This window comes from Citrobacter sp. Cpo015, assembly GCF_030333035.1.
GTDB lineage: Bacteria > Pseudomonadota > Gammaproteobacteria > Enterobacterales > Enterobacteriaceae > Citrobacter > Citrobacter portucalensis.
On sequence record NZ_JAOWGS010000020.1, the window covers coordinates 57,672 to 105,034 of the forward strand.

General features: G+C 52.4%; 45 protein-coding genes and 1 rRNA gene (1 of these 46 only partly in view). 31 read left to right on the forward strand and 15 right to left on the reverse strand.

Features of this window, described 5'->3' with window-relative positions; genetic code table 11:
* The 3 genes in view from clcA to erpA are tightly spaced (at most 23 nt apart) and all read left to right on the forward strand, a layout consistent with a single transcriptional unit that may run on beyond the window.
* Nucleotides 1-481, forward strand: the final stretch of a protein-coding gene (clcA, locus tag OGY67_RS06865) for a H(+)/Cl(-) exchange transporter ClcA (protein WP_008786259.1). 941 nt of this gene lie to the left of the window's left edge; only the last 481 of its 1,422 coding nucleotides appear in the window; the start codon falls outside the window, past its left edge; the stop codon is at nt 479-481.
* A gap of 23 nt (nt 482-504) precedes the next feature.
* On the forward strand, nt 505-570 hold the full coding sequence (gene yadW / locus OGY67_RS06870) for a small protein YadW (RefSeq protein ID WP_122973801.1): 66 nt from the start codon (nt 505-507) through the stop codon (nt 568-570).
* Nucleotides 563-907 carry an iron-sulfur cluster insertion protein ErpA gene (erpA, locus tag OGY67_RS06875; RefSeq protein WP_008786260.1) on the forward strand — a complete coding sequence of 115 codons (345 nt, stop codon included), beginning with the start codon at nt 563-565 and terminating at the stop codon, nt 905-907. Before yadW ends, erpA begins: the two co-directional genes overlap by 8 nt.
* Before the next feature lie 119 nt (nt 908-1,026).
* Here the strand turns inward: erpA and OGY67_RS06880 are convergent, their stop codons facing one another.
* The 3 genes from OGY67_RS06880 to mtnN are packed head-to-tail and all read right to left on the reverse strand — an operon-like array spanning nt 1,027 to nt 3,179.
* On the reverse strand, nt 1,027-1,650 hold the full coding sequence (locus tag OGY67_RS06880) for a TRIC cation channel family protein (RefSeq protein ID WP_003829199.1): 624 nt from the start codon (nt 1,648-1,650) through the stop codon (nt 1,027-1,029).
* A gap of 37 nt (nt 1,651-1,687) precedes the next feature.
* Nucleotides 1,688-2,488: a vitamin B12 ABC transporter substrate-binding protein BtuF gene (gene btuF / locus OGY67_RS06885; RefSeq protein WP_003829197.1), complete on the reverse strand. Its 801-nt coding sequence runs from the start codon at nt 2,486-2,488 to the stop codon at nt 1,688-1,690.
* On the reverse strand, nt 2,481-3,179 hold the full coding sequence (gene mtnN / locus OGY67_RS06890; RefSeq protein ID WP_286573812.1) for a 5'-methylthioadenosine/S-adenosylhomocysteine nucleosidase: 699 nt from the start codon (nt 3,177-3,179) through the stop codon (nt 2,481-2,483). The genes btuF and mtnN overlap by 8 nt, the downstream gene beginning before the upstream one ends.
* 83 nt (nt 3,180-3,262) lie before the next feature.
* Between mtnN and dgt the strand changes: the two genes are divergently transcribed.
* The 3 genes from dgt (at nt 3,263) to cdaR (ending at nt 7,649) form a co-directional block, all read left to right on the forward strand.
* A complete protein-coding gene (gene dgt / locus OGY67_RS06895; protein WP_060682723.1) occupies nt 3,263-4,780 on the forward strand; it encodes a dGTPase in 1,518 nt (505 codons plus the stop codon).
* 129 nt (nt 4,781-4,909) lie between these two features.
* The gene (gene degP / locus OGY67_RS06900) at nt 4,910-6,343 is read left to right on the forward strand and encodes a serine endoprotease DegP (protein ID WP_003829191.1); all 1,434 of its coding nucleotides are present in this window, start codon (nt 4,910-4,912) and stop codon (nt 6,341-6,343) included.
* A gap of 148 nt (nt 6,344-6,491) precedes the next feature.
* A complete protein-coding gene (gene cdaR, locus OGY67_RS06905; RefSeq protein ID WP_003829189.1) occupies nt 6,492-7,649 on the forward strand; it encodes a DNA-binding transcriptional regulator CdaR in 1,158 nt (385 codons plus the stop codon).
* A gap of 94 nt (nt 7,650-7,743) precedes the next feature.
* Here cdaR and OGY67_RS06910 read toward each other — a convergent pair whose 3' ends face one another.
* The 4 genes from OGY67_RS06910 to map all read right to left on the reverse strand — a co-directional run bounded on the left by OGY67_RS06910 (nt 7,744) and on the right by map (nt 12,676).
* The gene (locus tag OGY67_RS06910; RefSeq protein ID WP_005132126.1) at nt 7,744-8,130 is read right to left on the reverse strand and encodes a DUF3461 family protein; all 387 of its coding nucleotides are present in this window, start codon (nt 8,128-8,130) and stop codon (nt 7,744-7,746) included.
* 109 nt (nt 8,131-8,239) lie between these two features.
* Nucleotides 8,240-9,064, reverse strand: a complete 825-nt coding sequence (gene dapD / locus OGY67_RS06915; protein WP_003829186.1) for a 2,3,4,5-tetrahydropyridine-2,6-dicarboxylate N-succinyltransferase — start codon at nt 9,062-9,064, stop codon at nt 8,240-8,242.
* Between the two features lie 31 nt (nt 9,065-9,095).
* Entirely contained in the window at nt 9,096-11,768 is a 2,673-nt protein-coding gene (glnD, locus tag OGY67_RS06920) for a bifunctional uridylyltransferase/uridylyl-removing protein GlnD (protein WP_003829184.1), read from the reverse strand.
* A gap of 113 nt (nt 11,769-11,881) precedes the next feature.
* Nucleotides 11,882-12,676 (reverse strand): type I methionyl aminopeptidase, encoded by a 795-nt coding sequence (gene map, locus OGY67_RS06925; RefSeq protein WP_003829182.1) that lies wholly within the window; start codon nt 12,674-12,676, stop codon nt 11,882-11,884.
* 449 nt (nt 12,677-13,125) lie between these two features.
* Here map and rpsB point away from each other — a divergent pair, with 449 nt between their 5' ends.
* The 20 genes from rpsB to tilS all read left to right on the forward strand — a co-directional run bounded on the left by rpsB (nt 13,126) and on the right by tilS (nt 36,673).
* Entirely contained in the window at nt 13,126-13,851 is a 726-nt protein-coding gene (rpsB, locus tag OGY67_RS06930) for a 30S ribosomal protein S2 (protein ID WP_003018553.1), read from the forward strand.
* Between the two features lie 136 nt (nt 13,852-13,987).
* A complete protein-coding gene (gene tsf / locus OGY67_RS06935; protein ID WP_003018551.1) occupies nt 13,988-14,839 on the forward strand; it encodes a translation elongation factor Ts in 852 nt (283 codons plus the stop codon).
* A gap of 145 nt (nt 14,840-14,984) precedes the next feature.
* Nucleotides 14,985-15,710 carry a UMP kinase gene (gene pyrH, locus OGY67_RS06940; protein ID WP_003018549.1) on the forward strand — a complete coding sequence of 242 codons (726 nt, stop codon included), beginning with the start codon at nt 14,985-14,987 and terminating at the stop codon, nt 15,708-15,710.
* Nucleotides 15,711-15,849: 139 nt separating this feature from the next.
* On the forward strand, nt 15,850-16,407 hold the full coding sequence (gene frr, locus OGY67_RS06945) for a ribosome recycling factor (protein WP_003018547.1): 558 nt from the start codon (nt 15,850-15,852) through the stop codon (nt 16,405-16,407).
* Nucleotides 16,408-16,590: 183 nt separating this feature from the next.
* On the forward strand, nt 16,591-17,787 hold the full coding sequence (gene ispC, locus OGY67_RS06950; protein ID WP_003829176.1) for a 1-deoxy-D-xylulose-5-phosphate reductoisomerase: 1,197 nt from the start codon (nt 16,591-16,593) through the stop codon (nt 17,785-17,787).
* A 187-nt stretch (nt 17,788-17,974) separates the two neighbouring features.
* Nucleotides 17,975-18,733 (forward strand): (2E,6E)-farnesyl-diphosphate-specific ditrans,polycis-undecaprenyl-diphosphate synthase, encoded by a 759-nt coding sequence (gene ispU / locus OGY67_RS06955; protein WP_008786266.1) that lies wholly within the window; start codon nt 17,975-17,977, stop codon nt 18,731-18,733.
* A gap of 12 nt (nt 18,734-18,745) precedes the next feature.
* On the forward strand, nt 18,746-19,603 hold the full coding sequence (cdsA, locus tag OGY67_RS06960) for a phosphatidate cytidylyltransferase (RefSeq protein ID WP_008786267.1): 858 nt from the start codon (nt 18,746-18,748) through the stop codon (nt 19,601-19,603).
* 11 nt (nt 19,604-19,614) lie between these two features.
* Nucleotides 19,615-20,967, forward strand: coding sequence for a sigma E protease regulator RseP (gene rseP / locus OGY67_RS06965; protein ID WP_003829173.1), 1,353 nt, complete (start codon nt 19,615-19,617; stop codon nt 20,965-20,967).
* A gap of 29 nt (nt 20,968-20,996) precedes the next feature.
* Nucleotides 20,997-23,414 (forward strand): outer membrane protein assembly factor BamA, encoded by a 2,418-nt coding sequence (gene bamA / locus OGY67_RS06970; RefSeq protein ID WP_111466090.1) that lies wholly within the window; start codon nt 20,997-20,999, stop codon nt 23,412-23,414.
* A gap of 122 nt (nt 23,415-23,536) precedes the next feature.
* Nucleotides 23,537-24,022, forward strand: a complete 486-nt coding sequence (gene skp / locus OGY67_RS06975; protein WP_003018533.1) for a molecular chaperone Skp — start codon at nt 23,537-23,539, stop codon at nt 24,020-24,022.
* Between the two features lie 3 nt (nt 24,023-24,025).
* Nucleotides 24,026-25,051, forward strand: a complete 1,026-nt coding sequence (gene lpxD / locus OGY67_RS06980) for a UDP-3-O-(3-hydroxymyristoyl)glucosamine N-acyltransferase (protein WP_003018531.1) — start codon at nt 24,026-24,028, stop codon at nt 25,049-25,051.
* Nucleotides 25,052-25,154: 103 nt separating this feature from the next.
* The gene (gene fabZ / locus OGY67_RS06985) at nt 25,155-25,610 is read left to right on the forward strand and encodes a 3-hydroxyacyl-ACP dehydratase FabZ (protein WP_003018528.1); all 456 of its coding nucleotides are present in this window, start codon (nt 25,155-25,157) and stop codon (nt 25,608-25,610) included.
* A 3-nt stretch (nt 25,611-25,613) separates the two neighbouring features.
* A complete protein-coding gene (lpxA, locus tag OGY67_RS06990) occupies nt 25,614-26,402 on the forward strand; it encodes an acyl-ACP--UDP-N-acetylglucosamine O-acyltransferase (RefSeq protein ID WP_003018525.1) in 789 nt (262 codons plus the stop codon).
* A complete protein-coding gene (lpxB, locus tag OGY67_RS06995; protein WP_003829168.1) occupies nt 26,402-27,550 on the forward strand; it encodes a lipid-A-disaccharide synthase in 1,149 nt (382 codons plus the stop codon). Before lpxA ends, lpxB begins: the two co-directional genes overlap by 1 nt.
* Nucleotides 27,547-28,143, forward strand: a complete 597-nt coding sequence (gene rnhB, locus OGY67_RS07000; protein WP_003018518.1) for a ribonuclease HII — start codon at nt 27,547-27,549, stop codon at nt 28,141-28,143. Before lpxB ends, rnhB begins: the two co-directional genes overlap by 4 nt.
* A gap of 24 nt (nt 28,144-28,167) precedes the next feature.
* The gene (dnaE, locus tag OGY67_RS07005; protein WP_286573813.1) at nt 28,168-31,650 is read left to right on the forward strand and encodes a DNA polymerase III subunit alpha; all 3,483 of its coding nucleotides are present in this window, start codon (nt 28,168-28,170) and stop codon (nt 31,648-31,650) included.
* A gap of 12 nt (nt 31,651-31,662) precedes the next feature.
* On the forward strand, nt 31,663-32,622 hold the full coding sequence (accA, locus tag OGY67_RS07010; protein ID WP_003829164.1) for an acetyl-CoA carboxylase carboxyl transferase subunit alpha: 960 nt from the start codon (nt 31,663-31,665) through the stop codon (nt 32,620-32,622).
* 99 nt (nt 32,623-32,721) lie between these two features.
* Entirely contained in the window at nt 32,722-34,860 is a 2,139-nt protein-coding gene (ldcC, locus tag OGY67_RS07015) for a lysine decarboxylase LdcC (RefSeq protein WP_286573814.1), read from the forward strand.
* Nucleotides 34,861-34,926: 66 nt separating this feature from the next.
* On the forward strand, nt 34,927-35,316 hold the full coding sequence (locus tag OGY67_RS07020; protein ID WP_003829160.1) for a VOC family protein: 390 nt from the start codon (nt 34,927-34,929) through the stop codon (nt 35,314-35,316).
* Between the two features lie 61 nt (nt 35,317-35,377).
* Nucleotides 35,378-36,673 carry a tRNA lysidine(34) synthetase TilS gene (gene tilS, locus OGY67_RS07025; RefSeq protein WP_048227058.1) on the forward strand — a complete coding sequence of 432 codons (1,296 nt, stop codon included), beginning with the start codon at nt 35,378-35,380 and terminating at the stop codon, nt 36,671-36,673.
* 42 nt (nt 36,674-36,715) lie between these two features.
* Here the strand turns inward: tilS and rof are convergent, their stop codons facing one another.
* Together rof and OGY67_RS07035 are read right to left on the reverse strand one after the other, a co-directional pair.
* On the reverse strand, nt 36,716-36,976 hold the full coding sequence (gene rof / locus OGY67_RS07030; protein ID WP_286573815.1) for a Rho-binding antiterminator: 261 nt from the start codon (nt 36,974-36,976) through the stop codon (nt 36,716-36,718).
* Complete coding sequence (locus OGY67_RS07035) at nt 36,963-37,163, reverse strand: YaeP family protein (protein WP_003018499.1); 201 nt, start codon at nt 37,161-37,163, stop codon at nt 36,963-36,965. The genes rof and OGY67_RS07035 overlap by 14 nt, the downstream gene beginning before the upstream one ends.
* Nucleotides 37,164-37,351: 188 nt before the next feature.
* Here OGY67_RS07035 and OGY67_RS07040 point away from each other — a divergent pair, with 188 nt between their 5' ends.
* The 3 genes from OGY67_RS07040 to nlpE are packed head-to-tail and all read left to right on the forward strand — an operon-like array spanning nt 37,352 to nt 39,045.
* Nucleotides 37,352-37,897, forward strand: a complete 546-nt coding sequence (locus OGY67_RS07040) for a YaeQ family protein (protein ID WP_003018497.1) — start codon at nt 37,352-37,354, stop codon at nt 37,895-37,897.
* Nucleotides 37,894-38,316: an alternative ribosome rescue aminoacyl-tRNA hydrolase ArfB gene (arfB, locus tag OGY67_RS07045; RefSeq protein ID WP_032942412.1), complete on the forward strand. Its 423-nt coding sequence runs from the start codon at nt 37,894-37,896 to the stop codon at nt 38,314-38,316. The genes OGY67_RS07040 and arfB overlap by 4 nt, the downstream gene beginning before the upstream one ends.
* 30 nt (nt 38,317-38,346) lie before the next feature.
* Nucleotides 38,347-39,045, forward strand: coding sequence for an envelope stress response activation lipoprotein NlpE (gene nlpE / locus OGY67_RS07050; protein ID WP_085951559.1), 699 nt, complete (start codon nt 38,347-38,349; stop codon nt 39,043-39,045).
* 44 nt (nt 39,046-39,089) lie between these two features.
* Here the strand turns inward: nlpE and proS are convergent, their stop codons facing one another.
* From proS to metN, 6 genes are all read right to left on the reverse strand, one after another.
* Nucleotides 39,090-40,808: a proline--tRNA ligase gene (gene proS, locus OGY67_RS07055; RefSeq protein WP_003829149.1), complete on the reverse strand. Its 1,719-nt coding sequence runs from the start codon at nt 40,806-40,808 to the stop codon at nt 39,090-39,092.
* Nucleotides 40,809-40,921: 113 nt separating this feature from the next.
* Complete coding sequence (gene tsaA / locus OGY67_RS07060; protein ID WP_003829147.1) at nt 40,922-41,629, reverse strand: tRNA (N6-threonylcarbamoyladenosine(37)-N6)-methyltransferase TrmO; 708 nt, start codon at nt 41,627-41,629, stop codon at nt 40,922-40,924.
* The gene (gene rcsF / locus OGY67_RS07065) at nt 41,626-42,030 is read right to left on the reverse strand and encodes an envelope stress sensor lipoprotein RcsF (protein ID WP_003018477.1); all 405 of its coding nucleotides are present in this window, start codon (nt 42,028-42,030) and stop codon (nt 41,626-41,628) included. Before rcsF ends, tsaA begins: the two co-directional genes overlap by 4 nt.
* Before the next feature lie 116 nt (nt 42,031-42,146).
* The gene (metQ, locus tag OGY67_RS07070) at nt 42,147-42,962 is read right to left on the reverse strand and encodes a methionine ABC transporter substrate-binding lipoprotein MetQ (protein ID WP_003829145.1); all 816 of its coding nucleotides are present in this window, start codon (nt 42,960-42,962) and stop codon (nt 42,147-42,149) included.
* A gap of 44 nt (nt 42,963-43,006) precedes the next feature.
* On the reverse strand, nt 43,007-43,660 hold the full coding sequence (locus OGY67_RS07075) for a methionine ABC transporter permease MetI (protein WP_003018471.1): 654 nt from the start codon (nt 43,658-43,660) through the stop codon (nt 43,007-43,009).
* Entirely contained in the window at nt 43,653-44,684 is a 1,032-nt protein-coding gene (gene metN, locus OGY67_RS07080) for a methionine ABC transporter ATP-binding protein MetN (protein WP_003829140.1), read from the reverse strand. Before metN ends, OGY67_RS07075 begins: the two co-directional genes overlap by 8 nt.
* Before the next feature lie 189 nt (nt 44,685-44,873).
* On the opposite strand from metN, the gene gmhB reads away from it, so the two are divergent.
* Together gmhB and OGY67_RS07090 are read left to right on the forward strand one after the other, a co-directional pair.
* Complete coding sequence (gene gmhB / locus OGY67_RS07085) at nt 44,874-45,440, forward strand: D-glycero-beta-D-manno-heptose 1,7-bisphosphate 7-phosphatase (protein ID WP_003829138.1); 567 nt, start codon at nt 44,874-44,876, stop codon at nt 45,438-45,440.
* Nucleotides 45,441-45,809: 369 nt separating this feature from the next.
* A 16S ribosomal RNA gene (locus OGY67_RS07090) occupies nt 45,810-47,351 on the forward strand.
* Nucleotides 47,352-47,363: the final 12 nt, after the last annotated feature.

Genomic DNA, 47,363 nt, shown 5'->3' on the forward strand with positions numbered 1-47,363 from the left:
CGGTGGCTTTAATCTGATCCCGATTGCCGCAGCAGGCAATTTTAGCGTCGGTCTACTGCTGTTTATATTTATCACCCGGGTCGTCACCACGCTGCTGTGCTTCTCATCCGGCGCGCCCGGTGGGATCTTTGCCCCGATGCTGGCGTTGGGGACGTTGCTTGGTACGGCGTTCGGTATGGCTGCGGCGGCCTCTTTTCCGCAGTATCACCTGGAGGCCGGAACCTTTGCCATTGCCGGAATGGGGGCTTTGTTGGCTGCTTCGGTGCGTGCGCCGCTAACGGGTATTGTACTGGTGCTGGAGATGACCGATAACTATCAGCTCATTTTGCCAATGATTATTACCTGTCTTGGCGCAACACTATTAGCCCAATTTATGGGCGGAAAGCCGCTATACTCGACTATCCTGGCTCGTACGCTGGCAAAACAGGAAGCGGAGCAGGCGGCAAAAAGCCAGGGTACTGCCGCTGGCGAGAATACTTGAACGAAATACCAGGGTATTAGATAATGGCCCAAAATATTGGGTTGAAATTTACCCAATTGCCGATGTCGTTTGGAGCAAAATATGAGTGATGACGTAGCGCTGCCACTGCAATTTACTGAAGCAGCAGCCAATAAAGTTAAAAGCCTGATCGCTGACGAAGATAACCCGAATCTGAAATTACGCGTGTATATCACTGGCGGTGGTTGCAGCGGTTTCCAGTACGGTTTCACCTTTGATGATCAGGTCAATGAAGGTGATATGACCATCGAGAAACAAGGTGTTGGTCTGGTCGTTGATCCGATGAGTCTGCAATATCTGGTGGGCGGCGCGGTTGACTATACCGAAGGTCTGGAAGGTTCCCGCTTCGTTGTGACTAACCCGAATGCGAAAAGCACCTGCGGGTGTGGTTCTTCTTTCAGCATCTGATTGCTGTCTGTAATACTGATGGTCTGATGTTGTAGGCCCGGTAAGCGTAGCGCCACCGGGCAATGTGCCGGATGGCGGCGTAAACGCCTTATCCGGCCTACATGTTCTGTATCGTCATATCAACGCCCGTTATCATCCAGCGCAAACGTCGGCAATTTCAGATGCCAGCGAATGGCGGCAAGCCGAATCAGCAGCGTGACAATCATCCCCATCATACTGGCGTTTTCCAGTGAAACATCAAAGGTATAAAACGCTGTCGCATGCACGATCCCGCCGATAATACAGGCTGTGGCGTAGATCTCGGTGCGCAAAATCATCGGGACTTCACGAGCTAACACATCGCGAATGATCCCACCACCAACGCCGGTAATCACCCCCATACAAATCGCCACCAGCGGCCCTGTTCCTGCGAGAAATGCCTTGTTGACGCCAATACCCACGAACACCGCCAGACCAACGGCATCCAGCACCGGAAGGATCCATTTCGGTATGCGTCTTGGTTGACGTACCAACAGGATCGTCAGCATGCTGGTTATCATCGCCACCACCAGATCGGTCGGATCCTTAACCCAAAAAACCGGTCCATTATCCAGCGCCATATCGCGGATCGTTCCACCACCAACGGCGGTAACCACGCCGAGTACCAGGACGCCAAACGGATCCATACGTAATTTTCCGGCCAGTAATACGCCAGAGATTGCAAATACCGCGGTGCCGACAATATCAAGCCAATAGACGAGCATTTTTAAATCCTCACAACAGACCTGGTGGGGGCAGGCGCTAATTTATCTGTGAAAGCGCATTACAGAGTTGTTTTGCGGCGAGGATAATACGCGGGCTCGCGCGTTCGAACCAGTCACTATTAAGTGTAATAATGGGTATTTTTAGCTGGTTTCCCCAGTATTGCTCAATTTTCAGAGTTTCGCCCGGACCGCCTGTGGCAACAATAGCCTGGGGGGCTCGTGCCAGGACCTGCTCACGGCTAACCTGCGGCCAGGGAACCCGACTACCGGCAAAGATGTTTTCTCCGCCGCATACCTCAAGAACTTCGTGCTGAATAGAACCTTTTCCACTGGTAAACAGAGGATTGGCACCAAACTGGAGAAACACGCGTTTTTTCGGTTTGTTGGCATACTGAGATTTAAGTAAAGCATAGTCATCAAGCATGGTTTGCGCCGCCTGTTTAGCTTGTTCAGGCTTGGGGCTCCATGCTGCTAATTGGCGTAGCGCATCGGCAACCTGCTCAATGGTAACGGCATCCACCCAGATGACCTTAATTCCCAGAGAGGTCAGTTGATTCACCTGCCGCTCAGCATTTCCCCCGCGCCAGGCGACGACCAAATCAGGTTTCAGCGCCACAATACGTTCAAGATTCATCCCTTGCCAGGTTGAGACTTCCTCAATATTTTTGGCTTCTGGCGGGTAGTTAGAATAGCTGCTGACGCCAACGGGGGTAATGCCAGCGGCAAAAGCGAGTTCAGTATTGGCAGGAGAAAGCGTCACAACACGCGGCGCGGCGTAAAGGAACGCCGGGAGAGTGAAAAGCAGGGCGACCAGCGCCCTGGAGAGTAATTTAGCCATGCGCCAGTTTCTGTACCAGCGTTTCAACCATCAGGCTTGACTGCTTCGCGGCAACCACCAGGAATTCGTCAAAGCTGAGATGGGACTGCTGATCGGCAACGTCAGAGATAGCGCGAACCACGACAAATGGCACGTTAAAGTTGTGGCAAACGTGCGCAATTGCGGTCGCTTCCATCTCAACGGCAATCGCCTGCGGGAAGTTATGCTTAATTTTAGCCAGCCCCACGGAACCATTAATGAAGGCATCGCCGCTGACGATAAGTCCGCGAACGGCGTTCAGATTGAGTTCGGCGATGCAAGACTCTGCGGCAGCAATCAACGCAGGATCGGCTTTAAAACCAGCCGGGCAGCCCGGTAGCTGACCAAATTCATAGCCAAAGGCAGTGACGTCGGCGTCGTGATAGCGCGCTTCGTCAGAAACTACGATATCCCCGACTTTCAGCGTAGAGGCCAGGCCACCCGCAGAACCGGTATTAATGATGGCGTCCGGCTTGCAGCGTTCAAGCAGCAACGAAGCGCCCAGTGCCGCAGCCACTTTACCGATACCCGATTTCAGCAGCGCAACCTCTGTACCGTTCAGTTGGCCGGTGTAAATTTCACAACCGCCGAGCGCGATGGTCTGACGGTTTTCGATTTTGTCACGCAGCAGCGTAACTTCTTCTTCCATTGCACCAATGATGCCGATTTTCATAGATTTACTCGCGATAAGCCAGATTTGAGGGCATAGTCTATCATGCGCTTAAGGGGTAGCGCATTTCTCAGGCGGGAGAGGACATGGCACAGATCGATTTCCGGAAAAAAATAAACTGGCATCGTCGTTACCGTTCGCCGCAGGGCGTGAAGACTGAGCATGAGATCCTGCGTATTTTCGAAAGCGATCGCGGACGTATTATCAATTCTCCGGCAATTCGCCGACTGCAACAAAAAACGCAGGTCTTTCCGCTGGAGCGTAATGCGGCGGTGCGCACGCGTTTAACGCACTCGATGGAAGTTCAGCAGGTTGGGCGCTATATCGCGAAAGAGATCCTCAGCCGACTGAAAGAACTAAAGCTGCTGGAGCAGTATGGCCTGGATGAACTGACAGGGCCATTTGAGAGTATTGTCGAAATGTCCTGCCTGATGCATGACATTGGTAATCCGCCGTTTGGCCATTTTGGGGAGGCGGCTATTAATGACTGGTTCCGCCAGCGACTGTATCCCGCAGACGCAGAAAGTCAGCCCCTAAGTGATGACCGTTGCCAGGTGACGGCATTACGATTGCGTGAAGGCGAAGAGTCGCTGAATGATATTCGCCGCAAGGTGCGCCAGGACCTGTGCCATTTTGAAGGCAATGCGCAGGGTATTCGCCTTGTGCATACGTTGATGCGTATGAACCTTACCTGGGCGCAGGTTGGCGGTATTTTAAAATATACCCGTCCAGCGTGGTGGCGCGGCAGTGCACCCGAGACACACAACTATTTAATGAAGAAGCCGGGTTATTACCTTTCTGAAGAACCGTATATTGAGCGGTTGCGTAAAGAATTATCATTAGCGCCTTACAGTCGCTTTCCATTAACCTGGATTATGGAAGCTGCCGATGATATCTCTTATTGCGTGGCGGATCTGGAAGATGCCGTTGAGAAAAGAATCTTTAGCGTCGAGCAACTTTATCACCACCTGTATGAGGCGTGGGGGCAGCATGAAAAAGGTTCCCTGTTTAGCCAGGTTGTTGAGAACGCTTGGGAGAAGTCACGTTCAAATACATTAAGCCGGAGTACCGAAGATCAGTTCTTTATGTATTTACGCGTCAATACGCTGAATAAACTGGTGCCATATGCGGCCCAGCGGTTTATTGATAATTTGCCGCAGATTTATGAAGGCAGCTTTAATCATGCGCTGCTAGAAGATGCCAGTAGCTTCAGCCAGTTACTGGGTGTTTATAAAAATGTGGCGGTAAAACATGTGTTTAGCCATCCGGATGTTGAACAACTGGAACTACAGGGCTATCGGGTGATCAGCGGATTGCTGGAGATCTATCAGCCGTTATTAAAAATGTCTCAGTCAGATTTTTCTGAACTGGTCGACAATGAAAGAGTAAAACGTTTTCCTATCGAGTCCCGTTTATTTCAGAAGTTGTCTACCCGCCATCGTCTTGCGTATGTTGAGGCGGTTAGTAAAATATCGACGGGGTGCGCCGAGTACTCGGTTCTGGAATATTATTATCGCTGCCGATTGATTCAGGATTATATCAGCGGAATGACAGATTTGTATGCCTGGGATGAATATCGTCGCTTGATGGCCGTAGAACAATAAATACTCATTTGTAAAGGCGGACAATAAAATTTTACTTTTTCCTTAAACTTAATTCTGGAACTTAGCGCTATAAAACGACTCTGACGTATACAGCAATTTTGCGTTACCTGTTAATCGAGAACGAAACACATGAAAAAAACCACATTAGCAATGAGTGCACTGGCTCTGAGTTTAGGTTTGGCGTTGTCCCCCCTGTCTGCTACAGCGGCTGAGACGTCGTCTTCAGCAATGACCGCCCAACAGATGCCAAGCCTGGCCCCGATGCTCGAAAAAGTGATGCCATCGGTGGTAAGTATTAACGTCGAGGGGAGCACGACGGTAAATACGCCGCGCATGCCGCGTAATTTCCAGCAGTTCTTCGGTGATAATTCACCGTTCTGCCAGGACGGTTCTCCGTTCCAGAGTTCACCGTTCTGCCAGGGCGGCGCACCGGGCGCTGACAATGGCGGCGGCCAGCAGCAGAAATTTATGGCACTCGGTTCCGGCGTAATTATTGATGCCGCGAAAGGGTATGTCGTGACCAATAACCACGTGGTAGATAACGCCACGGTGATTAAAGTTCAGTTGAGCGATGGTCGTAAATTTGACGCGAAGATCGTGGGTAAAGATCCGCGCTCCGATATCGCGCTGATCCAAATTCAGGATCCGAAAAACCTGACGGCGATTAAGCTGGCAGATTCCGATGCGCTGCGCGTGGGTGATTACACCGTGGCAATTGGTAACCCGTTTGGCCTCGGTGAAACGGTGACTTCCGGCATTGTTTCTGCGCTGGGACGTAGTGGCCTGAACGCGGAGAACTACGAAAACTTTATTCAGACGGATGCTGCGATCAACCGGGGTAACTCCGGTGGTGCGCTGGTCAACCTGAACGGTGAGCTGATCGGTATTAACACAGCGATCCTCGCGCCGGACGGCGGTAACATCGGTATCGGTTTTGCGATCCCAAGCAACATGGTGAAAAACCTGACCTCGCAGATGGTTGAGTTTGGCCAGGTTAAACGCGGTGAGCTGGGCATTATGGGTACCGAGCTGAGCTCTGAGCTGGCGAAAGCGATGAAAGTTGACGCTCAGCGTGGCGCATTCGTCAGCCAGGTGATGCCGAACTCTTCCGCAGCGAAAGCGGGGATTAAAGCCGGGGATGTGATTACCTCCCTGAACGGCAAACCTATCAGCAGCTTCGCCGCCCTGCGTGCGCAGGTCGGTACGATGCCGGTTGGCAGCAAAATCACCCTGGGTCTGCTGCGTGACGGTAAGCCGGTCACCGTGAACCTGGAATTGCAGCAGAGCAGCCAGACTCAGGTTGACTCCAGCTCTATCTTTAAAGGCATCGAAGGTGCCGATATGAGCAACAAAGGCCAGGACAAAGGTGTCGTGGTAAGCGACGTGAAACCGAATTCTCCGGCTGCACAGATTGGCCTGAAGAAAGGGGATGTGATTATCGGCGCGAACCAGCAGCCGGTGAAAAACATCGCTGAACTGCGCAAAATCCTCGACAGCAAACCGGCTGTACTGGCGCTGAACATTCAGCGCGGTGACAGCTCCATCTATCTGTTGATGCAGTAATCTCCCTCAACCCCTTCCTGCACAGGAAGGGGTTTCTTTTTGTGATACTTCCCACAACTCCATACTTCTCCCTTTCGCTTTGTGCATTTGCACAATGTCGCCGCTTATTATCTTCCCTATGCTTGAGCTCTGCTCACAGGAGGGGTTTATGGCTGGTTGGCATCTTGATACCAAAATGGCGCAGGATATCGTGGCGCGTACCATGCGCATCATTGATACCAATATCAACGTAATGGATGCCCGTGGGCGGATAATCGGCAGCGGCGATCGCGAACGTATTGGTGAATTGCACGAAGGGGCGCTGCTGGTGCTTTCGCAGGGTCGGGTGGTCGATATCGACGATGCGGTGGCACGTCACTTGCACGGTGTACGACAGGGGATAAACCTGCCTCTGCGTCTGGAAGGCGAAATCGTTGGCGTTATCGGCCTTACCGGCGAGCCGGAGCATCTGCGCAAATACGGCGAGTTAGTGTGTATGACCGCAGAAATGATGTTGGAACAGTCGCGCTTGATGCATCTGTTAGCGCAGGATAGCCGTCTGCGTGAAGAGCTGGTGATGAACCTGATTCAGGCGGAAGAGAATACACCGGCGCTGATGGAATGGGCCCAGCGTTTAGGCATTGATTTGAACCAGCCACGCGTGGTGGCGGTGTTGGAGGTCGATAGTGGCCAGCTTGGCGTTGACAGTGCGATGGCGGAGTTACAGCAATTGCAGAATGCGTTGACCACGCCCGAACGTAATAATCTGATTGCGATTGTCTCTCTGACCGAGATGGTGGTGCTGAAACCGGCGCTCAATCAGTTTGGCCGCTGGGACGCTGAAGATCATCGTAAGCGGGTTGAGCAGCTTATTGCCCGCATGAAAGAGAACGGACAGCTGCGTTTTCGCGTGTCGCTGGGCAACTATTTTACCGGGCCTGGTAGCATTGCCCGTTCGTATCGTACGGCGCGCACCACCATGATGGTCGGTAAACAGCGGATGCCGGAAAGCCGTAGCTATTTCTATCAGGATTTGATGTTGCCAGTGCTGCTGGACAGCCTGCGCGGTGGCTGGCAGGCCAATGAGCTGGCGCGTCCGTTGGTGAGGCTGAAAGCGATGGATAACAATGGGTTGCTGCGTCGGACATTGGCGGCATGGTTTCGTCATAACGTCCAGCCGCTGGCGACCTCAAAGGCACTGTTTATTCACCGCAATACGCTGGAATATCGCCTGAATCGTATTTCAGAACTGACCGGGCTGGATCTGGGGAATTTTGACGACAGACTGCTACTGTATGTGGCGTTACAGTTAGATGAGCAGCATTGATTAACTGCCTGATGGCGCTACGCTTATCAGGCCTACGAGGATATACCTGTAGGCCGGATAAGGCGTAAGACGCCGCCATCCGGCAACAAACGGCTTATTTACGCGTCAGTTTTTCCAGATCGGCTTCAATTTCGCTGATCTTGTTGGTCACGACGCTTTCGAGATGACGTAAATCATCAAGGATCTTGCGTTTAAGATCGACTTCGCTGCGATCGCGCTGGCAGATCTGATCCAGTTCATCGATCACATAGCGCAGGTTGGGACTGATCTCCTGCACTTCTTTGTAACCCTGGCCGATGCCATCAGCTACCACCGTTTTGCGCTGACGGGGATATTTGAACTTCACGCTCTTGGCAAAAAACTCGCCTTTATCCTTTTGGAAATAGATTTTCAGGATATCGTTGTTGGCTTCTTGCCGCAGGCTGTAACGATCGATCTCTTCAGGATTAGTAATGCCCAGACTTTTCAGATTGTCATACATAGCGGTACCCTTAAGCTCACTATAACCATTGAATAATTAACGAAAAGCCTTGTTTATGCCACTCGCAGATGTAAAAAAAGCGGGCTAAGCCCGCTTTTTCAAATCGCTGTTAGTCGATAGTGCGCAACAGTTCGTTGATTCCCACTTTGCCACGCGTTTTGGCATCGACTTTCTTCACAATCACCGCGCAGTACAGGCTGTATTTACCATCTTTCGACGGCAGGTTGCCGGAGACGACCACGGAGCCTGCCGGAACGCGACCATAATGCACTTCGCCAGTTTCGCGATCGTAAATACGGGTGCTCTGACCGATGTACACGCCCATGGAGATAACAGAACCTTCTTCGACGATCACGCCTTCAACCACTTCAGAGCGTGCGCCGATGAAGCAGTTGTCTTCGATGATGGTCGGGTTAGCCTGCAACGGCTCCAGTACGCCGCCGATGCCAACGCCGCCGGACAGGTGTACGTTTTTACCGATTTGCGCACAGGAACCGACTGTCGCCCAGGTATCAACCATCGTACCTTCATCAACATAAGCGCCGATGTTTACGTAAGATGGCATCAGCACGGTGTTACGGGCGATAAACGCACCCTGACGCACGGCCGCAGGCGGAACCACGCGGAAACCTTCCTTCTGGAAGCGCGCTTCGTCGTAGTTGGCGAATTTCATCGGTACTTTATCGAAGTAACGGCTTTCCGCACCTTCGATGACCTGATTATCGTTAATACGGAAAGAGAGCAGGACCGCCTTTTTCAGCCACTGATGTGTGACCCACTGACCCTCAATCTTCTCTGCGACGCGCAGTGCACCGGAATCCAGTAAAGAAATAACCTGATTCACCGCTTCGCGGGTTACGGTATCTACATTTGCCGGAGTAATGTCGGCACGGCGCTCGAAAGCGGACTCAATAACGTTCTGTAACTGCTGCATTGTTAAACTCTTTCCATAATAAATAAAAACATCACCCTTTATCGTTTGGATTGAGGGCCTCTGTCAACCGTTGATGTACTTCCTGCTGCAGCTCATTATTAAGGGCGCGCCGGTCGGCGGTGGCGATTATGAATAAATCTTCTACTCGCTCGCCAATGGTTGTAATTCGGGCGCCATGCAGCGAAATTCCCAGATCGGCAAAAATCTGCCCGACCCGCGCCAGCAGGCCGGGCTGGTCGAGGGCGATAAGCTCCAGGAATGATTTTCGGTCGGTATGGGTCGGCAAAAAGGTGACCTCAGTATCGACGGTAAAGTGGCGTAATTTTGCCGGCTGGCGACGCGGTTGCGGTGGCTGCCAACTGCGCTGCGTGATGGCCTGTTCCAGTCCAAAACGGATCGCTTCATGTCGGTCTGAAGACAGCGGGCTGCCGTCCGGTTCCAGCACGATGAACGTATCCATCGCCATCCCATCGCGGGTAGTGAAAATCTGCGCATCGTGGACGCTAAGATTACGCCTGTCCAGTTCGGCGCAGACGGCGGCAAACAGGTAAGGGCGGTCAGGGCTCCAGATGAAAATTTCTGTCCCGCCGCGCGTGGCCTGTGGGCTGAGCAGGATCAGCGGCTTGCTGAGATCGTGTTGCAGCAGATGGCGCGCATGCCAGGCCAGCTGATTTGGGCTGTGACGCACGAAGTAGTTGGCGCGACAGCGTGACCAGATGTGGTGCAACGCTTCTTCATCAATGTTGTCCATTCGCAGTAGCGCCAGCGCCTGAAGCTGATGATGGCGTACACGCTCACGCATATCCGGCGTATTTTGCATGCCACGACGGAGTTGTTTTTCCGTTGCGAAGTACAGCTCGCGTAGCAGGCTTTGCTTCCAGCTATTCCACAGCGTTTCGTTGGTGGCGCAAATATCCGCGACGGTCAGACACACCAAAAAGCGCAGACGGTGTTCCGTTTGTACCTCTTCGGCGAATTGCTTAATTACTTCGGGATCCTGAATATCGCGGCGCTGAGCGGTCACCGACATCAGCAAATGCTGGCGCACCAGCCACACGATCAGCTGCGTTTCGCGGGAATTCAGGCCGTGCAGTTCGGCGAACTTGAGCACATCCTGAGCGCCGAGTACCGAGTGATCGCCGCCGCGACCTTTGGCGATATCGTGGAACAGCGCGGCAATCAGAATCAACTCCGGCTGTCGCAGACGCGGCCATAGATCCACACACAGCGGATGGCGCTGACGGGTCTCTTCGTTAGCAAAACTTTCCAGCTTGAGCATTACGCGGATGGTGTGTTCATCCACCGTATAGGCATGAAACAGGTCAAACTGCATTTGGCCGACAATATGCGACCATTGCGGCATATAGGCCCACAACACGCTGTGGCGATGCATCGGCAGCAGACCGCGGCTCACCGCGCCCGGATGGCGTAACATACTGAGAAACAGCGATCGCGCTTCCGGGATGTAGCACAGCGGCTGCGTTAAATGACGGCGGGCATGACGCAAATGGCGCAGCGTGGTGGAGTAAATCCCGCTGATCGCGCTGTTACGCACCATGATGTAAAACATCCGCAGTATCGCTTCTGGTTTGCGGATAAACAGATCGTCGTTGCGCAGATCGATCAACGTGCCGCGCAGTTGGAAGTCGTCATCAATCGGGCGCGGTTTTTCATCGGCGGGCATGGCGAGGATCGCCTCGTCGAACAGTTGCAACAGCATGTGATTCAGTTCGCTGACCCGTCGGGTGACGCGGAAATAGTCTTTCATCATCCGCTCGATAGGCTCGTTGCCTTCGCCGCCGTAGTTTAGCCGTTGCGCCACGCTGAGCTGGCGGTCAAACAGCAGGCGGTTGTCGTAACGACTAACGACCAGATGCAGGGCGAAGCGAATCCGCCACAGGATATGCAAACATTCATTCAGCTCGGCGCGTTCAGCCAGTGTCAAAAAGCCGAAGCCGACCATTTCGTCCAGTGAGGTGGCGCCAAAATGGCGACGCGCCACCCATTGCAGGGTATGGATATCGCGCAGGCCGCCGGGACTGCTTTTGATGTCCGGCTCCAGGTTGTAGCTGGTGCCGTGATAGCGCTGGTGGCGCTGATTCTGCTCTTCCACTTTAGCGGCGTAAAACTTGTCGGAAGGCCAGAAACCTTCGCTAAAAATATGCTTTTGCAGCTCCAGAAACAGCGCCACATCGCCGATCAGCAAGCGTGTTTCAATCAGGTTGGTGGCGACGGTTAAATCTGACAATCCTTCCAGCAGACACTCTTCCAGCGTACGCACGCTATGCCCAACCTCCAGCCTCACGTCCCATAGCAGCGTTAACAGCTCACCGACTTTCTCGGCCTGCGCATCAGGCAGCTTTTTACGGCTCAGGATCAGCAGGTCAATATCGGAAAGCGGGTGCAATTCGCCTCGTCCGTAGCCACCAACGGCAACCAGCGCCAGATCGGCTATTTGCCCGAACCCAGCTTCTATCCACAAACGCTGTAGCAGTTGGTCAATAAATTCGGTGCGGGCCTCAATGAGCTGTTCTGCGGAAATTCCACTGTCAAACGCTTCGCCTAACCAGTTCTGGAAGGTGTCGATATGCGCTTTAATGCCGGAGCAGTTGAGATCTTGCTGTGGCCATGTCCCTGGGTTTTGCGGTTGGCCAGGCAGGGTGGGGAGGGCAGTATTTGCGTGCTGTTCAGGAAGAGTATTCATTATGCGCCACCCATTAAAAAGCCGGATGATGGCGTGAACGCCTTATCCGGCCTACTAAGTAGTACAATTTGTAGGCCTGATAAGATGCGAATGCATCGCCATCAGGCAAAACATTATTCGCCGTGTGTGATGATCGCCGGGATGGTGTCATCCTTGCGTAACGTCAGAATTTCACAGCCGTTTTCCGTCACTACAATAGTATGCTCGTACTGTGCAGACAAGCTCCGGTCTTTGGTTTTCACCGTCCAGCCGTCTTTCATGGTACGGATGCGGTAATCACCGGCATTCAGCATCGGTTCTATGGTGAACGTCATGCCCGGCTGCAGTACCACACCACCGTCGTCTGCATCGTAGTGCAGAACCTGTGGCTCTTCATGGAAGCCGCGACCGATACCGTGACCGCAGTATTCACGAACAACAGAGAAACCTTCGCCTTCCGCGTATTTCTGAATCGCAGCGCCCAGCGTGCGCAGGCGAATGCCCGGTTTTACCATTCGCAGCGCCAGATACAGGCTTTCCTGTGTGACGCGGCACAGACGCTCGCCCAGAATAGTAGGTTTGCCGACGATAAACATCTTGGAGGTATCGCCGTGGTACTCGTCTTTAATTACGGTGACGTCGATGTTAACGATATCGCCGTCTTTCAGAAGCTTGGCGTCGTCCGGGATCCCGTGGCACACCACCTCATTAATAGAGATGCACACGGATTTCGGATAACCGTGATAGCCCAGGCAGGCGGAAATGGCCTGCTGCTCATTCACGATATAGTCATTACAGAGGCGATCCAGCTCGCCGGTGCTGACGCCCGGTTTAACAAACGGCGCGATCATTTCCAGTACATCAGCGGCCAGGCGGCCAGCGACGCGCATTTTTTCGATTTCTTCAGGGGTCTTGATTGAGATAGCCATAAATTCTGTCCATCAGTGCCGATGATATCGGCAATAATTGTTTAAGTGCTGCCAATGGTATCAGTCTGGGGTGTACCCTGCCAAATTGAGAATCATTCTGAACTTCGCCTTTCGTGCCACAGATGCGTTGGCTACATTTTTTCACCCCAGTCACTTACTGGTTGTAAGCTCCCGGGGATTCAAAAATTTGCCGCCTTCCTGTAACACGAAATTCATCGTTCATTCAGCACAGACCGCCAACAATTATTGGTGTCGGTGGCGTATTTGTGGTATAAAGCGCGCCGGACTTCCGATCCATTCGAAGACTACACACGATGGACGGGAGCGACAAATCTCACTTTGTGTAACAACACACACGTATCGGCACATATTCCGGGGTGCCCTTTGGGGTCGGTAATATGGGATGCGTGGAGGCTTAACCCCAACTTTTATATATAGAGGTTTTAATCATGGCAACTGTTTCCATGCGCGACATGCTCAAGGCTGGTGTTCACTTCGGTCACCAGACCCGTTACTGGAACCCGAAAATGAAGCCGTTCATCTTCGGTGCGCGTAACAAAGTTCACATCATCAACCTTGAGAAAACTGTACCGATGTTCAACGAAGCTCTGGCTGAACTGAACAAGATCTCTGCTCGTAAAGGTAAAATCCTTTTCGTTGGTACTAAACGCGCTGCAAGCGAAGCGGTGAAAGAAGCTGCTAACAGCTGCGACCAGTTCTTCGTGAACCATCGCTGGCTGGGCGGTATGCTGACTAACTGGAAAACCGTTCGTCAGTCCATCAAACGTCTGAAAGATCTGGAAACTCAGTCTCAGGACGGTACTTTCGAAAAGCTGACCAAGAAAGAAGCGCTGATGCGTACTCGTGAGCTTGAGAAACTGGAAAACAGCCTGGGCGGTATCAAAGACATGGGCGGTCTGCCGGACGCTCTGTTCGTAATCGATGCTGACCACGAGCACATTGCTATCAAAGAAGCAAACAACCTGGGTATCCCAGTATTTGCTATCGTTGATACCAACTCTGATCCGGACGGTGTTGACTTCGTTATCCCGGGTAACGACGACGCAATCCGTGCTGTGACCCTGTACCTGGGCGCTGTAGCTACTACCGTTCGTGAAGGCCGTTCTCAGGATCTGGCTTCCCAGGCGGAAGAAAGCTTCGTAGAAGCTGAATAATAAGGCACGCTCGTTAGAGCCCTTATAGACCAGGTAGTATCACGTTTGGTTAGGGGGCCTGTATATGGCCCCCTTTTTCACTTTTAAATCTGTGCGGTTTCATGCCGGGCAGATCAAATCTTCCGAGGATTTTAGAATGGCTGAAATTACCGCATCCCTGGTAAAAGAGCTGCGTGAGCGTACTGGCGCAGGCATGATGGATTGCAAAAAAGCACTGACTGAAGCTAATGGCGACATCGAGCTGGCAATCGAAAACATGCGTAAGTCCGGTGCAATCAAAGCGGCGAAAAAAGCAGGCAACGTTGCTGCTGACGGCGTAATCAAAACCAAAATCGACGGCAACATCGCTTTCATTCTGGAAGTTAACTGCCAGACTGACTTCGTTGCTAAAGATGCTGGTTTCCAGGCATTTGCTGACAAAGTACTGGACGCTGCCGTTGCTGGCAAAATCACTGACGTTGAAGTTCTGAAAGCACAGTTCGAAGAAGAACGTGTTGCTCTGGTTGCTAAAATCGGTGAGAACATCAACATCCGTCGCGTTGCTTCCCTGGAAGGCGAAGTTCTGGGTAACTACCAGCACGGTGCTCGTATCGGTGTTCTGGTTGCTGCAACTGGCGCTGACGAAGAACTGGTTAAACAGCTGGCAATGCACGTTGCTGCAAGCAAACCAGAATTCGTTAAGCCGGAAGACGTTTCCGCTGAAGTGGTAGAAAAAGAATACCAGGTTCAGCTGGACATCGCTATGCAGTCTGGCAAGCCGAAAGAAATCGCAGAGAAAATGGTTGAAGGCCGCATGAAGAAATTCACCGGCGAAGTTTCTCTGACCGGTCAGCCTTTCGTCATGGAACCGAGCAAATCTGTTGGTCAGCTGCTGAAAGAGCATAACGCTGACGTAACTGGTTTCATCCGCTTTGAAGTGGGTGAAGGCATCGAGAAAGTTGAGACTGACTTTGCAGCAGAAGTTGCTGCGATGTCCAAGCAGTCTTAATTTTTAAAGGAGCCGCCTGAGGGCGGCTTCTTTTTGTGTCTGGCTTGTAAATTCAGCGAACCGCTATAGTGGTCATGCTGAAAAGCGACATACAATGTCGCCGGAATTAACTCATCTCATTCGTTGACAGTCTCAGGAAAGAAACATGGCTACCAATGCAAAACCCGTCTACAAACGTATTCTGCTTAAGTTAAGTGGCGAAGCTCTGCAAGGTTCAGAAGGCTTCGGTATTGATGCAAGCATCCTCGACCGCATGGCTCAGGAAATCAAAGAGCTGGTTGAGCTGGGTATTCAGGTTGGCGTAGTGATTGGTGGTGGTAACCTGTTCCGTGGCGCTGGTCTGGCGAAAGCGGGGATGAACCGCGTTGTGGGCGACCACATGGGCATGTTAGCCACCGTAATGAACGGTCTGGCGATGCGCGATGCGCTTCACCGCGCCTATGTGAACGCTCGCTTGATGTCCGCAATTCCTCTGAACGGCGTGTGTGATAACTACAGCTGGGCCGAAGCTATCAGCCTGCTGCGTAACAACCGCGTTGTTATTTTGTCTGCGGGTACCGGCAATCCGTTCTTCACCACCGATTCTGCAGCCTGCCTGCGCGGTATTGAAATTGAAGCGGATGTGGTTCTGAAAGCCACCAAAGTCGATGGCGTATTTACTGCCGACCCGGCTAAAGATCCAACGGCGACTATGTACGAACAGTTGACCTACACTGAAGTGCTGGATAAAGAGCTGAAAGTAATGGATCTTGCCGCGTTCACGCTGGCTCGTGACCACAAATTACCGATTCGTGTCTTTAACATGAACAAACCAGGTGCACTGCGCCGTGTTGTTATGGGTGAAAAAGAAGGCACGTTAATCACGGAATAATTCCCGTTGCGGCTAAATGCAGGTAATATTCCGCTTTAATGTCGCGGGATACGTCCCTCAAAATTAATCAAGACTATACTTGTCACATCTTGCGTGGCGGGTATGGTCTGACTGAAACAAGCTTTCAAGGATTCGTAACGTGATCAACGATATCAGAAAAGATGCTGAAGTACGCATGGACAAATGCGTCGAAGCGTTCAAAAACCAAATCAGCAAAATTCGCACGGGTCGTGCTTCTCCTAGCCTGCTGGATGGTATTGTCGTGGAATATTACGGCACGCCGACTCCGCTGCGCCAGCTGGCAAGCGTAACGGTTGAAGATTCCCGTACCCTGAAAATCAACGTATTTGACCGTTCTATGGGTCCAGCCGTTGAGAAAGCAATCATGGCTTCCGACCTCGGTCTGAATCCAAGCTCTGCGGGTTCTGACATCCGCGTTCCGCTGCCGCCGCTGACCGAAGAACGTCGTAAAGATCTGACCAAGATCGTACGTGGTGAAGCTGAAGGCGCGCGTGTTGCGGTACGTAACGTACGCCGCGATGCAAACGACAAAGTGAAAGCGTTGTTGAAAGAAAAAGAGATCAGCGAAGATGACGATCGCCGTTCTCAGGACGACGTACAGAAACTGACTGACGCAGCAATCAAGAAAGTTGATGCGGCGCTGGCAGAGAAAGAAGCAGAACTGATGCAGTTCTGATTCGCCTGTACGCTAAAAACGCCGCTTAGAAGGCCTGAGAAGGCTGGATGGCGGCGTTTTGCTTTTTTCTGTCTACATACTCTAAATAATTCAAGTTGCAGGAAGGCGGTGACGCCAAAGGCCGAGTAAAGCCAACGTACATGCAACTTGAAGTATGACGAGTAAAATTCTTCTGGATGTCCGATGAAGCAATTAACCATCCTGGGATCAACCGGTTCCATTGGTTGCAGTACGCTGGATGTAGTACGCCATAACCCGGAAAAATTTCGTGTTGCTGCGTTGGTGGCGGGTAAAAATGTTGCCCGTATGGTAGAGCAATGCCTGGAGTTTGCGCCTCGCTATGCGGTAATGGATGATGAAAAAAGCGCAGCACAGGTAAAAGCTGCTCTTTTGGCACAGGGTAGCCGTACCGAGGTGATGAGCGGGCAGCAGGCTGCCTGTGATATGGCTGCACTGGATGATGTTGATCAGGTCATGGCGGCGATTGTCGGCGCAGCGGGTTTGCTGCCGACGCTGGCGGCAATTCGTGCGAGCAAAAGCATTTTGCTGGCGAATAAAGAATCTCTGGTGACCTGCGGTCGTCTGTTTATGGACGACGTGAAACGCCACAAAGCGCAGCTTTTGCCGGTAGATAGCGAGCATAACGCGATTTTTCAGAGTTTACCGCAACCTATCCAACACAATCTGGGATACGCTGACCTTGAGCAAAACGGCGTCATGTCAGTTCTGCTTACCGGGTCTGGTGGCCCATTCCGTGAAACGCCATTGCGCGATCTGGTCTCTATGACCCCCGATCAGGCATGCCGTCATCCGAATTGGTCGATGGGACGAAAAATCTCTGTCGATTCCGCCACCATGATGAACAAAGGTCTGGAATACATTGAAGCGCGTTGGTTATTTAATGCCAGTGCAAGCCAGATGGAAGTGCTGATTCATCCGCAGTCGGTTATTCATTCGATGGTCCGTTATCAGGATGGTAGTGTTCTGGCGCAGTTGGGTGAACCTGATATGCGTACACCTATTGCCCATACGATGGCATGGCCAGAACGTGTGACGTCCGGTGTTAAGCCTGTCGACTTTTGCAAACTCAGTGCGTTGACGTTTTCCGCACCTGATTACCAGCGTTATCCGTGCCTGAAACTGGCGATGGACGCGTTTGAGCAAGGTCAGGCGGCGACGACCGCACTCAATGCCGCGAATGAAATTACCGTTGCCGCATTCCTGGCGCAGCAGATCCGATTTACCGATATTGCCGATCTCAATTTATCTGTACTGGATAAGATGGATTTGCAGGAACCACAGAGCGTTGACGACGTGTTGAAGGTCGATGCCATCGCGCGGGAAGTCGCCAGAAAAGAAGTGATGCGACTCTCAAGCTGATGATAATCCCTCTACGGAGAATCGTGCTATTTGTTAGCGTTGGGCTTCAGTGATATAGTCTGCGCCACCCGATCGCGGGTATTTGCTTTTTTTCGGTCGGGTAAGCCGTGGTTTGACACGGCTTTTTTGTGGATAGGCTTCAGTATTCCTGAGTACCGTAAATCCTTTCAGGGACTAATAACGCGTTATGTTGTCTGCAACTAAACCATTAAGCGAAAATTTGCCAGCACATGGTTGTCGCCATGTCGCAATTATCATGGATGGCAATGGCCGCTGGGCGAAAAAGCAAGGGAAGATTCGCGCCTTTGGGCATAAGGCTGGAGCAAAATCCGTCCGCCGGGCTGTCTCTTTTGCTGCCAATAACGGTATTGATGCGTTAACGCTGTATGCCTTTAGCAGTGAGAACTGGAACCGACCTGCGCAGGAAGTGAGCGCGTTAATGGAACTGTTTGTGTGGGCACTTGATAGCGAAGTGAAAAACCTGCATCGCCATAACGTACGCCTGCGTATTATCGGGGATATCAGTCGATTTAACTCACGTTTGCAAGAACGGATTCGCAAATCAGAAGCGATTACCGCCCAGAATACCGGGTTGACGCTGAATATTGCAGCGAATTACGGTGGACGGTGGGATATTGTCCAGGGAGTCAGGCAACTGGCACAACAGGTGCAGGACGGTGTGCTGCATCCTGAGCAAATCGATGAAGAGATGCTTGGGCAGCAAATTTGTATGCATGAGCTGGCTCCTGTGGATTTAGTGATAAGGACTGGGGGAGAGCACCGAATTAGTAATTTTCTGTTGTGGCAAATTGCCTACGCCGAACTTTACTTTACCGATGTTCTCTGGCCCGATTTCGATGAACAAGACTTTGAAGGTGCGCTGCATGCCTTTGCTAATCGTGAGCGTCGTTTCGGCGGCACCGAACCCGGTGATGAAAAAGCCTGATGGGGGTCGCTTTTGCTGAAGTATCGCCTGATTTCTGCTTTTGTTTTAATACCCGTTGTCATCGCGGCGCTGTTTTTGCTGCCGCCGGTGGGGTTCGCCATTGTTACGTTGGTCGTCTGTATGTTGGCCGCCTGGGAATGGGGACAGTTAAGCGGTTTTACCACGCGTACGCAGCGAGTCTGGCTGGCGGTTTTGTGCGGGCTATTGCTGGCACTGATGCTATTTTTGCTGCCAGAATACCATCGCGATATCCATCAACCGCTGGTTGAAGTATCGCTGTGGGCGTCGCTGGGCTGGTGGGTCGTAGCGCTGTTACTGGTATTGTTTTACCCAGGGTCTGCGTCGGTCTGGCGTAATTCCAAAACATTACGCATAATTTTCGGCGTGTTAACCATTGTCCCGTTCTTTTGGGGAATGCTGGCGCTACGTGCATGGCACTATGATGAGAATCATTATAGTGGCGCGCTATGGCTGCTGTATGTCATGATCCTCGTTTGGGGAGCGGACTCTGGTGCGTATATGTTTGGTAAGCTATTTGGCAAACATAAGCTGGCCCCGAAGGTTTCTCCTGGTAAAACCTGGCAGGGTTTTTTTGGCGGACTCGCCACTGCGGCCGTGATCTCATGGGGTTATGGCATGTGGGCGAATCTTGAAGTTGCGCCTGTCACCTTGCTCATTTGCTCCATCGTTGCAGCCCTGGCCTCCGTGCTGGGTGACCTGACCGAGAGTATGTTTAAGCGTGAAGCAGGTATTAAGGACAGTGGTCACTTAATTCCAGGACACGGCGGTATTCTGGATCGTATTGATAGCCTGACGGCTGCGGTACCGGTCTTTGCCTGCCTGTTGTTACTGGTGTTCAGGACGCTCTAACGGATGGTCTTATGCTGAGTATTCTCTGGAATTTGGCTGCATTCATCATTGCACTTGGTGTGCTTATCACCGTGCATGAATTTGGTCATTTCTGGGTTGCACGGCGCTGCGGAGTCCGCGTCGAACGCTTTTCCATTGGCTTTGGAAAAGCGCTTTGGCGGCGTACCGATAAATCAGGTACGGAATACGTCATCGCCATGATTCCCCTCGGCGGTTACGTCAAAATGCTGGATGAGCGCGCTGAACCGGTCGCACCGGAATTGCGCCATTACGCCTTCAACAATAAAACGGTTGGACAACGTGCTGCCATTATCGCCGCGGGTCCGATTGCAAACTTCCTTTTTGCTATTTTTGCTTATTGGCTGGTGTTTATCATTGGTGTCCCTGGCGTTCGTCCGGTTGTTGGTGAAATAACACCCAACTCGATTGCTGCACAGGCGCAAATTCAGCCGGGTACGGAACTAAAAGCGGTTGATGGCATCGAAACCCCTGATTGGGATGCCGTGCGATTGCAACTGGTATCCAAAATTGGCGATGAGCATACGACCCTCAGCGTGGCGCAATTTGGCAGTAACCAGCGACAGGACAAAACGCTGGATTTACGCCATTGGGCATTTGAGCCAGACAAAGAGGATCCTGTCTCTAGTTTGGGCATGCGTCCGCGTGGTCCGCAGATTGAACCGGTACTGTCAGAAGTGCAGGTTAACTCCGCTGCAAGTAAGGCAGGTTTGCAAGCTGGCGACAGGATCGTTAAAGTCAATGGTCAGTCGCTGACGCAATGGATGACGTTCGTGACGCTGGTGCGCGATAATCCGGATACGCCGTTAGCGCTAGATATTGAAAGACAAGGAAGTTCCTTGTCTTTAACGTTAACCCCAGATTCAAAACAGGTTAACGGTAAGGCAGAAGGGTTTGCGGGCGTGGTGCCTAAAGTTATTCCTCTGCCTGATGAGTATAAGACTGTACGCCAGTATGGGCCATTCAGCGCCATCCTCGAAGCCTCGGATAAAACGTGGCAGTTGATGAAGCTGACGGTCAGTATGCTGGGAAAATTGATTACCGGTGATGTAAAACTGAACAACCTCAGTGGGCCGATTTCTATCGCCCAGGGGGCTGGGATGTCAGCGGAGTTCGGGATTATTTATTACCTGATGTTCCTTGCGCTTATCAGCGTGAACTTAGGGATAATCAACCTGTTTCCGTTGCCCGTTCTTGACGGGGGGCATCTGCTGTTCCTGGCGATTGAAAAGCTGAAGGGCGGTCCGGTATCCGAGCGGGTTCAAGACTTTAGTTATCGCATTGGCTCTATCTTGCTGGTGTTGTTAATGGGGCTTGCACTTTTCAATGATTTCTCTCGGTTGTAAGAGAGTGTTAGGAAGAACGCATAATAACGATGGCGATGAAAAAGTTGCTCATAGCGTCGCTGCTGTTTAGCAGCGCCACCGTATACGGTGCTGAAGGGTTCGTAGTGAAGGACATTCATTTCGAAGGCCTACAGCGAGTCGCCGTTGGTGCGGCTCTCCTCAGTATGCCGGTGCGCACAGGCGACACGGTTAATGATGAAGACATCAGTAATACCATTCGTGCTCTGTTCGCCACCGGAAACTTTGAGGATGTCCGCGTCCTGCGCGATGGTGATACCCTTCTGGTTCAGGTAAAAGAACGTCCGACGATTGCCAGCATCACTTTCTCCGGTAACAAATCGGTGAAAGATGACATGCTGAAGCAAAACCTCGAGGCGTCTGGCGTGCGTGTTGGCGAGTCTCTGGATCGCACAACGCTTGCCGATATCGAAAAGGGCCTGGAAGATTTCTACTATAGCGTCGGTAAGTACAGCGCCAGTGTGAAAGCGGTGGTGACGCCGTTGCCGCGTAACCGCGTTGACCTCAAGCTGGTCTTCCAGGAAGGTGTTTCGGCGAAGATCCAACAGATCAATATCGTCGGCAACCATGCCTTCTCGACTGACGAACTTATCTCTCACTTCCAGTTGCGTGACGAAGTGCCGTGGTGGAACGTGGTGGGCGATCGTAAATACCAGAAACAGAAGCTGGCGGGCGACCTTGAAACCCTGCGTAGCTACTATCTGGATCGCGGTTATGCTCGCTTCAATATTGATTCCACTCAGGTCAGCCTGACGCCGGATAAAAAAGGCATCTACATCACCGTTAACATCACTGAAGGCGAGCAGTACAAGCTTTCTGGGGTTCAGGTGAGCGGTAACCTGGCCGGGCACTCCGCCGAAATTGAGACCCTGACGAAGATCGAGCCAGGTGAACTCTATAACGGCACCAAAGTGACCAAAATGGAAGATGACATCAAGAAGCTTCTGGGTCGCTATGGCTATGCCTATCCGCGCGTACAGTCGCAGCCTGAAATCAACGACGCTGACAAAACCGTTAAATTGCGTGTAAACGTGGATGCGGGTAACCGTTTCTATGTGCGTAAGATCCGTTTTGAAGGTAACGACACTTCTAAAGACTCCGTTCTGCGTCGCGAAATGCGTCAGATGGAAGGCGCATGGTTGGGCAGCGATCTGGTCGACCAGGGTAAAGAGCGTCTGAACCGTCTGGGTTACTTTGAAACCGTTGATACCGATACTCAGCGTGTTCCGGGCAGCCCGGATCAGGTTGATGTGGTCTACAAGGTCAAAGAGCGTAACACCGGTAGCTTTAACTTCGGCGTCGGTTATGGTACCGAGAGCGGCGTGAGCTTCCAGGCTGGCGTTCAGCAAGATAACTGGTTAGGTACCGGTTATTCTGTCGGGATTAACGGCACCAAAAACGACTACCAGACCTATACTGAGTTGTCTGTCACTAACCCGTACTTCACCGTTGATGGTGTGAGCCTTGGTGGCCGCGTCTTCTATAACGACTTTGAAGCGGATGATGCAGACCTGTCCGACTATACCAACAAAAGTTATGGTACAGACGTGACGCTGGGCTTCCCGGTCAACGAATACAACACGTTGCGTGCGGGCCTGGGTTATGTACATAACAAACTGTCCAATATGCAGCCGCAGGTTGCGATGGATCGTTATCTTGAGTCAATGGGTGAGACCAATACCAACAGCTTTGCTGCGGATGACTTCACCTTTAACTATGGTTGGACATATAACAAGCTTGACCGCGGCTACTTCCCAACGGAAGGTACGCGCGTCAACCTGAACGGCAAAGTCACCATTCCGGGTTCTGACAACGAATACTATAAAGCGACGTTGGATACCGCGACCTATGTGCCGATCGATGACGATCATAAATGGGTCGTCCTGGGTCGTACCAAGGTAGGTTATGGAGACGGTATAGGCAGCAAAGAGTTGCCGTTCTACGAGAACTTCTATGCGGGTGGCTCCAGCACCGTGCGTGGTTTCCAGTCTAATACCATCGGTCCGAAAGCGGTCTATAAACCTGGGGCTTACGCCGGCGATACTGACAGCTACGAAGAGTGTACCAATAAAGACGGTTCGTACTGTAAATCAGACGATGCGGTCGGTGGTAACGCCATGGCCGTAGCCAGCCTGGAATTTATTACCCCGACGCCGTTTATCAGCGATAAGTATGCTAACTCGGTCCGTACCTCCTTCTTCTGGGATATGGGTACCGTTTGGGATACTAACTGGCAGGATAGCGATCAAACTCGCGCTATTGGGGTTCCAGATTACGGTGATCCGAGCAATATCCGTATGTCTGCAGGTATCGCGTTACAATGGATGTCCCCATTGGGGCCGTTGGTTTTCTCCTACGCCCAGCCGTTCAAGAAGTACGATGGAGACAAAGCGGAACAGTTCCAGTTTAACATTGGTAAAACCTGGTAACTGTTCTTCGCAAAGGAATGTAGTGGTAGTGTAGCGATGACTTTAGGCGATCTTGCATGGGATCGCCTGGCCACGCAAAGAACTGCACCTTCGGGTGCAAATGGGATGGTAAGGAGTTAATTGTGAAAAAGTGGTTATTAGCTGCAGGTCTCGGTTTAGCGATGGCAACGTCCGCACAGGCTGCTGACAAAATTGCAATCGTCAATATGGGTAGCCTGTTCCAACAGGTTGCACAGAAGACGGGTGTTTCTGCTACGCTGGAAAACGAGTTCAAAGGCCGTGCCAGCGAACTGCAGCGTATGGAATCCGATCTGCAATCTAAAATGCAGCGTCTGCAATCAATGAAAGCAGGTAGCGATCGTACCAAGCTGGAAAAAGACGTCATGGCTCAGCGCCAGACTTTCTCTCAGAAAGCTCAGGCTTTCGAGCAGGATCGTGCACGTCGTTCCAACGAAGAACGTGGCAAACTGGTTACTCGTATCCAGACAGCTGTGAAATCTGTTGCCAGCAGCCAGAGCATTGATCTGGTCGTTGACGCAAACACCGTTGCATACAACAGCAGCGATGTAAAAGACATCACCGCTGACGTACTGAAACAGGTTAAATAAGTAATGCCTTCAATTCGACTGGCTGATTTAGCAGAGCAGTTGGATGCAGAATTACACGGTGATGGCGATATCGTCATCACCGGCGTAGCGTCCATGCAATCTGCGCAAACTGGCAATATCACGTTCATGGTGAATCCTAAATACCGTGAACATTTAGGCGTATGCCAGGCGTCTGCCGTTGTGATGACGCAGGACGATCTTCCTTTTGCTAAGAGTGCGGCGCTGGTAGTGAAGAATCCCTACCTGACCTATGCACGTATGGCGCAAATTTTAGATACCACGCCTCAGCCTGCACAGAACATTGCACCCAGTGCAGTGATCGATGCAACGGCGAAGCTGGGTAATAATGTCTCTGTGGGCGCAAATGCGGTCATTGAGTCTGGCGTAGAACTGGGCGATAACGTGGTTATCGGTGCAGGTTGCTTCGTCGGAAAAAATACCAAAATCGGTGCAGGTTCACGCTTGTGGGCGAATGTGACGATTTACCACGACATCCAGATCGGTGAAAATTGCCTGATCCAGTCCAGCACTGTCGTTGGATCTGATGGATTTGGTTACGCGAACGATCGTGGTAACTGGGTGAAGATCCCCCAGCTTGGTCGCGTGATTATCGGCGATCGCGTCGAGATCGGCGCTTGTACCACCATTGACCGTGGTGCTCTGGACGATACTGTGATCGGTAATGGTGTTATCATTGATAACCAGTGCCAGATTGCGCATAACGTTGTGATTGGCGACAATACGGCGGTAGCCGGTGGCGTCATTATGGCGGGTAGCCTGAAGATTGGCCGTTATTGCATGATTGGCGGTGCCAGCGTGATCAATGGGCATATGGAAATATGCGACAAAGTTACGGTAACTGGCATGGGTATGGTGATGCGTCCTATCACTGAACCTGGCGTCTACTCCTCAGGCATTCCGCTACAACCCAACAAGGTATGGCGTAAAACAGCTGCACTGGTGATGAATATTGATGATATGAGCAAGCGCCTCAAAGCGATTGAGCGCAAGGTTAATCAACAAGACTAAAGCACCTTTTTTGCATGTCTGACTTTTCGGCCTGTCCCATTCATACGATTGCGACAGGCCGTGTTATTATTGCCTTTTAGTATATTTTGACAGGAAGAGTATTTTGACTACTAACACTCATACTCTGCATATTGAAGAGATTTTAGAACTTCTGCCGCACCGTTTTCCGTTTCTGCTGGTTGACCGCGTGCTGGATTTTGAAGAAGGTCGTTTTCTGCGCGCAGTGAAAAATGTATCCGTTAACGAGCCTTTCTTTCAGGGCCACTTCCCGGGTAAACCTATTTTCCCTGGCGTATTGATTCTGGAAGCGATGGCACAGGCTACCGGTATCCTCGCGTTTAAAAGCGTAGGAAAACTGGAACCAGGCGAACTGTATTATTTCGCGGGTATTGATGAAGCACGCTTTAAGCGTCCTGTCGTGCCTGGCGATCAGATGATCATGGAAGTGACTTTCGAGAAAACGCGCCGTGGCCTGACCCGTTTTAAAGGGGTTGCGCTGGTCGACGGTAAAGTTGTGTGCGAAGCAACGATGATGTGTGCCCGTAGCCGGGAGGCCTGATACGTGATTGATAAATCCGCCTTTATTCACCCGACCGCCATTGTAGAAGAGGGCGCCAGCATTGGTGCCAATGCTCACATTGGCCCATTTTGTATTGTTGGACCCCATGTTGAAATTGGTGAGGGTACCGTACTGAAGTCTCACGTTGTCGTGAATGGCCATACAAAAATTGGTCGCGATAACGAGATCTATCAGTTTGCCTCCATCGGTGAAGTTAACCAGGATCTTAAATATGCTGGTGAACCGACCCGTGTGGAAATTGGCGATCGCAACCGCATCCGCGAAAGCGTCACCATTCATCGTGGCACAGTGCAGGGCGGTGGAGTGACGAAGGTGGGCAGCGATAACTTACTGATGATTAATGCGCACGTCGCGCATGATTGTACGGTAGGCAACCGCTGTATTCTGGCGAATAACGCCACGCTTGCCGGACATGTTTCGCTTGATGATTTTGTTATCATCGGCGGCATGACTGCGGTGCATCAGTTCTGCATCATCGGTGCACATGTGATGGTTGGCGGCTGTTCTGGTGTAGCCCAGGACGTGCCTCCGTACGTTATCGCCCAGGGCAACCACGCGACGCCGTTTGGCGTCAATATCGAAGGTCTGAAGCGTCGTGGATTCACCCGCGAAGCGATTACCGCGATTCGTAACGCCTACAAAGCGTTGTACCGTAGCGGTAAAACGCTGGAAGAAGTGAAACCAGAAATCGCGGAACTGGCGAAACAGTACCCCGAAGTTCAGGCTTTCAGCGACTTCTTTGAGCGCTCAACGCGTGGCCTGATTCGTTAATGACTGAACAGCGTCCTTTAACGATTGCCCTCGTCGCCGGAGAAACCTCCGGCGATATTCTTGGTGCAGGGTTAATCCGTGCACTCAAGGCTCGCGTTCCCAATGCGCGTTTTGTTGGCGTGGCGGGTCCGCTGATGCAGGCCGAAGGTTGTGAAGCCTGGTACGAAATGGAAGAGCTGGCGGTCATGGGCATTGTTGAAGTGCTCGGACGCCTGCGCCGTTTACTGCATATTCGTGCCGACCTCACTCGCCGATTCACCGACTTAAAGCCGGATGTTTTCGTCGGCATTGATGCGCCTGATTTCAATATTACCCTCGAAGGGAACTTGAAAAAACAGGGCATTAAAACCATTCATTATGTCAGTCCGTCCGTCTGGGCGTGGCGACAGAAACGCGTTTTCAAAATAGGCAGATCCACCAACATGGTGCTGGCCTTTCTGCCTTTCGAAAAAGCGTTTTATGACAAATTTAACGTCCCGTGCCGCTTTATCGGTCATACCATGGCGGATGCCATGCCGTTGGACCCGGATAAAAATGCGGCACGTGATGTTCTGGGCATTCCTCATGACGCTCACTGCCTGGCGCTACTGCCAGGAAGCCGCGGTGCAGAAGTGGAGATGCTCAGCGCCGATTTTCTGAAAACGGCGCAGCTATTACGCCAGCATTATCCGGATCTCGAAGTGGTGGTGCCGTTGGTGAATGCCAAACGTCGCGAGCAGTTTGAACGCATTAAAGCGGAAGTTGCACCGGAGCTTTCTGTACATCTGCTCAATGGTATGGGACGTGAAGCAATGGTGGCCAGCGATGCCGCACTGCTGGCTTCAGGTACCGCCGCGCTGGAGTGTATGCTGGCAAAATGCCCGATGGTGGTTGGCTACCGTATGAAACCCTTCACCTTTTGGCTGGCGAAGCGCCTGGTGAAAACGGATTACGTTTCGCTACCTAACCTGCTGGCGGGAAGAGAACTGGTTAAAGAGCTGTTGCAGGAAGAGTGTGAACCGCAGGCGCTGTCGCAAGCGCTGTTGCCATTGCTGGCAAATGGTAAAACCAGCCATGCGATGCACGACACATTCCGTGAACTGCACCAGCAGATCCGTTGCAATGCTGATGAGCAGGCGGCGGATGCGGTCCTGGAGTTAGCGCAATGATTGAATTTGTGTATCCGCATACGCATTTAGTGGCGGGTGTGGATGAAGTCGGGCGCGGCCCTTTGGTTGGCGCAGTCGTCACTGCTGCCGTCATTCTGGATCCGGCTCGCCCTATTATCGGTCTTAACGACTCAAAAAAACTGTCAGAAAAACGTCGCCTGGCGCTGTTTGATGAAATTAAAGAAAAAGCGTTAAGCTGGAGCCTAGGTCGGGCGGAACCGCATGAAATCGACGAGCTGAACATTTTGCATGCCACCATGCTGGCCATGCAGCGTGCGGTTGCGGGTCTGCATATTGCGCCTGAATACGTGCTGATTGACGGCAATCGTTGCCCGGCATTACCGGTACCGTCGATGGCGGTGGTCAAAGGTGATAGCCGCGTGGCGGAGATTAGCGCCGCATCGATTCTGGCAAAAGTGACCCGTGACGCTGAAATGGCGGCGCTGGATACGGTTTTTCCACAGTATGGTTTTGCACAGCACAAAGGTTATCCAACCGCATTTCATCTGGAAAAATTGGCACTGCATGGTGCGACTGAGCACCATCGCCGCAGCTTTGGCCCCGTCAAACGCGCACTGGGACTCTCGTCCTGATTCTTGTGTCGAAGGAATCTGAAGATGTCTGAACCACGTTTCGTCCACCTACGGGTGCACAGCGACTACTCCATGATCGATGGGCTGGCGAAAACCGGGCCGCTGGTAAAAAAGGCGGCCGCGTTAGGCATGCCTGCGCTGGCGATCACTGATTTTACCAACCTGTGTGGTCTGGTGAAGTTTTACGGAGCGGGTCACGGTGCGGGTATTAAGCCGATAGTTGGCGCAGATTTTCATGTCCGCAGTGAGCTGTTGGGCGATGAACTCACGCAGCTCACCGTGCTGGCCGCAAATAATACCGGCTATCAGAACCTGACGTTGTTGATTTCGAAAGCCTATCAGCGCGGCTATGGCGCAGAAGGGCCGGTTATCGACCGGGACTGGTTGGTCGAGCTAAAAGAAGGTTTGATTTTGCTCTCCGGCGGTCGCATGGGCGATGTCGGACGCAGCCTGCTGCGCGGCAATAGCGCACTGGTTGACGAGTGCGTGGCGTTTTACGAAGAACATTTTCCCAATTGCTATTTCCTCGAACTGATTCGCACCGGCAGGCAAGATGAAGAAAATTATCTGCACGCAGCCGTAGCACTGGCCGAAACGCGTGGTCTACCGGTAGTGGCGACTAACGATGTCCGCTTCCTTGAAACCGGAGATTTCGACGCGCATGAAATCCGCGTAGCGATCCACGACGGGTTCACCCTTGATGACCCGAAACGCCCGCGTAACTATTCGCCGCAGCAGTACATGCGCAGCGAAGATGAGATGTGCGAGCTGTTCTCCGATATTCCGGAAGCACTGCAAAACACCGTCGAGATAGCCAAACGCTGCAACGTGACGGTGCGTCTGGGCGAATACTTCCTGCCGCAGTTCCCGACCGGCGATATGACCACCGAGGATTTCCTCGTGGCGAAATCACGCGAAGGGCTGGAAGAACGTCTCGAATTTTTGTTCCCTGACCCTGAAGTTCGTACGCAGAAGCGCCCGCCTTACGATGAACGTCTGGAAGTTGAACTTAAAGTTATCAACCAGATGGGATTCCCTGGCTACTTCCTGATCGTTATGGAATTTATCCAGTGGTCGAAAGATAACGGCGTACCGGTAGGCCCGGGACGTGGTTCCGGCGCTGGCTCACTAGTCGCCTATGCGCTGAAAATTACCGATCTCGATCCGCTGGAATTTGACCTGCTGTTCGAACGTTTCCTTAACCCGGAACGTGTCTCAATGCCCGACTTCGACGTTGACTTCTGTATGGAGAAACGCGACCAGGTTATCGAGCACGTGGCGGAAATGTACGGTCGTGATGCGGTTTCGCAGATTATTACCTTTGGTACGATGGCTGCAAAAGCGGTTATCCGCGACGTGGGCCGCGTGCTGGGGCATCCGTACGGTTTCGTTGACCGTATTTCGAAACTGGTGCCGCCCGACCCGGGCATGACGCTGGCAAAAGCCTTTGAAGCCGAACCCCAACTGCCGGAAATCTATGAGGCAGATGAAGAGGTTAAAGCGCTGATCGATATGGCGCGTAAGCTGGAAGGCGTCACGCGTAACGCTGGTAAGCACGCCGGTGGTGTGGTTATCGCACCGACAAAAATTACTGATTTTGCGCCTTTGTACTGCGATGAGCAGGGGCTGCACCCGGTTACTCAGTTTGATAAGAACGACGTGGAATATGCCGGTCTTGTGAAGTTCGACTTCCTCGGCCTGCGTACGCTCACCATCATCAACTGGGCGCTGGAAATGATCAACGCGCGCCGTGAAAAGAACGGTGAGCCACCGCTGGATATTGCGGCTATCCCGCTGGATGACAAGAAAAGCTTCGATATGCTGCAACGCTCGGAGACCACGGCGGTCTTCCAGCTTGAATCCCGCGGTATGAAAGACCTGATCAAACGTCTGCAGCCTGACTGCTTCGAAGACATGATCGCACTGGTGGCTCTGTTCCGCCCAGGTCCGCTACAGTCGGGGATGGTAGATAACTTTATCGACCGTAAGCATGGTCGCGAAGAGATTTCCTACCCGGACGTACAATGGCAGCATGAGTGTCTGAAACCGGTACTGGAGCCGACCTACGGCATTATCCTGTATCAGGAACAGGTTATGCAGATTGCCCAGGAGTTGTCCGGGTACACCCTTGGCGGCGCGGATATGCTGCGTCGTGCGATGGGTAAGAAAAAGCCGGAAGAGATGGCTAAGCAGCGCGGCACCTTTGAAGAAGGGGCGAAAAAGCGCGGCGTAGACGGCGAACTGGCGATGAAAATCTTTGACCTGGTGGAGAAATTCGCCGGTTACGGATTTAACAAATCGCACTCCGCAGCCTATGCGCTCGTCTCTTACCAGACGCTGTGGCTGAAGGCGCATTATCCTGCTGAGTTTATGGCGGCGGTAATGACCGCCGATATGGATAACACTGAGAAAGTGGTCGGGCTGGTAGATGAATGCTGGCGTATGGGGCTCAAAATCCTGCCGCCGGATATCAACTCCGGGCTTTACCATTTTCACGTGAATGATGATGGCGAGATTGTTTATGGCATCGGCGCGATAAAAGGCGTGGGTGAAGGACCAATTGAAGCTATTATTGAGGCGCGTAACGAAGGCGGTTACTTCCGTGAGCTGTTTGATCTCTGTGCACGCACGGATATCAAAAAACTTAACCGCCGGGTGCTGGAAAAGCTAATTATGTCTGGGGCGTTTGATCGCCTTGGTCCGCATCGCGCGGCGTTGATGAATTCGCTCAACGATGCGCTAAAAGCCGCCGATCAGCATGCAAAAGCCGAAGCCATCGGTCAGGCCGATATGTTTGGCGTGCTGGCGGAAGAACCGGAGCAAATTGAACAATCCTATGCCAGTTGCCAACCGTGGCCGGAGCAGGTGGTATTAGATGGTGAGCGTGAAACGTTGGGGCTTTACCTGACGGGACACCCCATCAACCAGTATTTAAAAGAAATTGAGCGCTATGTCGGAGGCTACAGGCTGAAAGACATGCATCCGACAGAACGTGGTAAAGTCACCACGGCTGCGGGGCTCGTCATTGCTGCGCGGGTAATGGTCACCAAGCGCGGCAATCGTATCGGCATCTGTACACTGGATGACCGTTCCGGACGTCTGGAAGTTATGTTGTTTACCGATGCTCTGGATAAATACCAGCAATTGCTGGAAAAAGACCGCATACTTATCGTCAGCGGACAGGTCAGCTTTGATGACTTCAGCGGCGGGCTTAAAATGATGGCCCGTGAAGTCATGGATATTGACGAAGCCCGGGAAAAATATGCTCGCGGGCTTGCTATCTCGCTGACGGACAGGCAAATTGATGACCAGCTTTTAAACCGACTCCGTCAGTCTCTGGAACCCCACCGCTCGGGGACAATTCCAGTACATCTCTACTATCAGAGGGCGGATGCACGTGCGCGGTTGCGTTTTGGCGCGACGTGGCGTGTTTCTCCGAGCGATCGTTTGCTAAACGATCTCCGTGGCCTTATTGGTTCGGAGCAGGTGGAACTGGAGTTTGACTAATACAGGAATACTATGAGTCTGAATTTCCTTGATTTTGAACAGCCGATTGCAGAGCTGGAAGCAAAAATCGATTCTTTGACTGCGGTTAGCCGTCAGGATGAGAAACTGGATATTAACATCGATGAAGAAGTGCATCGCCTGCGTGAAAAAAGCGTAGAACTGACGCGTAAAATCTTCGCCGATCTTGGCGCATGGCAGGTAGCCCAACTGGCGCGCCATCCACAGCGTCCGTACACCCTGGATTATGTCCGCCTGGCGTTTGATGAATTTGATGAGCTGGCGGGCGATCGTGCCTATGCGGATGATAAAGCTATTGTTGGCGGTATCGCGCGTCTGGATGGCCGTCCGGTGATGATCATTGGTCATCAGAAAGGCCGTGAGACCAAAGAAAAGATTCGCCGTAATTTCGGCATGCCAGCGCCGGAAGGCTATCGCAAAGCGCTGCGTCTGATGGAAATGGCCGAGCGTTTCAACATGCCGATCATTACCTTCATCGACACCCCAGGGGCTTACCCGGGCGTGGGCGCGGAAGAGCGTGGTCAGTCAGAAGCGATCGCGCGCAACCTGCGTGAAATGTCGCGTCTGAGCGTACCGGTAATCTGCACCGTTATCGGTGAAGGTGGTTCCGGTGGCGCGCTGGCGATCGGTGTAGGCGATAAAGTGAATATGCTGCAATACAGCACCTATTCCGTTATCTCCCCGGAAGGTTGTGCTTCAATTCTGTGGAAAAGCGCCGACAAAGCACCGCTGGCCGCAGAAGCGATGGGAATTGTTGCCCCGCGTCTGAAAGAGCTGAAGCTTATCGACTCTATCATTCCGGAACCGTTAGGCGGTGCACACCGCAATCCGGAAGTGATGGCTGCGTCCCTGAAAGCACAGCTGCTGGCCGATCTCGCCGATCTCGACGTGTTAAGCAAAGACGATCTGAAAAACCGTCGTTACCAGCGTCTGATGAGCTACGGTTACGCGTAAACTGCATTTATTCTGAAAAGGGCCACTACGTTGTGGCCCTTTTTTTTACCTGCGGTTTGACCAGGCTATGATTAACTAAGGTTTTTCCAGGAGGAACGCATGAATATCATTGCCATCATGGGACCGCATGGCGTCTTTTATAAAGATGAGCCCATCAAGGAACTTGAGCGTGCGCTGCAACAGCAGGGATTTCAGATTATCTGGCCGCAGAATAGTGTCGACCTGCTGAAGTTTATCGAACACAACCCGCGAATTTGCGGCGTCATTTTTGACTGGGATGAATATAGCCTGGAGCTGTGCAGTGACATCAACCAGCTCAACGAGTATCTCCCGCTCTATGCCTTTATTAATACCCATTCGACGATGGATGTCAGTGCGCACGACCTGCGCATGGCGCTGTGGTTTTTTGAGTATGCGCTGGGTCAGTCTGAAGACATTGCCACCCGCATTCGCCAGTACACCAACGAATACCTCGATAACATTACGCCTCCGTTCACCAAGGCGCTGTTTACCTATGTGAAGGAAGGAAAGTATACCTTCTGTACGCCCGGGCACATGGCGGGTACGGCGTACCAGAAAAGCCCGGTCGGCTGCCTGTTCTATGATTTCTTTGGCGGCAATACGCTGAAAGCCGACGTGTCCATTTCCGTAACCGAACTGGGCTCATTGCTTGATCATACCGGTCCGCACCTTGAAGCGGAGGAGTACATCGCGCGTACTTTTGGTGCCGAACAGAGCTATATGGTGACTAACGGCACCTCGACATCGAACAAGATTGTCGGTATGTATGCTGCGCCTGCAGGAAGTACGCTACTGATTGACCGCAACTGCCATAAGTCGCTGGCGCATTTGCTGATGATGAGCGATGTGGTGCCAATCTGGTTGAAGCCTACGCGTAACGCGTTGGGGATCCTCGGCGGTATACCCCGTCGGGAATTTACCCATGCAAGTATTGAACGCAAGGTAGAAGAGACGACTCAGGCGCAATGGCCGGTACACGCGGTGATCACCAACTCCACCTATGACGGGCTGCTTTATAACACCAACTGGATCAAGCAAACCCTGGATGTGCCCTCCATCCATTTTGATTCAGCCTGGGTGCCGTATACCCATTTTCATCCGATCTATCAGGGGAAAAGTGGGATGAGCGGCGAACGGATACCGGGAAAGGTGATATTTGAAACACAGTCCACCCACAAGATGCTGGCGGCGTTGTCACAGGCTTCGCTGATCCACATTAAGGGTGACTATGATGAAGACACGTTCAACGAAGCCTTTATGATGCACACCTCCACGTCTCCGAGCTATCCGATTGTGGCGTCGATAGAAACGGCGGCGGCAATGCTGCGTGGCAATTCCGGCAAGCGGTTAATCAATCGTTCGGTGGAACGGGCGCTGCATTTCCGTAAAGAAGTGCAGCGTCTGCGCGAAGAGTCGGATGGCTGGTTCTTTGATATCTGGCAGCCGGAAAAGGTCGATGAAGCAGAATGTTGGCCGGTAGCGCCAGGTGAAGACTGGCACGGATTTGTTGATGCTGATGCCGACCACATGTTCCTCGACCCGGTGAAGGTCACGATTCTGACGCCGGGAATGGATGAACAGGGAAATATGAGCGAAGAGGGGATCCCCGCGGCGCTGGTGGCGAAATTCCTTGATGAACGCGGCGTCGTCGTCGAAAAAACGGGACCGTATAACCTGTTATTCCTGTTCAGTATTGGCATTGATAAGACCCGGGCGATGGGGCTGCTACGTGGCCTGACGGAATTTAAGCGCTCGTACGATCTGAATTTACGCGTGAAAAATATGCTGCCGGATCTGTATGCTGAAGATCCCGATTTCTATCGCAATATGCGTATTCAGGATCTGGCACAGGGGATCCATAAGCTGATCCGCCAGCACGATCTCTCCGGACTGATGCTGCGGGCATTTGATACTTTGCCGGAAATGAAAATGACACCGCACCAGGCCTGGCAGCGGCAGATCAAAGGTGAGGTGGAAACCGTGGCGCTTGATCAACTGGTAGGACGCGTGTCCGCCAATATGATCCTGCCTTATCCTCCCGGCGTGCCGCTCTTGATGCCCGGGGAAATGATCACTGCCAAAAGCCGGGCTGTCCTCGATTTTCTTCTGATGCTGTGTTCAGTGGGGCAGCGCTACCCGGGATTTGAAACCGATATCCATGGCGCTAAACTGGGCGAGGATGGTGTGTATCGCGTGAGAGTCTTAAAAATGGCATAACGACTTGCCTGACCCTAAGACGTACGAGTAACGTGCTGACAGAAAAATGAAAGAGGCGATGACGCTATGCTGGGATTAAAACAGGTTCACCATATTGCCATTATTGCGACGGACTACGCGGCAAGTAAGGCATTTTACTGCGATGTGCTTGGCTTTACACTGATGAGCGAAGCCTATCGGGAAGAGAGAGATTCGTGGAAAGGCGATCTGGCATTGAACGGCCAGTATGTGATTGAGCTTTTTTCTTTCCCGTTTCCACCTTGCCGTCCGAGCCGACCGGAAGCCTGCGGTTTGCGTCATCTGGCGTTCAGCGTGGAGGATGTGGAAAAGTCGATCGCGCATCTGGAAGCACACCACGTGAAGTGTGAATCCATACGTATCGATCCATTTACCGGTAAACGCTTTACGTTTTTCAACGATCCGGACGGATTGCCCCTCGAACTGTACGAGCTGTAAGGCTTGTCATTGTGGCGTTAGCCCGGTAACGTGCCGGGCAATGCCATTGTAAGTAACCATCATGACGACACTCACGCTGAACACTTCACTGCTGAATTCTCAATCGATTTTGGTCGCCTTTAGCGGCGGGCTGGACTCAACCGTACTCCTGCATCAGCTGGTGCAGTGGCGAGCGCAGCATCCTGAGGTCGCTTTACGCGCAATCCATATTCATCACGGATTAAGCCCACATGCAGACAGTTGGGTGCAGCACTGTGAGTCAGTATGTATGCAGTGGCAGGTGCCGCTAGTGGTTGAGCGGGTACACCTTGAGGACGATGGCCTGGGCATCGAAGCTCAGGCACGACGCGCGCGCTATCAGGCATTTGCGCAGACCTTACTACCGGGCGAGGTGCTGATGACCGCCCAGCATCTCGATGACCAGTGTGAAACCTTTTTGCTGGCGCTTAAGCGCGGCAGCGGCCCTGCCGGACTTTCCGCCATGGGCGAAAACTCACCGTTCGCCGGAACCCAACTGATTCGACCGCTGCTGGCGCAAACGCGAGAGGCGCTTGAAGCATGGGCGCGGCAGCATGAATTATGCTGGATTGAAGATGAAAGCAATCAGGATGATACCTACGATCGCAATTTCCTCAGATTGCGCGTTACCCCATTGCTCCAACAGCGCTGGCCGCACTTCGCGCAAGCCGTAGCCCGCAGCGCCGCGCTGTGTGCTGAGCAGGAGAGTTTACTGGATGAACTGCTGGCCAGCGATTTAGCCGATTGCATCACAGCCCACGGCACACTGCTACTGGTACCGTTAATGATGATGAGCGACGTGCGTCGTGCCGCGCTGCTTCGTCGCTGGCTGGCGGGGTTAAATGCGCCGATGCCTTCTCGTGATGGACTGGAACGTATCTGGCAGGAAGTGGCGCTGGCGCGGGAAGATGCCTCACCCTGTTTTCGCCTCGGGGAGTACGAGGTCCGCCGTTATCAGTCACAGCTGTGGTGGGTGAAGTCAGTCGATGGGCAAAGCGAAACCGTTATCCCATGGCTAGAGTGGAAAACACCGTTGGCGCTGCCTGCCGGATTGGGTTCGGTTCAGTTAATCTCTGCGGGTGAATTGCGCATGCCGCAAGCGGATGAAGCTGTCAGCATTCGTTTCAAAGCACCAGGGTTATTGCATATTGTCGGGCGTAACGGTGGACGGAAATTAAAGAAAATCTGGCAGGAGCAGGGGATCCCGCCCTGGCGACGAGATACCACACCGCTGCTGTTTTACGGCGAAACGTTGATTGCGGCTGCGGGTGTTTTCGTGACGCGTGAGGGAGCGGCGGAAGATGAAGAAGGCGTGAGTCTGGTTTGGCGTGGAAAGTAGGCCGGATAAGGTGCTTTGCACCGTCATCCGGCACCAAAATAATCAGGATTCGCTGACCACCACGGTACCGATCTGCGGGTGGCTGAAGCTGGCAATTTTGTCGAGGCGAAGCTCCCGGGGTTCACCTGCGACATCTGCGACCAGATACTCCACGTTTTTGCGTGAAACCAGGTCGTTCGCTTTCGCCTGCAAAACTTCGCCATCTTTTAACGCCAGCGTCAGTAACAAATGGTGCTGGCAGGCGAGTTCAAGATTGTCGTAATCATCGCAGTTGATGGGTTGATACGTTTCATTCATTGACATAATCGCTCACCAGTAAGTTCGCGGCAGCATAGGCCGCTTTTTCCCTGACCGACTCTGGAAGGGCGCTGTCTGCCGCCACTTCATTAAGCACCTTCAATACGCAACCCAGCGCATCCGGGATATACCCTAAGTCTCCGCTGGCGATTTCCGCGTACCGCTTGCGTATTAACTCACAATATTTTTCCACATGCCCTCCTGTCAGCACTCTGACTTAACCGTGGATGCAAGTCTAAGCCTACGAAGATAAACTCTGTTTAGCAAGGTGACTATACCATACTCATTCAAGCAATATCAGCGCCTTGATAGATGAGCAGTTAGCAGCCTTTTGCCGCAGTTTTCGCTACAATGTGCGCCTGATTCGAAAGGAGTTCTCCCATGGCGCTTAAAGCGACAATTTATAAAGCCGTCGTCAACGTAGCGGATCTTGACCGCAACCAGTTTCTTGACGCGGCCTTGACGCTGGCGCGTCACCCCTCTGAAACCCAGGAGCGCATGATGCTGCGCCTGCTGGCCTGGATTAAATATGCCGATGAACGGCTGCAGTTCACGCGTGGCCTGAGTGCGGAAGACGAGCCTGAAGCATGGCTGCGTAACGACCATCTGGGCATCGATCTTTGGATTGAGCTGGGTCTGCCGGATGAGCGCCGTATCAAGAAAGCCTGTACCCAGTCTGGTGAGGTTGCTCTGTTTGCCTACAACAGCCGTGCGGCTCAGATCTGGTGGCAGCAAAACCAGAACAAATGTGCGCAGTTTAAAAATCTCACCGTGTGGTATCTGGATGATGAACAGCTGGCGCAACTGAGTGATTTTGCTGGTCGTACAATGGCGCTGCAGGCGACTATTCAGGACGGCGCTATTTGGCTGTCCGACTCTCAGAACAATCTGGAAATTCATCTGACCGCGTGGCAGCCGCGTTCATGATTGTTCTCTCCCGAAACGTCTCTATCCCTGATAATGAGCTGGAAATCACGGCGATTCGGGCACAAGGCGCGGGTGGTCAGCACGTTAACAAGACCTCGACGGCTATCCATTTGCGCTTTGACATTCGGGCCTCGAGCCTGCCAGAGTATTACAAGGAACGCCTGCTGGCCGCCAGCCATCATCTGATTAGCGGCGATGGCATTATTATCATTAAGGCGCAGGAATACCGTAGCCAGGAGCTCAATCGGGAAGCGGCAATCTCCCGACTGGTGGCGGTGATAAAAGAATTAACCGCGGTGCAAAAAAGCCGACAGGCAACTCGCCCTACGCGCGCCTCGAAAGAGCGCAGGTTGTCATCGAAGGCGCAAAAATCCACAGTGAAAGCACTGCGCGGGAGAGTTCGTCGAACGCAAGACTGACGAGCGGGAATAAAAATTAATAAGGAATTGATAGTGAAAACAGCAATATTGTCCGTGGTCGCTGCATGCACGCTTTTTTCCTTGATCGGCTGTAATAACCGTACTGAAGTTGAAGTACTACAGCCGACGCGGGCGGCAGAATTAAAACCGATGCAGCAAAGCTGGCGTGGCATCTTACCTTGCGCGGACTGCGAAGGGATTGAAACCTCTCTGTTTCTGGAAAAAGACGGCACATGGGTGATGAACGAACGCTATCAGGGCGTGCGGGATGAACCGTCTTCGTTTGCCTCTTATGGCACATGGGCGCGTACAGCCGACAAACTGGTGCTGACCGACAGTAAAGGTGAAAAATCGTACTACCGGGCTAAAGGCGAGGCGCTGGAAATGCTCGATCGTGAAGGTAACCCGATTGAGTCACAGTTTAACTACACGCTCCAGCCGGTTTCCGCCAGCTTACCGGTGACGCCAATGCCGATGCGAGGCATGTATTTCTATATGGCTGACGCGGCAATCTTTACCGACTGCGCAACGGGTAAACGGATGCCGGTGGCGAATAACGCTCAGCTTGAACGCGACTATTTAGCCGCTCGTGCGGAAAACGGACAGTCCGTACTGCTGACGCTTGAGGCGCATTTCACGCTGGAGTCAAACCCGGATACGGGTGAGAAAGTGAAAACGTTGATGGCGGATAAAGACGCGAAATTTATCCCTGGTAAAGCGTGTAATTAATCGATAGAAAAAAGGCCCCGATAATCAGGGCCTTTTTGTTGGTATTAGCCTTTAATGGCTTTGACCAGGAAGTCGACGATGTCGCCGGTTTTAATCAGCTCTTTCTCGCCGTTACGACGGTATTTGTATTCGATATCGTCGTTGTCGAGGTTACGGTCGCCCAGCACGATGGTGTGTGGGATACCGATCAGTTCCATATCGGCAAACATCACGCCCGGACGCTCTTTACGATCGTCCATCAGCACTTCGATACCCTGCGCGCGCAGCTCAGCGTACAGCTTTTCAGCCAACTCCTGCACACGGTAGGATTTGTGCATGTTCATCGGCAGAATGGCGACCTGGAACGGGGCAATGGCATCTGGCCATACGATGCCACGATCGTCAAAGTTCTGTTCAATAGCAGCAGCGACTACGCGAGTGACCCCGATACCGTAGCAGCCCATAGTCAGCGTCTGGTTACGGCCATCTTCGCCCTGAACAGCGGCTTTCATCGCTTCAGAGTACTTGGTACCCAACTGGAAGATGTGGCCGACTTCGATACCGCGTTTGATCATCAGCGTACCTTTGCCGTCCGGGCTAGGGTCGCCGGCGACCACGTTACGGATGTCAGCAACTTCCGGGGTGGCCACGTCGCGATCCCAGTTGATACCGAAATAGTGTTTACCGTCGATGTTGGCACCGGCAGCGAAATCGCTCATTACTGCAACGGTACGGTCGATAACCACCGGAATTGGCATATTCACCGGACCGAGCGAGCCAGGACCTGCTTTTACCAGCGCACGAATTTCTTCTTCGGTGGCAAAGGTCAGCGGGCTGGCAACCTGCGGCAGTTTTTCCGCTTTGACTTCGTTCAGCTCGTGATCGCCACGAACCAGCAGGGCGACCAGCGGGTAGCTGCTGCCTTCAACCGCTTTCACCAGCAGGGTTTTCACGGTTTTTTCGATAGGCAGGTTGAACTGCTCAACCAGTTCGGCGATGGTTTTAGCGTTCGGCGTATCTACCAACGTCATTTCCTGGGTTGCTGCCGCGCGCGGCTCTTTCGGCGCAACGGCTTCGGCAAATTCGATGTTCGCCGCATAGTCAGAGGAGTCGGAGAAGATCACATCGTCTTCGCCGCTCTGCGCCAGCACCTGGAATTCGTGAGAGGCGCTGCCGCCGATAGAACCGGTATCCGCTTGTACTGCACGGAAATCCAGCCCCATACGGCTGAAGATTTTGCTATACGCAGCGTACATCGCGTCGTAGGTTTCCTGCAGGGATTCCTGAGAGGTGTGGAAAGAGTATGCATCTTTCATCAGGAATTCGCGGGAGCGCATCACGCCGAAGCGTGGACGGACTTCGTCACGGAATTTGGTCTGAATCTGATAGAAGTTCAGCGGCAGCTGTTTGTAAGAGCTCAGCTCGTTACGGATCAGGTCGGTGATCACTTCTTCATGCGTTGGGCCGAGGACGAACGAACGATCGCCACGGTCAGCAATTCGCAGCAGTTCCGGGCCGTATTGTTCCCAACGGCCGCTCTCTTCCCACAGTTCAGAAGGCTGAACGACCGGCATCAACACCTCGATCGCACCGGCGTTGTTCATCTCTTCACGCACGATGTTTTCGACTTTTTTCAGGACGCGCACGCCGGTCGGCAGCCAGGTATATAACCCGGAGGCCAGCTTGCGGATCATCCCGGCGCGCAGCATCAGCTGGTGGCTGATGACTTCGGCGTCGGCAGGTGTCTCCTTCAGAGTGGAGAGCAGATATTGGCTAGTACGCATGTTGTTACGGTTCCAGTTGAACGATCGAACAGGCTCAAAACGAGCCTGGCACAAAACAAAAGTGCTTTAGTTTACCAGCGAGAAAGGGATGTCAAAAGAGTACGCGACGCAAATTAGCGGGCTTCCAGAGCAAAGACCTCAAATCCTGACGGCGTGACGCGCCAGCGGACGTTAAAGTCCAGCAGCCAGACGGCGTAGGTTTTGCCTTCTTCCTCGTTTTTACGGTAGGCAGGACGCGGATCCTGCGCCAGCACTTCGGCAATAAACTGACGAAGATGCGGGTAACGTTGTTCGAGCTTCGGTAGCTGCTCCGCGAGATCTTCACTGAACGTCACGTCTACGCTGGCCTGGGGGGCATCCTGAGCATAGCTGGCGCGAGCATCGGGTAACGATTCGGCAAACGGCAGATACGGTTTTATATCTACGACTGGCGTGCCATCAACGAGATCCAGCCCACCGAGTTCGAGGATCACGTGCTCTTTATGGCAGCGGATGCCCCGTAGCTCGACCAACGACATGCCAACAGGGTTAGGACGAAACGTTGAACGCGTGGCAAAGACACCCATTCTGGCGTTGCCGCCAAGGCGGGGAGGGCGCACGGTCGGACGCCATCCACCTTCCATTGTCTGGTGAAAAACAAAAATCACCCACAAATGACTGAAGGCTTCCAGGCCGCGAACGGCATCGGCCTGGTTATAAGGTGCGAGCAAATGCAGTTCACCGCTGGCGCTTTTCACCAGACCGGGCTGGCGTGGAACGGCGAACTTTTCTTTATAAGGTGAGCGGATAACGCCTATTTGCTCGAACTGAAAATGGCTCATTTCGCCGAAATGTTCAGTGCAGAACCGATGCAAACCGCCTGACGATAGCAACCCGGCGTTCCGCTGGTCACTTCGCAACTGTGCAGCAATACCGCATTAGCTTTCATTTTTGATGCGTTAATCTGCATGCGTTTGCGTGCGGTTGGAATGCTCGGAGGGGAATCCTGGTTTGAAGCCTGGCAGGATTCACCGCTAACTTCGCCAAGATCGCGGAACGGTTTGCCTACTAAATCTTCAGCGTTAGTAATGATTCTTACCGGCGTAGCGCGCGGTGCTTTCGGTTTTTCCGGCTCCGCTTTCGGCGGGGTTGCGGTGCTTTGAACGGGTTCAACAGGGGATCTGCTTAACATAGAACAGCCGCTCAGCAAGAGTGCTACTAAACAGATCGGTAAAGCACGCATAATATTTCCTCAATGAATGATCTAAACGTCAGATATTGAATCAGGTGCTTGCATAAATGACAAGACGGGCAAGCGCCCGTCCTGATGATATTACAGATTCTGTAAACAGCCTAAAATTACCAGCCCTTAACAGCACCGCCGTTGAAGACTTTGTTTGCTGCTTCGTACACTTCGTCAGACTGGTATGCTTCAACGAATTTCTTCACGTTCTCAGCATCTTTATTGTCTTCACGAGTTACAATCAGGTTTACGTACGGGGAATCTTTATCTTCAACAAAGATACCGTCTTTTGCCGGAGTCAGGCCGATCTGGCTGGCGTAGGTGGTGTTGATGACCGCCAGTGCGATTTGTGCATCGTCCAGGGAACGCGGCAGCTGCGGTGCTTCCAGTTCAACCAGCTTCAGGTTTTTCGGGTTTTCAATCACGTCCAGCGCGGTTGGCAGCAGGCCAACACCGTCTTTCAGTTTGATTAAGCCCACTTTTTGCAGCAGCAGCAAGGAACGGCCAAGGTTAGTCGGGTCGTTTGGAATCGCGACCTGGGAACCGTCCTGCAGCTCATCCAGTGATTTGATTTTTTTGGAGTAGCCCGCAATCGGGTAAACAAAAGTATTGCCTACAGCAACCAGCTTGTAACCACGATCTTTGATCTGCTGGTCCAGGTATGGTTTGTGCTGGAAGGCGTTAGCATCGATATCGCCTTTGCTCAGCGCTTCGTTAGGCAGAACGTAATCGTTAAACGTGACCAGCTCAACGTCCAGACCGTATTTTTCTTTTGCCACTTTCTGCGCGACTTCTGCAACCTGCTGCTCTGCGCCAACAATAACGCCCACTTTGATGTGATTAGGATCTTTTTCATCCTGACCGCAACCCACAAGTGCCAGAGAACCGATCAGGGCTCCAACTGCCGCAAAGGTTTTGAATTTGAACGCCATGCTTATTTCCTTTTCTTAATGAGTTTTTAGTGTTGTGTGCAACGTTATTTGTGCGTGACAGCCCGGACGATGCGATCGCCGGATAACTGAATTAAATAAACCAGAACGACGAGCAATACCAGTACTGTATTCATTACGGTAGCGTTGTAACCAATATAGCCGTACTGATAGCCAATCTGTCCAAGACCACCGGCACCGACGGCACCGCCCATCGCGGAGTAACCAACCAGTGTGATAAGGGTGATGGTGGCCGCATTGACCAGTCCTGGCAGCGCTTCTGGCAGTAATACCTTACGTACAATTTGCAGCGGCGTGGCGCCCATCGCACGAGAGGCTTCTATCAGCCCGGTCGGGATTTCGAGCAGCGCGTTTTCCACCATACGGGCGATAAACGGCGCGGCACCGACGGTCAGCGGAACGATAGCTGCCTGCAGTCCGATAGAGGTGCCTACGATCATGCGGGTGAACGGAATCATCCACACCAGTAAGATGATGAACGGGATGGAACGGAAAATGTTCACCAGCGCAGAGAGCGTACGGTAGAGCTTCGCGTTCTCAATAATTTGCCCCGGACGCGTTACGTACAGCAACACGCCGACCGGCAGACCAATCACAAAGCCAAAAAAACCGGACACAAAGGTCATTGCCAGCGTTTCCCATACGCCGCGAACCAGCAGCCACATCATCGGCTCAGACATAACCCAGTACCTCTACTTTTACATGGTGTTCCTGCAACCAGCTAATGGCTGCTTGTGTATCTTCCTGTGTGCCGTGCATTTCAGTCAGCATGATGCCGAACTTCACACCGCCGGCGTAATCCATCTGCGCGCTAATAATGTTGTTATTCACATTAAACCGACGGGCCGTCTCAGAAAGTAGCGGTGCATCGACCGAATGGCCGGTGAATTCCATACGCAGCATCGGCACGCTGTCGGCTTCCGGCTCCGCTTTCAAACGTTCCAGATAATCTTCCGGAATATCCAGGTGCAGCGTGGACTGGATAAATTTCTGTGCCAGCGGCGTTTTCGGGTGTGAGAACACTTCACTAACGGTGTCTTGCTCAATCAGTTCACCATTACTGATGACCGCCACGCAGTCACAAATACGTTTTACAACGTCCATCTCGTGAGTAATCAGCAGAATGGTGAGTCCCAGACGACGATTAATATCTTTCAATAATTCCAGAATCGAGCGTGTCGTTGCCGGATCGAGTGCGCTGGTGGCTTCATCGCACAGCAACACTTTGGGATTACTTGCCAGCGCACGGGCGATCGCCACACGCTGTTTTTGTCCACCGGAAAGGTTGGCCGGGTAGCTATCGTGCTTGTCTCCAAGACCAACCAAATCCAACAGTTCTGTTACGCGGCGTTTGATCTCTTCTTTTGGCGTGTTATCCAGTTCCAGCGGTAGTGCGACGTTACCGAACACCGTACGGGAAGAGAGCAGGTTAAAGTGCTGAAAAATCATGCCGATTTGACGGCGAGCTTTAGTCAACTCCGACTCAGAAAGCGTGGTCAGCTCCTGACCGCCAACCTGAACGCTGCCTTCGGTAGGGCGTTCGAGTAGGTTAACGCAGCGGATGAGCGTACTTTTACCGGCACCGGAGGCGCCAATAACGCCATAAATCTGCCCGGCAGGAACATGCAGGCTGACATTATTTAGCGCCTGAATGGTGCGAGTCCCCTGCTGGAACACTTTGGTGATATTCGAAAGTTTAATCATTGGTTATTTATTATCGTAATTAAGTTAGCCGTGGCATTTTCGTCTGTCAGGTACGGTCGAAGCCGTCAACAAGATGGATGTTAAGGCATCCAGACGTCTAAATCAATCGGGCTTTGCACGATGAGCACTTTCTTGCCCGCTGAAACATGCGATACTAGAGTCACATGCCTTATTCAGGAGCTATAAAAGGTGGCAAAGTCTGTACCCGCAATTTTTCTCGACCGTGACGGTACCATTAATGTGGACCACGGTTATGTACATGAGATCGACGAGTTTGAGTTTATCGACGGCGTTATTGATGCCATGCGTGAACTTAAGAAAATGGGTTACGCGCTTATTATCGTGACGAACCAGTCTGGTATCGCGCGTGGTAAATTTACTGAGGCGCAGTTTGAAACGTTGACCGAATGGATGGACTGGTCGCTGGCCGATCGCGACGTTGAGCTGGATGGTATCTACTACTGCCCGCATCACCCGCAGGGTACTGTAGAAGAGTATCGTCAGGTCTGCGACTGCCGTAAACCGCATCCTGGCATGTTTATCTCCGCCCGAGACTTCTTGCACATCGATATGGCTGCTTCTTATATGGTAGGCGATAAAATTGAAGATATGCAGGCGGCGGCAGCTGCGAATGTTGGCACGAAGGTATTGGTCCGCACGGGCAAACCCGTCACGCCGGAAGCAGAAAATGCGGCAGATTTGGTCATAAATAGTCTGGCAGACCTGCCAATGGCGATAAAAAAGCAGCAAAAGTAAGCGTTGTGGATAAAAGGTGAGCGGTTGAAACAAAAATGCATTTTTCCGCTTGTCTTCCTGAGTCGACTCCCTATAATGCGCCTCCATCGACACGGCGGATGTGAATCACTTCACACAAACAGCCGGTTCGGTTGAAGAGAAAAACCTGAAAATGAGGGTTGACTCTGAAAGAGGAAAGCGTAATATACGCCACCTCGCGACAGAGCGCTAAAGCGCGTCGCAACTGCTCTTTAACAATTTATCAGACAATCTGTGTGGGCACTCGAAGATACGGATTCTTAACGTCGCAAGACGAAAAATGAATACCAAGTCTCAACGAGTGAACACGTAATTCATTACGAAGTTTAATTCATTGAGCATCAAACTTTTAAATTGAAGAGTTTGATCATGGCTCAGATTGAACGCTGGCGGCAGGCCTAACACATGCAAGTCGAACGGTAGCACAGAGGAGCTTGCTCCTTGGGTGACGAGTGGCGGACGGGTGAGTAATGTCTGGGAAACTGCCCGATGGAGGGGGATAACTACTGGAAACGGTAGCTAATACCGCATAACGTCGCAAGACCAAAGAGGGGGACCTTCGGGCCTCTTGCCATCGGATGTGCCCAGATGGGATTAGCTAGTAGGTGGGGTAACGGCTCACCTAGGCGACGATCCCTAGCTGGTCTGAGAGGATGACCAGCCACACTGGAACTGAGACACGGTCCAGACTCCTACGGGAGGCAGCAGTGGGGAATATTGCACAATGGGCGCAAGCCTGATGCAGCCATGCCGCGTGTATGAAGAAGGCCTTCGGGTTGTAAAGTACTTTCAGCGAGGAGGAAGGCGTTGTGGTTAATAACCGCAGCGATTGACGTTACTCGCAGAAGAAGCACCGGCTAACTCCGTGCCAGCAGCCGCGGTAATACGGAGGGTGCAAGCGTTAATCGGAATTACTGGGCGTAAAGCGCACGCAGGCGGTCTGTCAAGTCGGATGTGAAATCCCCGGGCTCAACCTGGGAACTGCATCCGAAACTGGCAGGCTAGAGTCTTGTAGAGGGGGGTAGAATTCCAGGTGTAGCGGTGAAATGCGTAGAGATCTGGAGGAATACCGGTGGCGAAGGCGGCCCCCTGGACAAAGACTGACGCTCAGGTGCGAAAGCGTGGGGAGCAAACAGGATTAGATACCCTGGTAGTCCACGCCGTAAACGATGTCGACTTGGAGGTTGTGCCCTTGAGGCGTGGCTTCCGGAGCTAACGCGTTAAGTCGACCGCCTGGGGAGTACGGCCGCAAGGTTAAAACTCAAATGAATTGACGGGGGCCCGCACAAGCGGTGGAGCATGTGGTTTAATTCGATGCAACGCGAAGAACCTTACCTACTCTTGACATCCAGAGAACTTAGCAGAGATGCTTCGGTGCCTTCGGGAACTCTGAGACAGGTGCTGCATGGCTGTCGTCAGCTCGTGTTGTGAAATGTTGGGTTAAGTCCCGCAACGAGCGCAACCCTTATCCTTTGTTGCCAGCGGTTCGGCCGGGAACTCAAAGGAGACTGCCAGTGATAAACTGGAGGAAGGTGGGGATGACGTCAAGTCATCATGGCCCTTACGAGTAGGGCTACACACGTGCTACAATGGCATATACAAAGAGAAGCGACCTCGCGAGAGCAAGCGGACCTCATAAAGTATGTCGTAGTCCGGATTGGAGTCTGCAACTCGACTCCATGAAGTCGGAATCGCTAGTAATCGTGGATCAGAATGCCACGGTGAATACGTTCCCGGGCCTTGTACACACCGCCCGTCACACCATGGGAGTGGGTTGCAAAAGAAGTAGGTAGCTTAACCTTCGGGAGGGCGCTTACCACTTTGTGATTCATGACTGGGGTGAAGTCGTAACAAGGTAACCGTAGGGGAACCTGCGGTTGGATCACCTCCTTACCTTAAAGAACC

Bases quoted from the DNA above. Each gene is read 5' to 3' on its own strand.
- lpxB (WP_003829168.1), top strand. From the start codon at position 26,402: ATGACTGAACAGCGTCCTTTAACGATTGCCCTCGTCGCCGGAGAAACC.
- arfB (WP_032942412.1), top strand. From the start codon at position 37,894: ATGATTGTTCTCTCCCGAAACGTCTCTATCCCTGATAATGAGCTGGAA.
- tsaA (WP_003829147.1), bottom strand. From the start codon at position 41,629: ATGAGCCATTTTCAGTTCGAGCAAATAGGCGTTATCCGCTCACCTTAT.
- metQ (WP_003829145.1), bottom strand. From the start codon at position 42,962: ATGGCGTTCAAATTCAAAACCTTTGCGGCAGTTGGAGCCCTGATCGGT.
- rpsB (WP_003018553.1), top strand. From the start codon at position 13,126: ATGGCAACTGTTTCCATGCGCGACATGCTCAAGGCTGGTGTTCACTTC.
- btuF (WP_003829197.1), bottom strand. From the start codon at position 2,488: ATGGCTAAATTACTCTCCAGGGCGCTGGTCGCCCTGCTTTTCACTCTC.
- ldcC (WP_286573814.1), top strand. From the start codon at position 32,722: ATGAATATCATTGCCATCATGGGACCGCATGGCGTCTTTTATAAAGAT.
- cdaR (WP_003829189.1), top strand. From the start codon at position 6,492: ATGGCTGGTTGGCATCTTGATACCAAAATGGCGCAGGATATCGTGGCG.
- erpA (WP_008786260.1), top strand. From the start codon at position 563: ATGAGTGATGACGTAGCGCTGCCACTGCAATTTACTGAAGCAGCAGCC.
- ispC (WP_003829176.1), top strand. From the start codon at position 16,591: ATGAAGCAATTAACCATCCTGGGATCAACCGGTTCCATTGGTTGCAGT.
- accA (WP_003829164.1), top strand. From the start codon at position 31,663: ATGAGTCTGAATTTCCTTGATTTTGAACAGCCGATTGCAGAGCTGGAA.
- map (WP_003829182.1), bottom strand. From the start codon at position 12,676: ATGGCTATCTCAATCAAGACCCCTGAAGAAATCGAAAAAATGCGCGTC.
- lpxD (WP_003018531.1), top strand. From the start codon at position 24,026: ATGCCTTCAATTCGACTGGCTGATTTAGCAGAGCAGTTGGATGCAGAA.
- OGY67_RS06880 (WP_003829199.1), bottom strand. From the start codon at position 1,650: ATGCTCGTCTATTGGCTTGATATTGTCGGCACCGCGGTATTTGCAATC.
- dapD (WP_003829186.1), bottom strand. From the start codon at position 9,064: ATGCAGCAGTTACAGAACGTTATTGAGTCCGCTTTCGAGCGCCGTGCC.
- OGY67_RS07040 (WP_003018497.1), top strand. From the start codon at position 37,352: ATGGCGCTTAAAGCGACAATTTATAAAGCCGTCGTCAACGTAGCGGAT.
- OGY67_RS07020 (WP_003829160.1), top strand. From the start codon at position 34,927: ATGCTGGGATTAAAACAGGTTCACCATATTGCCATTATTGCGACGGAC.
- dgt (WP_060682723.1), top strand. From the start codon at position 3,263: ATGGCACAGATCGATTTCCGGAAAAAAATAAACTGGCATCGTCGTTAC.
- metN (WP_003829140.1), bottom strand. From the start codon at position 44,684: ATGATTAAACTTTCGAATATCACCAAAGTGTTCCAGCAGGGGACTCGC.
- rcsF (WP_003018477.1), bottom strand. From the start codon at position 42,030: ATGCGTGCTTTACCGATCTGTTTAGTAGCACTCTTGCTGAGCGGCTGT.
- OGY67_RS06910 (WP_005132126.1), bottom strand. From the start codon at position 8,130: ATGTATGACAATCTGAAAAGTCTGGGCATTACTAATCCTGAAGAGATC.
- pyrH (WP_003018549.1), top strand. From the start codon at position 14,985: ATGGCTACCAATGCAAAACCCGTCTACAAACGTATTCTGCTTAAGTTA.
- tsf (WP_003018551.1), top strand. From the start codon at position 13,988: ATGGCTGAAATTACCGCATCCCTGGTAAAAGAGCTGCGTGAGCGTACT.
- rof (WP_286573815.1), bottom strand. From the start codon at position 36,976: ATGTCAATGAATGAAACGTATCAACCCATCAACTGCGATGATTACGAC.
- degP (WP_003829191.1), top strand. From the start codon at position 4,910: ATGAAAAAAACCACATTAGCAATGAGTGCACTGGCTCTGAGTTTAGGT.
- rseP (WP_003829173.1), top strand. From the start codon at position 19,615: ATGCTGAGTATTCTCTGGAATTTGGCTGCATTCATCATTGCACTTGGT.
- glnD (WP_003829184.1), bottom strand. From the start codon at position 11,768: ATGAATACTCTTCCTGAACAGCACGCAAATACTGCCCTCCCCACCCTG.
- mtnN (WP_286573812.1), bottom strand. From the start codon at position 3,179: ATGAAAATCGGCATCATTGGTGCAATGGAAGAAGAAGTTACGCTGCTG.
- rnhB (WP_003018518.1), top strand. From the start codon at position 27,547: ATGATTGAATTTGTGTATCCGCATACGCATTTAGTGGCGGGTGTGGAT.
- OGY67_RS07075 (WP_003018471.1), bottom strand. From the start codon at position 43,660: ATGTCTGAGCCGATGATGTGGCTGCTGGTTCGCGGCGTATGGGAAACG.
- proS (WP_003829149.1), bottom strand. From the start codon at position 40,808: ATGCGTACTAGCCAATATCTGCTCTCCACTCTGAAGGAGACACCTGCC.
- dnaE (WP_286573813.1), top strand. From the start codon at position 28,168: ATGTCTGAACCACGTTTCGTCCACCTACGGGTGCACAGCGACTACTCC.
- bamA (WP_111466090.1), top strand. From the start codon at position 20,997: ATGGCGATGAAAAAGTTGCTCATAGCGTCGCTGCTGTTTAGCAGCGCC.
- ispU (WP_008786266.1), top strand. From the start codon at position 17,975: ATGTTGTCTGCAACTAAACCATTAAGCGAAAATTTGCCAGCACATGGT.
- tilS (WP_048227058.1), top strand. From the start codon at position 35,378: ATGACGACACTCACGCTGAACACTTCACTGCTGAATTCTCAATCGATT.